Below are 56,644 nucleotides of genomic sequence, written 5' to 3' on the forward strand. Positions count from 1 at the left end.
TTATCTTCGTACTCTTTTAGCTCAGGAATAATGTAGCGTTCGGCATTTTTCAGCGTCTGGCGACGCACATAATTGATGGGCGCCAGATGGCTTTGACCACGGCTAATCTGAATGTAATAACCATGTACCGCGTTATAGCCGACTTTCAGCGTATCCAGCCCGGTACGCTCGCGTTCGCGAATTTCCAGACGATCGAGATAATCGGTGGCGCCATCCGCCAGCGCGCGCCATTCGTCCAGCTCTTCATGGTAGCCGGGCGCAATAACGCCGCCGTCGCGGACCAGTACCGGCGGCGCGTCAATAATGGCGCGTTCCAGGAGGTCGCGCAGTTCGGCGAAATCGCCCATTTTTTTACGCAACGCCTGTACCGGCGCGCTGTCAACGGTTTCAAGCTGAGCGTGCAATTCCGGCAGTTGCTGAAAGGCGTGACGCATTCGGGCGAGATCGCGCGGACGTGCGGTGCGCAGCGCCAGACGCGCAAGGATACGCTCCAAATCGCCGACCTGACGCAGCACCGGTTGCAGTTCGCTGACGGTGTCCTGCAAGGCGCCGATGGTCTGCTGGCGTTCACGCAATATGTCGGTATTTCGTACCGGCATATGCAGCCAGCGTTTAAGCATTCGGCTACCCATTGGCGTCACGGTACAGTCAAGCACCGCGGCGAGGGTATTTTCGACACCGCCGGCCAGGTTCTGGGTAATTTCCAGATTGCGGCGGGTCGCGGCATCCATAATGATGCTGTCCTGCTGGCGTTCCATCGTAATGGAACGAATATGCGGCAGGGAGGTGCGCTGGGTATCTTTTACGTACTGTAACAGGCAGCCTGCCGCACATAATCCACGCGAGGCATTTTCGACGCCGAAACCGACCAGATCCCGCGTACCGAATTGCAGATTTAACTGCTGGCGGGCGGTATCAATCTCAAACTCCCACAACGGGCGACGGCGCAGACCCCGGCGTCCCTCTATTAACGCCATTTCAGCAAAATCTTCGGCATACAACAGTTCGGCGGGATTGGTGCGCTGCAGCTCTGCGGCCATCGTTTCACGGTCGGCGGGTTCGCTCAGACGAAAGCGCCCGGAGCTGATATCCAGCGTGGCGTAACCGTAGCCTTTACCATCCTGCCAGATAGCCGCCAGCAGGTTATCCTGACGCTCCTGTAACAGGGCTTCATCGCTGATGGTGCCAGGCGTAACGATACGCACGACCTTACGTTCAACGGGACCTTTGCTGGTGGCCGGATCGCCAATCTGTTCGCAAATAGCGACGGATTCGCCCTGATTGACCAGTTTCGCGAGGTAGTTTTCTACGGCGTGGTGCGGGATACCCGCCATAGGGATAGGTTCGCCAGCCGATGCGCCGCGTTTGGTCAGCGAAATATCGAGCAACTGCGACGCACGCTTTGCGTCGTCATAAAACAGCTCGTAAAAGTCTCCCATACGATAAAAGAGCAGGATCTCCGGATGCTGGGCTTTCAGCTTGAGATACTGCTGCATCATCGGGGTGTGGTTGGAGAAGTCCTTATCAAATGACTCATTCATATTGATTTTACTCGTTTTTTTATTCTTTCAAGTGCTCATGTGGCCCCGGGTAAAACCCTTATAAACTCACATAAACCCATAAATTTGTAGCTCACCTGTAGCCTAAAATGTGACAGGTTACATTCTCATCATTCCTGGACTACAACAGGGGTGATACTTTGAAAACAACTCTCAGCCAGCCTTTCATTATCAACAAGTAAGTATCAATGTTAAGCCTGCACTCAGTCGCTCTGGAAAAGTCGTTTTCGAAGCTAACCCAGCTCAAAAACTCTACATTGTTTTCGATGACCACAGAGAAGCTCCTGCTGGTTTCGGGGTAAAAGCCAGTTTGACGAAAAAAACCTACGTAATCCAGCGAAGAGTAGCCTCGTCAGATCGTAATGTCAGTGAGGGTAGGAAGCCAAGTTCTGTCTTGAAAGTAAAAGTTGGAAATGTGTTCGATTTTCCAAATATTGACGAAACAAGGCAAGTAGCCAGGCAATTAGTTCAGACCATGCTCGCAACAAAGAGAAATCCCAACAAAATTAAGAGGGAAACGGATGCTTCCGAACTCAAAATGAGACTGTAATTAAAATTGTGTAATTGCCTGATTTTGATATGTTCGATTCAACATCAAAAGCTGGTTGCTTTATGGACGAAAAACAGTTGCAGGCTCTGGCTAATGCACTGGCCAAAATCTCAAAATACCTGAAGATCTCAGCCCGTTCGATCGTCTGCTGAAGAAAAACCAGACCCGCATTTCCGGCATAGATAATCAACATGCTATTAAAAAGCGTACGGTGTTTCCGACGGACGAGTCAGTGAAAAAGGTCGTGTGACTGGCAATTCAGGCCGACATCCGAAAATGGACAATGTCGCTAAGGGACTGGCTCATGACAACGAGTCGCTTTATTATCACGCTCGGGTTCGGTAGCCGCCTGGACGTTCACTTCTGAGAAAGGCATTTACACCGAATGGTGTATAGGCTCGTGGTTGGTCTTCGGTGAGAGGCAGGATGTCTCTCATTAATCTCCGGGAGCGTACAATAGTTGCTCCGGCAGCCTGAAGGATGAAGTGTATATAACCTAAAACATAACGGATATAGCTTCCTTACTCAACCTGACGTAATACGCCGACAGTAAAATCAGGGATACCATACCATCATGGAAAGTCGTCAATACACCCGGCATCTTTCGCTTTCGGAGCTGAAATGGTTTGCTATCGGGATCGGTTTTTTTATTCTCAGCATAGCAACAGCCACCGTGAATTATCGGCTTTCCGGTATATCGCTACTGGTGGGCCTGTTGTTTATCATCTGGAAATTCAGCGTCACAGTTCTGTTTCTGTTTACGCCGCGCAGGATGACGTTAACCGAAACCGCGTTGCAGGCCGGGCATCGTGTTATCCATTACGATGCGCTTGAATCAATGCGTCTGCTCCATCAATCCGACAAACTCATCTTGCGCCACAGTGGCGGCAAGAAGTACGTCATCTACCTTGATTTCTGGAACGATGGCAACGGAATTTACGACCGACTGGCTGCTGAACTTGTCCGGCGACACGGTTCTGCGCTGGGGGCGCGCCTCGCCGCCGATGGACGTCTTAAATTCGGCAAAGTGACCGCGCTGGCGGATCGGCTTGAACACAAAAACCGGGCGGTGCCGTATGCGCAGATCGCCAGTATTCGCACCCAGCGCGAGGAGGGTGCTGGCAGTTCAATGAGCTATCTGATGATTAGCACCGCTACGGGCCGGATCTGCAAAATCGACCGCTCCACTATCGTCAATGAGCCGCTGCTGCTCAACTTTCTTTCCCAGCGTTTACCCGCCTGACGACATTTTTATACAAGGATGAATCAATGGAACTATACGTATCAAAAACCAGCCAGCAAAACATGCCTGTGGAGTTCAATATCTATTATTCCAGATCTAAAACGTTGGTTGGTATTGTGTTCTGGATTTGTATGATGGGAGTTTTTATTGCACTGGCGGTGAATATGGCCACCGATCCCGAGGAGCCCAAAACTGGCGGTGCCGTCTTTATGGGACTTATTTGTTGCGGCAGTCTGTTATTTATTGTGCGCCTGGCTCGCTCATTTTTAAGCGCGGCAAAGCCGGCAGTCACCATCAGTCGTGAAGGTATTCGCTTCTGTAATGGCAAATTCGCGGCCTGGACAAATATCGCCGAAAACACCTGGCATTCACAGAGCATTAACTTCATCCCGGCCGCCGCCAGTATTAAGATTGTGTTGCATGAAGGCAAGCCGATCCATTTCGCCACCACGGTTATTGCGCTTTCTTCCGATAGGTATCTTGAGATGTGCGATCTTTACTCGTCTCAGGCGCTCGAGTAACTACCTGCGTCGGATTACGGCTTCGTTTTTTTGGCCTGCGATCTTAATGCTGAAATGGGCAGAAAAACGCGAAATTTAGACGCTATTACGAATGGGCAATGGTACTTATTGAAGGCTATATCATTGCCCATAATGCAGGGAGGGTTAATATGCTATGATAGAATTCTATGTTTGAATATATATCCTCAGAATACAAAATAAAGTAACGCTATCGTTGCGTATATTATATAATTCTATTTCCAGATTACTTTATTTTAAAAAAAGACAGATTGCCTGAACAGAAAGAACCGGTGTCAATGTAGATTTGATTGGCGAATGTTGTTGTGTAGTCAACAATCATATGGCCGAAGATAAAAGTATCCGCACCGCGTATTGGATGGATATTCCCCTGTAACGAACCAAGCAGACGATCGCGTGACCATAGAACGCTATCAATATCAACTTGCTTCCCATAATCGTAGCTGTCATCTGGATAATCGGCATGGGCAATCACGTACTTCTTTGAGGACGTTTCAACCTCTATGATGTGAGGACGCTGCTTAAAAGTTAGTAATAGCTCAGTGGCTTCTTGCCTGTCTTTTTCGGTGACCGAGTCGTACCAGTAACCACCGTTTACATACCAGAAATTGCCATCCTGTGTTTCAAAAGCGTCAAGCGCCATAGCTTCATGATTACCCACTACAGAAATAAACCATGAGGCATTTAACAGTCTCAGTGTTTCAAGGTTTTCTTTTCCTCGATCAATGTTATCTCCAGTGGAGATCAAGAGATCGGTATCAGGAGAGAAATGTAATTGAGCCAGTCTTGATAACAATAAGGAGTAACATCCATGAATATCACCAACGACCCAAATGTGGCGATAGAGATCGCTGTTGATGTCAGCATAACGGATTAATTCCATGATGTTCCTATAGCACAATTTTGGAGGCTGGTATTATAACAAAGAAATAGGGTAATATTAAATTTTATTCTTTAAAATACACAGTTATTAAAATAGCCTACAAGCTAGAAATCAACAGAGAATATATATTTTATGAATCGGTTAATTAAAGTAGACGATGTGCTTGAAAGATGCACGATTTCTCGCGCAACACTTTATTGATTAATTGCAAAGGCATACTTTCCCGCTCAGAGGCTCGACAGATGCGCAGGCACTGCCGGGGCTGATTAGCCAGACTCACCGTAAAATCAGGGAAGCCTCGGCTGACGGCGCTTATGACACGCGCTATTGCCATGATGTGTTATTAATCAGGCCGCTAATCCCGCCACGAAGCGGTGCGCGATACTGGCCGGGCAAGTACCATGAGCGTAACCACGCGGTGGCGAATCAACATCGGAGCGGCAGCAATGAGGTCTGGAAAAGAAAGTGGGCTATCACCGTCATTCAGTAGTGGAAACAGCGATGTTCCGTATCAAAACCTTGCTGGGCGGCCATCTGAGCCAGCGGAACTATGGTGCGCAGGTGGGTGAAGCGATGGCGATGGTCAAAGCGCTGAACCGGATGACGTTGTTGGCAATGCCGACCAGCGTCAGGCTCGTATAACGAGTGCTCCGATGGGAGTCCTGTATCCTTATCGTTGGCCGATTCTGAATTATTCAACAAAGCCTCATGTTGTCATAACCTACCAGATGCAGATAAAGCAGCATAAAGCGTTTTAAACGACAGCAACAAGGAAAGGGGTTGATCGTTTAATGGTACTGCGCCAAATCCTTTGTACCAGTCGCAGACCTGTTTATTTTTGGCATCAATAAGCAGGGCTACGCCGCCGACCTGCAAAGCCGCCTGTATGCAACGCTTTCCGGCAGATAACAAAAGTTGTGCTCCCAGCCCTTGCCCCTGCATAGATTTGTCTACGGCTAAACGACCCAGACGAAACACTGGCACATCATATCTCCCTAATCCTTTGCTGATTGCGCCGGGAACCTGTGCATATATCAGTGATGCAGGACTGACTGAGTAAAAGCCGTGGATACGTGTAACATCCGAATTATCAAGCGCAACATAGGTTTTCGTTGTCCCTTTCTCATGATTTTGTAGTGCATGGCGTTGTAGGAATTGGTTCAGATCGGCATCCCCACAATCAAAATTCATTCGATTGTGGGTTTTCCCTATCGCGGCCTCATGCCAGTCTGTAAACATCATTTCTTCATGTCCGGCAGGGCGAAAGCAGCGGCAAGAAGCTTTTCATTCGGCGCTGGCGGGTTATCTAAAATTTCCATGATCATTTGAGTATCACGCTCCGTCAGATATACCCGTTCGGCGGCATCAACAATCTTCTGTGCGACAGGTAGTACGTTACTGACCACAAAATCCGTCAGGTTGGTTTGCTGGATTGCCGCAGCGCGGACTATCAACTTTTTGGCATCCGTCGATACACGTAACGACAGTCTTTCGTTAGATTCTATAGCTATCTGAGGCATGGTTTTCATCCTCCTGTTTATGAACAATATGTACAATTATAATACATATCTGTACGCTTTCAAGGCGTACATGTGAGGCTGATATAGTCCAGGCATGGCAAGAAGGTCGTTCACTGTCTTTAAACAGGGGATTAACTTCGGTTTATCGCGATTGTATTACTTTAATCTCACTGATTACGTATCATCAGGGAGTTTGCTAAATATATTCATGATTCTCTTTTTTGCCGTAACTGCTTGATTGATCCTACCCGCGTAATAGGGACACAACCCTAAGCGGCGGACATCTCCTGCTCACGTTCAGAAGAAGAGAGCTGAGTTTCGCCAGCTGTAGATCTGTGATTTATACAGGTTAAGCTCGCTGGTGGCAGCGGCCACCCCAATGCGTTCCGCCAGTTTCAGGGCTTCCTGACGAAATTCAAGCGCGTGCTGCTTGCGTGGCTTTTTGGTGGTTGATGCTGGTTTTGTTATGTGAGTCACCTCTTGCTTGAGCGTTTACTCACTTAGTTGCGTGTCCACTATTGCTGAGTAAGATCAGAAGGTTAAAAATCAACAAAGGCTCAACGGCGTGCATTAGGCCCTGGTGATGAAGGTGGCATATGGGAGGATGTATATCCTACACTTTCATCCGGATGATGTAACAAAAATACAGGTATCGGTAATGAAACAATCATCACCGTTTAATAGAGGCCCATATATTGAGGTTCCATAATGGAAGAAGTTAACTCTGAATTCACAATCGTTGTTGAGTCTGATCTGGATAAATATGAGTTAATTGATTTTTTATCCCAAGGGATTCCAGACATAATAAAAGTGAACTTATTATATTTAAGATACGAAAATACAATGATTACAATAGAAATAAATTATGACTGTAATCCTAAGTTGATAAATGAGAATGATGGTTGGCTGTATTATAAATATGAATTAACGGTATTTTCCATGGAGAATACCTCGTATGAATATCAGTATGAATTAGCGAATAAAATTATGAATGCTCTACGTGAGGCGGGATATCTGGCAGAATCAATTTGGTAATATACCGGTACCTATGTAACAGCATCGTCGCCACCATACATGCAGGCTAAAAAAGAGTGAATAGTCAAGTACTTCAGAAATATCTACTCGCGATATACCACCAGAACCAAATGGTCAATTTAAAACGGATGGCGTCAGAGTTACTGGTGGTCGAAAGGTAGATACAACACATTATTTTAATTTGAAAAGTATATGAAATTTACTACTTTTAATTTTAATCGATTAATAAAATTCATAGTAATTAGCTCCTGATTAATTCGACATGTTTTTCATTAATCATAAAGCCATTTCCCAGCTTTCGCTGATTCAGAAAACATTCTGATTGTTAAAGGCTTACGAGTTCGTTCTACATCTTCCCGTTTTAATTTAAACCATCGTGTAAGCAGTGGAGTATTCTCCCAAGGGAAATAACACGACCATTTAACTTGTGATAAATCTACATTAAATTTTTTTTCAAATTTATCCAAAGCTTCATGCAGGTCATCGCCTGGAGCTTCAAATAAATCAGAATCAAGTTCTAATGGGATTTCTTTCCAATTGCTGTCTAAATATCCGGGAATCTCTTCACGGAAGAGTGCTAACACCTCTTGCTGAATTGTGTCCATCAAAAGGATGTCCATTGTATACGATCTTTAGGGCGTGCTATTAGGTTGTATTTTGCCTGAGTTCTCCTTGATACCTGGTAAATTGAATTCACAAGACCAACCCAACCTAACCATGGAACATATCGTGCTATGACTGCGGCAAGATTATTTGTTTTTCGCATTCTTATACCAACGGGTGTAGGAACTCTAATACCAAAAGGAGTTCGTGCATTTCGTAAAAGCATTCTCCCATACCTGGAGATAACACTTGTCCCTTTGATTGCCTCTCCCGGTTTCGTTCTGGTTTTTAACCACGGTTGCCCGGCGAGGATAGCAGCACCTGACTCAATGCCAATCCCAAGTTCATCACAAAATTGCTCAAGGAAAATTACATCAAATAGTTCACCTGCTGACAGGTTCGATTGTCCGTGGTAGAAGTAGGTTCCGTTTAGTTCTTCTGTCGTATCCATTCAATCACCTTATAGACTGTTTGCCATTCATTCCAGGCATCGGGACGTTTCTGCCGCTATACTAGCCTGGTCGTCAATACGCTGTCACGGGTAAAAAGAACGTTATCCGCGAAAAGTGGATGGGGTATCGCAACAATGCCAACATGTGGGGCAAGAGGGGGATGTCAGTTTACCGCGATATACGAGACGATAGTTTGTCAGTATAAGTTTCGGCTATTTTCCCGAGTCTGGGAGGCAGTTCTTTATCGCAAATAAAAAAAGCAGCAGCGAGGTGCTGCTGTATCAAAAAGCAGATTGATAAATGCAACGTAAGAGACAAATGGCCAACCGTAAAAGTGACCATAGCTATAATAATTATATTGATATTAAGTGGCAATGCAAAATATGGTCTTAATTATATCATGATGAGTTCAGCCAACGGTGATATGGCCTTATAAGGCTTGCAGTCTTTCATGGGCAGCAAGTAACGTCTGATATATGCTTAAATTCTTACTTCCGGGTTCAAGCAAAACTTTTTTAAATTCGGTCATGAGTTGCTCTTCATCTTCTTTCGAACGCATGTATTGTGGATGTTCCTGGAAGAAGGTGAGCGCCTGCTCTTTGGTTTGTTTATATTTTTCGCAAAAAATGCTTGAGCTGATTGCGCTATTTTTTGATGCGGAATTATCAGCGTTCTGGTTTGATAATGATTTATTCTTCGCAAGGTCTGACGGCACATACGGAAGAGACTGACACTCATCAATACTATTTGCGTTGGCCAGTTGCTCTTTCTGAGCGCCAGGTTGCTGTACCGGTTTGCTCACGGAGGAAGGGAGGGGCACCTGGGCACAGCCGATCAGTAAAAAGACAGGAAGACAGCTATAAAATTTTTTCATATTAACTCCAACTACAGAAGAATGAGGCGCAATGTTTTTACACAACCGTCAGAATGTTATCTGACAATAGTGATAAGGGGCGAATGCGTTTCAGGAATGCTAGCAAAAAAAACTCCTGATATAAATAATTAATTCTCCATCCAGATGACAATATCTGAATTTTTGCTGCTGCAGAACAATAAGCCAGAATTTATATACTATGAGCTGATTTTCTATTTTAAATCAGCGGGTGCTGTGCAAGTTGGCTAATTTAATTAGCGGGTGGCATCAGTTTCATAATGATTGCATCAGGATTTTGCCACCCGCTCCCGGTATTGTTTACATATTAAAATGATTTTTAACTGGTGCTGACAACTATGCTAAATACGCAGGAAGTACTTAAAGAAGGAGAGAAGCGGAAAATCCGCAGCCCGGAAGCATGGTTTATACAGACGTGTTCCGCGCAAAAGCTGCATATGTCATTTTCTGAAAGCCGACACAATGAAAACTGCCTGATTCAGGAAGGCGCGCTGCTTTTTTGCGAGCAGGCCGTTGTCGCACCAGTATCAGGAGACGTGGTTTTTCGACCGTTAAAAATTGAAGTACTCAGCAAATTACTGGCATTTATCGATGGCGCAGGATTAGTGGACACGACATATGCTGAATCCGATAAATGGGTTTTGCTGAGTCCTGAGTTTCGCGCTATTTGGCAAGATCGTAAACGCTGCGAGTACTGGTTTTTGCAGCAAATTATTACGCCTTCTCCTGCCTTCAATAAGGTACTGGCGCTGTTACGAAAAAGCGAGAGTTACTGGTTGGTTGGCTATTTACTCGCTCAGTCAACCAGCGGCAACACGATGAGAATGCTGGGAGAAGACTATGGCGTTTCTTATACCCATTTTCGTCGTTTGTGCAGCAGAGCGTTGGGCGGAAAAGCGAAGAGTGAATTACGAAACTGGCGTATGGCGCAATCGCTGCTGAATAGTGTAGAAGGCCACGAGAACATCACCCAATTAGCCGTTAATCATGGTTACTCATCGCCTTCACATTTTTCTAGTGAGATCAAAGAGCTGATCGGCGTTTCGCCGCGGAAATTATCAAATATTATTCAATTGGCAGACAAATGAAGACACATATTCTTTTGGCCAGAGTGCTGGCATGTGCCGCGCTTGTTCTGGTTGCACCTGGTTATTCTAGTGAAAAAATACCTGTAACGGGAAGTGGGTTTGTTGCGAAAGACGATAGCCTGCGGACATTTTTCGATGCCATGGCGCTACAGCTAAAGGAGCCTGTCATTGTTAGCAAAATGGCGGCACGAAAAAAAATTACGGGCAACTTTGAGTTTCACGATCCTAACGCATTACTGGAGAAGCTTTCCCTACAACTGGGGCTGATTTGGTATTTCGATGGGCAGGCTATCTATATTTATGACGCCAGTGAAATGCGCAATGCCGTGGTTTCTTTACGCAACGTCTCACTCAATGAGTTCAACAATTTTCTAAAACGCTCAGGTTTATATAACAAAAATTACCCGCTACGTGGCGATAACCGTAAAGGAACATTCTATGTTTCAGGGCCACCCGTCTATGTTGATATGGTGGTCAACGCCGCCACCATGATGGACAAGCAAAACGATGGTATTGAGCTGGGACGCCAGAAAATAGGGGTGATGCGTCTGAACAATACCTTCGTGGGCGATCGTACCTACAATCTGCGCGATCAGAAAATGGTTATCCCCGGTATTGCCACGGCCATTGAAAGGTTGTTGCAGGGAGAAGAGCAACCTTTAGGTAATATTGTCAGTAGCGAACCCCCAGCGATGCCAGCGTTTTCAGCGAATGGAGAAAAAGGTAAAGCAGCAAATTATGCCGGTGGCATGAGTCTGCAGGAAGCTTTAAAGCAAAATGCCGCGGCGGGCAATATTAAAATCGTGGCCTATCCGGATACCAACAGTTTGTTAGTAAAGGGAACGGCTGAGCAGGTGCATTTTATCGAAATGCTGGTTAAAGCGCTGGATGTCGCCAAACGTCACGTAGAATTATCCCTGTGGATTGTCGATCTTAATAAAAGCGATCTGGAGCGTTTGGGCACTTCATGGAGCGGCAGCATTACTATTGGGGACAAACTTGGCGTGTCATTAAACCAGTCTTCAATAAGTACCCTCGATGGCAGCCGATTCATCGCCGCGGTAAATGCGTTAGAAGAGAAGAAACAGGCGACGGTGGTTTCGCGCCCGGTATTACTGACTCAGGAAAATGTTCCCGCTATTTTTGATAACAACAGAACGTTTTACACCAAGCTGATTGGGGAACGTAATGTGGCGCTTGAGCATGTAACATACGGAACAATGATCCGAGTGCTGCCCCGTTTTTCCGCAGATGGTCAGATAGAAATGTCGCTGGACATTGAAGATGGCAACGATAAGACGCCGCAATCCGATACTACCACCTCCGTAGATGCGTTACCCGAAGTCGGGCGAACGTTAATTAGCACTATTGCGAGAGTTCCGCACGGAAAAAGTTTGCTGGTCGGTGGTTATACACGGGATGCAAATACCGATACTGTCCAAAGTATTCCGTTTTTAGGCAAATTACCGCTTATTGGTAGCCTGTTCCGTTATTCCAGTAAGAATAAAAGTAATGTTGTTCGTGTGTTCATGATTGAACCAAAAGAAATTGTCGACCCGTTAACGCCGGATGCCAGCGAATCGGTAAACAATATTCTGAAGCAAAGCGGTGCCTGGAGTGGGGACGATAAGTTACAGAAATGGGTTCGTGTTTATCTGGATAGAGGTCAGGAGGCAATTAAATGATTCCTGGCTCAACCTCCGGTATTTCATTTTCCAGAATATTGTCCCGGCAGACATCTCATCAGGATGCGACCCAGCATACTGATGCGCAACAGGCGGAAATACAACAGGCCGCAGAGGATTCGTCTCCAGGGGCGGAAGTACAAAAATTTGTCCAGTCGACGGACGAAATGTCAGCGGCGCTGGCGCAATTTCGTAACCGTCGCGATTATGAAAAAAAATCCAGTAATTTATCTAACAGTTTTGAACGCGTGCTGGAGGATGAGGCTTTACCGAAGGCGAAGCAAATATTAAAGCTAATTAGCGTACATGGCGGCGCGTTAGAAGATTTTTTACGTCAGGCGCGTAGCTTATTTCCTGACCCCAGTGATTTAGTCCTTGTGTTACGCGAATTGCTTCGTCGTAAAGACCTGGAAGAGATCGTGCGGAAAAAGCTGGAGTCGTTACTTAAGCACGTTGAAGAGCAAACCGATCCGAAGACCCTCAAGGCAGGGATTAATTGTGCGTTGAAGGCCCGGCTTTTTGGGAAAACATTATCGTTAAAACCAGGCTTATTGCGCGCCAGCTATCGGCAATTTATCCAGAGTGAGTCACATGAAGTGGAGATTTACTCTGACTGGATAGCCAGTTATGGCTATCAACGTCGACTGGTGGTACTGGATTTTATCGAGGGTTCGCTATTAACCGATATTGACGCGAATGACGCCAGCTGTTCGCGTCTGGAGTTTGGCCAGCTTTTACGACGCCTGACGCAACTTAAAATGTTGCGCTCCGCTGACCTGCTGTTTGTGAGTACATTGTTGTCGTATTCGTTTACCAAAGCGTTTAATGCGGAGGAGTCGTCGTGGTTACTACTGATGCTTTCGCTATTGCAACAGCCACATGAAGTAGATTCGCTGTTAGCCGATATTATAGGCTTGAATGCGTTATTGCTTAGTCATAAAGAACATGCATCCTTTTTGCAGATATTTTATCAAGTATGTAAAGCCATACCCTCTTCACTCTTTTATGAAGAATATTGGCAGGAAGAATTGTTAATGGCGTTACGTAGTATGACCGATATTGCCTACAAGCATGAAATGGCAGAACAGCGTCGTACTATTGAAAAGCTGTCTTAATTTAATATTAACAGGATACCTATAGTGCTGCTTTCTCTACTTAACAGTGCTCGTTTACGACCTGAATTACTGATTCTGGTACTAATGGTGATGATCATTTCTATGTTCGTCATTCCATTACCTACCTATCTGGTTGATTTCCTGATCGCACTGAATATCGTACTGGCGATATTGGTGTTTATGGGGTCGTTCTACATTGACAGAATCCTCAGTTTTTCAACGTTTCCTGCGGTACTGTTAATTACCACGCTCTTTCGTCTGGCATTATCAATCAGTACCAGTCGTCTTATCTTGATTGAAGCCGATGCCGGTGAAATTATCGCCACGTTCGGGCAATTCGTTATTGGCGATAGCCTGGCGGTGGGTTTTGTTGTCTTCTCTATTGTCACCGTGGTCCAGTTTATCGTTATTACCAAAGGTTCAGAACGCGTCGCGGAAGTCGCGGCCCGATTTTCTCTGGATGGTATGCCCGGTAAACAGATGAGTATTGATGCCGATTTGAAGGCCGGTATTATTGATGCGGATGCCGCGCGCGAACGGCGAAGCGTACTGGAAAGGGAAAGCCAGCTTTACGGTTCCTTTGACGGTGCGATGAAGTTTATCAAAGGTGACGCTATTGCCGGCATCATTATCATCTTTGTGAACTTTATTGGCGGTATTTCGGTGGGGATGACCCGCCATGGTATGGATTTGTCCTCCGCTCTGTCTACTTATACCATGCTGACCATTGGTGATGGTCTTGTCGCCCAGATTCCCGCATTGTTGATTGCGATTAGTGCCGGTTTTATCGTGACTCGCGTAAATGGCGATAGCGATAACATGGGGCGGAATATCATGACGCAGCTGTTGAACAACCCATTTGTATTGGTTGTTACGGCTATTTTGACCATTTCAATGGGAACTCTGCCGGGATTCCCGCTGCCGGTTTTTGTTATTTTATCGGTGGTTTTAAGCGTACTCTTCTATTTTAAATTCCGTGAAGCAAAACGTAGCGCCGCCAAACCTAAAACCAGCAAAGGCGAGCAGCCGCTCAGTATTGAGGAAAAAGAAGGGTCGTCGTTAGGACTGATTGGCGATCTCGATAAAGTCTCTACAGAGACTGTACCGTTGATATTACTTGTGCCGAAGAGCCGGCGTGAAGATCTGGAAAAAGCTCAACTTGCGGAGCGTCTACGTAGTCAGTTCTTTATTGATTATGGCGTGCGCCTGCCGGAAGTATTGTTACGCGATGGCGAGGGCCTGGACGATAACAGCATCGTATTGTTGATTAATGAGATCCGTGTTGAACAATTTACGGTCTATTTTGATTTGATGCGAGTGATAAATTATTCCGATGAAGTTGTGTCCTTTGGCATTAATCCAACAATCCATCAGCAAGGTAGCAGCCAGTATTTCTGGGTAACGCATGAAGAGGGGGAGAAACTCCGGGAGCTTGGCTATGTGTTGCGGAACGCGCTTGATGAGCTTTACCACTGTCTGGCGGTGACGCTGGCGCGCAACGTCAATGAATATTTCGGTATTCAGGAAACAAAACATATGCTGGACCAACTGGAAGCGAAATTTCCTGATTTACTTAAAGAAGTGCTCAGACATGCCACGGTACAACGTATATCTGAAGTTTTGCAGCGTTTGTTAAGCGAACGTGTTTCCGTGCGTAATATGAAATTAATTATGGAAGCGCTCGCATTGTGGGCGCCAAGAGAAAAAGATGTCATTAACCTTGTGGAGCATATTCGTGGAGCAATGGCGCGTTATATTTGTCATAAATTTGCCAATGGCGGCGAATTACGAGCAGTAATGGTATCTGCTGAAGTTGAGGATGTTATTCGCAAAGGGATCCGTCAGACCTCTGGCAGTACCTTCCTCAGCCTCGACCCGGAAGCCTCCGCTAATTTGATGGATCTCATTACACTTAAGTTGGATGATTTATTGATTGCACATAAAGATCTTGTCCTCCTTACGTCTGTCGATGTCCGTCGATTTATTAAGAAAATGATTGAAGGTCGTTTTCCGGATCTGGAGGTTTTATCTTTCGGTGAGATAGCAGATAGCAAGTCAGTGAATGTTATAAAAACAATATAAGGGCTTAATTAAGGAAAAGATCTATGCAACATTTGGATATCGCTGAATTAGTTCGTTCCGCACTGGAAGTAAGTGGTTGCGATCCTTCATTAATTGGAGGAATAGATAGCCATTCAACAATTGTTCTGGATTTATTTGCATTGCCAAGTATCTGTATCAGCGTCAAGGACGATGATGTATGGATCTGGGCGCAATTGGGGGCTGACAGCATGGTGGTATTACAACAGCGGGCTTATGAAATCTTAATGACCATCATGGAAGGATGCCATTTTGCCCGCGGCGGGCAATTACTACTGGGGGAGCAGAATGGGGAGCTAACGCTTAAAGCCTTAGTGCATCCGGATTTTTTATCTGACGGTGAAAAGTTCTCTACTGCCTTGAATGGGTTTTACAACTATCTGGAAGTTTTTAGTCGGTCGCTAATGAGATGAAAACACCTCGTTTACTGCAATATCTGGCCTACCCACAAAAAATAACCGGCCCAATTATTGAGGCGGAATTGCGCGATGTGGCCATTGGCGAACTGTGTGAAATACGCCGTGGCTGGCACCAAAAACAGGTTGTTGCACGTGCGCAGGTGGTTGGCTTACAGCGGGAACGCACTGTGCTGAGCCTTATCGGCAACGCCCAGGGGCTGAGCCGCGATGTCGTGCTTTATCCCACTGGACGTGCGTTATCGGCGTGGGTGGGATACTCGGTATTAGGCGCGGTGTTGGATCCGACGGGGAAAATCGTTGAGCGTTTTACCCCTGAAGTGGCGCCGATTAGCGAAGAACGCGTTATTGATGTCGCACCGCCGTCTTACGCTTCGCGCGTTGGCGTCCGTGAACCGCTGATTACCGGTGTGCGCGCGATTGACGGGTTATTGACCTGTGGCGTAGGCCAGCGAATGGGCATTTTTGCCTCCGCAGGATGCGGTAAGACCATGCTGATGCATATGCTGATCGAGCAAACGGAGGCGGATGTCTTTGTTATCGGTCTTATCGGTGAACGAGGCCGCGAGGTCACTGAATTCGTGGATATGTTGCGCGCTTCGCATAAGAAAGAAAAATGCGTGCTGGTTTTTGCCACTTCCGATTTCCCCTCGGTCGATCGCTGCAATGCGGCGCAACTGGCGACAACCGTAGCGGAATATTTTCGCGACCAGGGAAAACGGGTCGTGCTTTTTATCGATTCCATGACCCGTTATGCGCGTGCTTTGCGAGATGTGGCACTGGCGTCGGGAGAGCGTCCGGCCCGTCGAGGTTATCCCGCCTCCGTATTCGATAATTTGCCCCGCTTGCTGGAACGCCCCGGGGCGACCAGCGAGGGAAGCATTACTGCCTTTTATACGGTACTGCTGGAGAGCGAGGAAGAGGCGGACCCGATGGCGGATGAAATTCGCTCTATCCTTGACGGTCACCTGTATCTGAGCAGAAAGCTGGCCGGGCAGGGACATTATCCGGCAATCGATGTACTGAAAAGCGTAAGCCGCGTTTTTGGACAAGTCACGACGCCGACACATGCTGAACAGGCATCTGCCGTGCGTAAATTAATGACGCGTCTGGAAGAGCTCCAGCTTTTCATTGATTTGGGAGAATATCGTCCTGGCGAAAATATCGATAACGATCGGGCGATGCAGATGCGGGATAGCCTGAAAGCCTGGTTATGCCAGCCGGTAGCGCAATATTCATCCTTTGATGACACGTTGAGCGGTATGAATGCATTCGCTGACCAGAATTAAAGTATTGCAGCGGCGCTGTACGGTATTTCATTCACAGTGTGAGTCGATATTACTTCGCTATCAGGATGAGGACCGCGGGCTGCAGGCCGAGGAGGAGGCGATCCTTGAACAAATAGCGGGTCTGAAATTGTTATTAGATACGCTGCGTGCAGAAAACAGACAGCTCAGTCGTGAGGAAATTTATACGTTATTACGTAAGCAGTCTATTGTTCGCCGGCAGATAAAAGATTTAGAACTCCAGATTATACAAATTCAGGAAAAACGGAGCGAGCTGGAAAAGAAAAGGGAAGAGTTTCAGAAAAAAAGTAAATATTGGTTGCGCAAAGAAGGGAACTATCAACGCTGGATAATCCGTCAGAAAAGACACTATATCCAGCGAGAGATACAGCAGGAAGAGGCCGAGTCAGAGGAGATAATTTAATGGGCGATGTGTCAGCTGTCAGTTCATCCGGGAACATTTTACTGCCGCAGCAGGATGAGGTTGGCGGTTTATCAGAAGCATTAAAAAAAGCGGTGGAAAAACATAAGACAGAATATTCCGGTGATAAAAAAGATCGCGACTATGGCGATGCTTTCGTAATGCATAAAGAAACGGCTTTACCGGTATTACTGGCGGCATGGCGACATGGCGCGCCAGCGAAATCAGAACATCACAATGGCAACGTTTCTGGTCTGCATCATAACGGAAAAGGCGAACTCAGGATTGCTGAAAAACTGTTGAAAGTCACTGCTGAAAAATCTGTCGGTTTGATTTCTGCGGAGGCCAAAGTAGATAAATCCGCAGCGTTGCTATCGCCTAAAAATAGGCCGTTAGAAAGCGTAAGCGGTAAAAAATTATCTGCTGATTTAAAAGCTGTGGAATCCGTTAGTGAAGTAACCGATAACGCCACGGGAATCTCTGACGATAATATCAAGGCATTGCCTGGGGATAATAAAGCCATCGCGGGCGAAGGCGTTCGTAAAGAGGGCGCGCCGCTGGCGCGGGATGTCGCACCTGCCCGAATGGCCACAGCCAATACCGGTAAGCCTGAAGATAAAGATCATAAAAAGGTTAAAGATGTTTCTCAGCTTCCGCTGCAACCAACCACTATCGCCGATCTTAGCCAATTAACCGGCGGCGATGAAAAAATGCCTTTAGCGGCGCAATCAAAGCCGATGATGACTATTTTTCCCACTGCCGATGGCGTGAAAGGAGAGGATAGCTCGCTGACTTACCGTTTTCAGCGCTGGGGAAATGACTATTCCGTCAATATTCAGGCGCGGCAAGCAGGGGAGTTTTCGTTAATACCGTCAAATACGCAGGTTGAACATCGTTTGCATGATCAATGGCAAAACGGTAATCCCCAGCGCTGGCACCTGACGCGAGACGATCAACAAAATCCGCAGCAGCAACAGCACAGACAGCAATCTGGCGAGGAGGATGACGCCTGATGTCATTGCGTGTGAGACAGATTGATCGTCGCGAATGGCTATTGGCGCAAACCGCGACAGAATGCCAGCGCCATGGCCGGGAAGCGACGCTGGAATATCCGACGCGACAGGGAATGTGGGTTCGGTTGAGCGATGCAGAAAAACGGTGGTCGGCCTGGATTAAACCTGGGGACTGGCTTGAGCATGTCTCTCCCGCTCTGGCGGGGGCGGCGGTTTCTGCTGGCGCTGAGCACCTGGTCGTTCCCTGGCTTGCTGCAACAGAGCGACCGTTTGAGTTGCCCGTGCCGCATTTGTCCTGTCGGCGTTTATGCGTAGAGAACCCCGTACCGGGAAGCGCGCTGCCGGAAGGGAAATTGTTGCACATTATGAGCGATCGGGGCGGCCTGTGGTTTGAGCATCTTCCTGAACTGCCTGCAGTCGGGGGCGGCAGGCCGAAAATGCTGCGTTGGCCGTTGCGCTTTGTAATCGGTAGCAGTGATACGCAGCGTTCGTTGCTGGGCCGAATCGGGATCGGAGATGTACTCCTGATTCGTACTTCCCGTGCGGAAGTTTATTGCTACGCGAAAAAGTTAGGTCATTTCAACCGTGTTGAAGGGGGAATTATTGTGGAAACGTTAGATATTCAACATATCGAAGAAGAAAATAATACAACTGAAACTGCAGAAACTCTGCCTGGCTTGAATCAATTGCCCGTCAAACTGGAATTTGTTTTGTATCGTAAGAACGTTACCCTCGCCGAACTCGAAGCCATGGGGCAGCAACAGCTATTATCACTGCCGACCAATGCTGAACTTAACGTTGAAATTATGGCGAATGGTGTTTTGCTGGGTAATGGCGAACTGGTACAGATGAATGACACCTTAGGCGTTGAGATCCATGAATGGCTGAGCGAGTCTGGTAATGGGGAATGATATCTCATTAATTGCCTTACTGGCATTTTCCACCCTGTTGCCATTTATTATTGCGTCAGGAACCTGTTTCGTTAAATTTTCTATTGTATTTGTCATGGTGCGTAACGCCCTGGGATTGCAGCAGATACCTTCAAATATGACGCTGAACGGCGTCGCATTGCTGCTTTCTATGTTTGTTATGTGGCCCATAATGCATGATGCCTACGTCTATTTTGAGGACGAAGATGTCACCTTTAATGATATTTCATCATTAAGTAAACACGTTGATGAAGGTCTGGATGGTTATCGCGATTATCTGATCAAATATTCAGATCGCGAGTTAGTTCAGTTTTTTGAAAACGCGCAACTGAAGCGTCAGTATGGAGAAGAGACCGAGACGGTAAAGCGTGACAAAGATGAAATTGAAAAACCTTCAATATTTGCGTTATTACCTGCTTATGCGCTGAGCGAAATAAAAAGCGCGTTTAAAATTGGTTTTTATCTTTATTTGCCCTTTGTCGTCGTCGACCTGGTGGTATCCAGCGTGCTACTGGCGCTGGGGATGATGATGATGAGTCCGGTGACGATATCTACACCTATTAAGCTGGTGCTTTTTGTCGCGCTTGATGGCTGGACCTTACTGTCTAAAGGATTGATATTACAGTATATGGACATTGCAACATGACATCATTACGAGACGGGATAGTTAAATGGATGATTTAGTGTTTGCAGGTAATAAGGCGCTCTATCTTGTTTTGATCCTGTCAGGGTGGCCGACGATTGTCGCAACGATTATCGGCCTCCTGGTAGGGTTATTCCAGACGGTAACGCAATTACAGGAACAGACGCTGCCTTTTGGCATTAAATTACTTGGCGTGTGTTTATGCTTGTTTTTACTGTCTGGCTGGTATGGCGAAGTTTTACTCTCTTACGGGCGTCAGGTGATATTCCTGGCGTTGGCTAAGGGGTAAAAAATGTTTTACGCGTTGTACTTTGAAATTCATCACCTGGTTGCGTCTGCGGCGCTAGGGTTTGCTCGCGTGGCGCCGATTTTTTTCTTCCTGCCGTTTTTGAATAGCGGGGTATTAAGCGGCGCGCCGAGAAACGCCATTATCATCCTGGTGGCATTGGGAGTATGGCCGCATGCATTGAACGAGGCGCCGCCGTTTTTATCGGTGGCGATGATCCCGTTAGTTCTGCAAGAAGCGGCGGTAGGCGTCATGCTGGGCTGTCTGCTGTCATGGCCTTTTTGGGTTATGCATGCGCTGGGTTGTATTATCGATAACCAGCGAGGGGCAACGCTAAGTAGCAGTATCGATCCGGCAAACGGTATTGATACCTCGGAAATGGCTAATTTCCTGAATATGTTTGCCGCTGTCGTTTATTTACAAAACGGCGGTCTGGTCACGATGGTTGACGTGTTAAATAAAAGCTATCAGCTATGCGATCCGATGAACGAGTGCACGCCTTCATTACCGCCGCTATTAACGTTTATTAATCAGGTGGCTCAAAACGCCTTGGTTCTGGCCAGTCCGGTGGTATTAGTGCTGTTGCTGTCAGAAGTATTCCTGGGTTTATTGTCGCGCTTTGCTCCGCAAATGAACGCTTTTGCGATTTCACTGACGGTAAAAAGCGGCATTGCCGTTTTAATTATGCTGCTTTATTTCTCTCCGGTACTACCGGACAATGTACTGCGACTCTCTTTCCAGGCCACAGGATTAAGCAGTTGGTTTTACGAGCGAGGGGCGACGCATGTCCTCGAATAAAACAGAAAAACCGACTAAAAAACGGCTGGAAGACTCCGCTAAAAAAGGCCAGTCATTTAAAAGTAAAGATCTCATTATCGCCTGCCTGACGCTGGGAGGAATTGCCTATCTGGTGTCGTATGGCTCATTTAATGAGTTTATGGGGATAATTAAGATCATTATTGCGGATAATTTTGATCAGAGCATGGCTGACTACAGTTTGGCCGTTTTTGGGATAGGGTTAAAATATCTGATTCCATTTATGCTGCTCTGCTTAGTGTGTTCCGCATTACCGGCGTTATTACAGGCCGGTTTTGTGCTGGCGACAGAAGCATTAAAACCTAATTTATCGGCGTTAAACCCGGTAGAAGGGGCGAAAAAACTTTTTAGTATGCGCACGGTTAAAGATACGGTCAAAACCCTACTGTATCTCTCATCCTTTGTGGTGGCCGCCATCATTTGCTGGAAGAAATATAAGGTTGAAATCTTTTCTCAGTTAAATGGCAATATTGTGGATATTGCCGTCATTTGGCGTGAACTTCTCCTCGCGCTGGTATTAACTTGCCTTGCTTGCGCATTGATTGTCTTATTATTGGATGCTATTGCGGAATATTTCCTGACCATGAAAGACATGAAAATGGATAAGGAAGAAGTGAAGCGTGAAATGAAGGAGCAGGAAGGGAACCCAGAGGTTAAATCTAAAAGACGTGAAGTTCATATGGAAATTCTGTCTGAACAGGTGAAATCCGATATTGAAAACTCACGCCTGATTGTTGCCAACCCCACGCATATTACGATCGGGATTTATTTTAAACCCGAATTGATGCCGATTCCGATGATCTCGGTGTATGAAACGAATCAGCGCGCGCTGGCCGTCCGCGCCTATGCGGAGAAGGTTGGCGTACCTGTGATCGTCGATATCAAACTGGCGCGCAGTCTTTTCAAAACCCATCGCCGTTATGATCTGGTGAGTCTGGAAGAAATTGATGAAGTTTTACGTCTTCTGGTTTGGCTGGAAGAGGTAGAAAACGCGGGCAAAGACGTTATTCAGCCACAAGAAAACGAGGTACGGCATTGAGCCGCGTAAAGCAGTAGCGATGTATTCATTGGGCGTTTTTTGAATGTTCACTAACCACCGTCGGGGTTTAATAACTGCATCAGATAAACGCAGTCGTTAAGTTCTACAAAGTCGGTGACAGATAACAGGAGTAAGTAATGGATTATCAAAATAATGTCAGCGAAGAACGTGTTGCGGAAATGATTTGGGATGCCGTTAGTGAAGGCGCCACGCTAAAAGACGTTCACGGGATCCCTCAAGATATGATGGACGGTTTATATGCTCATGCTTATGAGTTTTATAACCAGGGACGACTGGATGAAGCTGAGACATTCTTTCGTTTCTTATGCATTTATGATTTTTACAATCCCGATTACACCATGGGACTGGCGGCGGTATGCCAACTGAAAAAACAATTTCAGAAAGCATGTGACCTTTATGCAGTAGCGTTTACGTTACTTAAAAATGATTATCGCCCCGTTTTTTTTACCGGGCAATGTCAATTATTAATGCGTAAGGCGGCAAAAGCCAGACAGTGTTTTGAACTTGTCAATGAACGTACTGAAGATGAGTCTCTGCGGGCAAAAGCGTTGGTCTATCTGGAGGCGCTAAAAACGGCGGAGACAGAGCAGCACAGTGAACAAGAAAAGGAATAATTATGGTAAATGACGCAAGTAGCATTAGCCGTAGCGGATATACCCAAAATCCGCGCCTCGCTGAGGCGGCTTTTGAAGGCGTTCGTAAGAACACGGACTTTTTAAAAGCGGCGGATAAAGCTTTTAAAGATGTGGTGGCAACGAAAGCGGGCGACCTTAAAGCCGGAACAAAGTCCGGCGAGAGCGCTATTAATACGGTGGGTCTAAAGCCGCCTACGGACGCCGCCCGGGAAAAACTCTCCAGCGAAGGGCAATTGACATTACTGCTTGGCAAGTTAATGACACTACTGGGCGATGTTTCGCTGTCTCAACTGGAGTCTCGTCTGGCGGTATGGCAGGCGATGATTGAGTCACAAAAAGAGATGGGGATTCAGGTATCGAAAGAATTCCAGACGGCTCTGGGAGAGGCTCAGGAGGCGACGGATCTCTATGAAGCCAGCATCAAAAAGACGGATACCGCCAAGAGTGTTTATGACGCTGCGGCCAAAAAACTGACGCAGGCGCAAAATAAATTGCAATCGCTGGACCCGGCTGACCCCGGCTATGCACAAGCTGAAGCCGCGGTAGAACAGGCCGGAAAAGAAGCGACAGAGGCGAAAGAGGCATTAGATAAGGCCACGGATGCGACGGTTAAAGCAGGCACAGACGCCAAAGCGAAAGCCGAGAAAGCGGATAACATTCTGACCAAATTCCAGGGAACGGCTAATGCCGCCTCTCAGAATCAGGTTTCCCAGGGTGAGCAGGATAATCTGTCAAATGTCGCCCGCCTCACTATGCTCATGGCCATGTTTATTGAGATTGTGGGCAAAAATACGGAAGAAAGCCTGCAAAACGATCTTGCGCTTTTCAACGCCTTGCAGGAAGGGCGTCAGGCAGAGATGGAAAAGAAATCGGCTGAATTCCAGGAAGAGACGCGCAAAGCCGAGGAAACGAACCGCATTATGGGATGTATCGGGAAAGTCCTCGGCGCGCTGCTAACCATTGTCAGCGTTGTGGCCGCTGTTTTTACCGGTGGGGCGAGTCTGGCGCTGGCTGCGGTGGGACTTGCGGTAATGGTTGCCGATGAAATTGTGAAGGCGGCGACGGGGGTGTCGTTTATTCAGCAGGCGCTAAACCCGATTATGGAGCATGTGCTGAAGCCGTTAATGGAGCTGATTGGCAAGGCGATTACCAAAGCGCTGGAAGGATTAGGCGTCGATAAGAAAACGGCAGAGATGGCAGGCAGCATTGTTGGTGCGATTGTTGCCGCTATTGCGATGGTAGCGGTCATTGTGGTGGTCGCAGTTGTCGGGAAAGGCGCGGCGGCGAAACTAGGTAACGCGCTGAGCAAAATGATGGGCGAAACGATTAAGAAGTTGGTGCCTAACGTGCTGAAACAGTTGGCGCAAAACGGCAGCAAACTCTTTACCCAGGGGATGCAACGTATTACTAGCGGCCTGGGTAATGTGGGTAGCAAGATGGGCCTGCAAACGAATGCCTTAAGTAAAGAGCTGGTAGGTAATACCCTAAATAAAGTGGCGTTGGGCATGGAAGTCACGAATACCGCAGCCCAGTCAGCCGGTGGTGTTGCCGAGGGCGTATTTATTAAAAATGCCAGCGAGGCGCTTGCTGATTTTATGCTCGCCCGTTTTGCCATGGATCAGATTCAGCAGTGGCTTAAACAATCCGTAGAAATATTTGGTGAAAACCAGAAGGTAACGGCGGAACTGCAAAAAGCCATGTCTTCTGCGGTACAGCAAAATGCGGATGCTTCGCGTTTTATTCTGCGCCAGAGTCGCGCATAAAAACTGCCAAAATAATGGGAGAAAAATATGTTAATTAATAATGTGGGAATAAATCCCGCCGCTTATTTAAATAATCATTCTGTTGAGAATAGTTCACAGACAGCTTCGCAATCCGTTAGCGCTAAAGATATTCTGAATAGTATTGGTATTAGCAGCAGTAAAGTCAGTGACCTGGGGTTGAGTCCTACACTGAGCGCGCCTGCGCCTGGGGTATTAACGCAAACCCCCGGAACGATCACGTCCTTTTTAAAAGCCAGTATTCAAAATACCGACATGAATCAGGATTTGAATGCCCTGGCAAATAATGTCACGACTAAAGCGAATGAGGTTGTGCAAACCCAGTTACGCGAGCAGCAGGCAGAAGTCGGAAAGTTTTTTGATATTAGCGGGATGTCTTCCAGTGCCGTTGCGCTGTTGGCTGCCGCGAATACGTTAATGCTGACGTTGAACCAGGCTGATAGCAAACTGTCTGGTAAGTTGTCATTAGTCAGTTTTGATGCAGCTAAAACGACGGCAAGCTCCATGATGCGCGAAGGGATGAATGCGCTGTCCGGTAGTATTTCCCAGAGCGCGCTTCAGTTGGGGATCACTGGCGTGGGCGCAAAACTGGAATATAAGGGGCTGCAGAATGAAAGAGGCGCGCTTAAACATAATGCCGCGAAGATCGATAAACTGACCACTGAAAGCCACAGTATTAAAAACGTGCTGAACGGGCAGAATAGCGTCAAACTCGGTGCTGAAGGCGTCGATTCTCTGAAATCGTTAAATATGAAGAAAACCGGTACCGATGCGACGAAAAATCTTAATGATGCGACGCTTAAATCTAATGCCGGAACCAGCGCCACGGAAAGTCTGGGTATTAAAGACAGCAATAAACAAATCTCCCCTGAACATCAGGCTATTCTGTCGAAACGTCTTGAGTCTGTCGAATCCGATATTCGTCTTGAGCAGAATACTATGGATATGACCCGAATTGATGCGCGCAAGATGCAGATGACGGGCGATCTGATTATGAAAAACTCAGTTACGGTCGGTGGTATTGCAGGGGCGTCCGGGCAGTACGCCGCTACTCAGGAACGTTCCGAGCAGCAAATTAGTCAGGTGAATAACCGGGTTGCCAGCACCGCATCGGACGAAGCCCGTGAAAGTTCACGTAAATCGACCAGCCTGATTCAGGAAATGCTGAAAACAATGGAGAGCATTAACCAGTCGAAAGCATCCGCACTCGCTGCTATCGCAGGCAATATTCGCGCTTAATCTGACAGGTCATCTATACGCCATCAGGGGGGATTTAATCGCCCTCCTGATGGCGAACTGGGGATATTATGCTTAATATTCAAAATTATTCCGCTTCTCCTCATCCGGGGATCGTTGCCGAACGGCCGCAGACTCCCTCGGCGAGCGAGCACGTCGAGACTGCCGTGGTACCGTCTACCACAGAACATCGCGGCACAGATATCATTTCATTATCGCAGGCGGCTACTAAAATCCAGCAGGCACAGCAGACTCTGCAGTCAACGCCGCCGATTTCTGAAGAGAATAATGACGAGCGCACGCTGGCGCGCCAACAGTTGACCAGCAGCCTGAATGCGCTGGCGAAGTCCGGCGTGTCATTATCCGCAGAACAAAATGAGAACCTGCGGAGCGCGTTTTCTGCGCCGACGTCGGCCTTATTTAGCGCTTCGCCTATGGCGCAGCCGAGAACAACCATTTCTGATGCTGAGATTTGGGATATGGTTTCCCAAAATATATCGGCGATAGGTGACAGCTATCTGGGCGTTTATGAAAACGTTGTCGCAGTCTATACCGATTTTTATCAGGCCTTCAGTGATATTCTTTCCAAAATGGGAGGCTGGTTATTACCAGGTAAGGACGGTAATACCGTTAAGCTAGATGTTACCTCACTCAAAAATGATTTAAACAGTTTAGTCAATAAATATAATCAAATAAACAGTAATACCGTTTTATTCCCAGCGCAGTCAGGCAGCGGCGTTAAAGTAGCTACTGAAGCGGAAGCGAGACAGTGGCTCAGTGAATTGAATTTGCCGAATAGCTGCCTGAAATCTTATGGATCCGGTTATGTCGTCACCGTTGATCTGACGCCATTACAAAAAATGGTTCAGGATATTGGTGGTTTAGGCGCGCCGGGAAAAGATTCAAAACTCGAAATGGATAACGCCAAATATCAAGCCTGGCAGTCGGGTTTTAAAGCGCAGGAAGAAAATCTGAAAACCACATTACAGACGCTGACGCAAAAATATAGCAATGCCAATTCATTGTACGACAACCTGGTAAAAGTGCTGAGCAGTACGATAAGTAGCAGCCTGGAAACCGCCAAAAGCTTCCTGCAAGGATAACAGAAGAGGATATTAATAATGGTTACAAGTGTAAGGACTCAGCCCCCCGTTATAATGCCAGGTATGCAGACCGAGATCAAAACGCAGGCCACGAATCTTGCGGCGAATCTTTCCGCAGTTAGAGAAAGTGCCACAGCGACGCTGTCAGGGGAAATTAAAGGCCCGCAACTGGAAGATTTTCCCGCGCTGATCAAACAGGCGAGTCTGGATGCATTGTTTAAATGCGGGAAAGACGCCGAGGCGTTAAAAGAAGTTTTTACCAATTCAAATAATGTCGCCAGTAAGAAAGCGATAATGGAATTTGCCGGGCTCTTTCGTTCAGCGCTCAACGCCACCAGTGATTCTCCTGAGGCGAAGACGCTATTGATGAAGGTGGGGGCAGAGTATACCGCGCAAATCATAAAAGATGGCCTGAAAGAAAAGTCAGCTTTTGGACCATGGATGCCAGAAACAAAGAAAGCGGAAGCGAAGCTGGAAAACCTGGAAAAGCAGCTGTTAGATATCATCAAAAATAACACTGGCGGTGAATTAAGTAAATTATCGACGAATCTTGTTATGCAGGAGGTGATGCCCTATATTGCCAGCTGCATTGAACATAACTTTGGCTGTACGTTGGATCCGTTAACCCGCAGCAGTCTTACGCAGCTTGTTGACAAAGCGGCGGCGAAGGCGGTTGAGGCGCTTGATATGTGCCACCAAAAATTAACGCAAGAGCAGGGTACCAGCGTAGGACGGGAAGCCCGGCACCTTGAAATGCAAACGTTGATACCCCTGCTGCTACGTAATGTTTTTGCACAAATTCCTGCAGATAAACTGCCTGACCCTAAAATTCCGGAGCCTGCGGCTGGACCAGTACCTGATGGTGGGAAAAAAGCAGAACCTACGGGTATTAATATCAATATTAATATTGATAGCAGTAACCGTAGCGTGGATAACAGTAAGCATATTAACAATAGCCGAAGCCATGTCGATAATAGTCAGCGCCATATCGATAATAGCAACCATGATAATAGCCGGAAGACGATTGATAATAGCCGAACATTTATTGATAACAGCCAACGCCATGGCGAGTCACACCATTCGACTAATAGCAGCAACGTAAGTCATAGTCATTCGCGTGTGGATTCGACTACGCATCAAACGGAGACGGCACACAGCGCCAGCACAGGGGCAATTGACCATGGCATCGCGGGTAAAATTGACGTCACGGCTCATGCGACGGCAGAGGCTGTGACCAACGCTTCATCCGAAAGTAAAGATGGAAAGGTGGTCACGTCAGAAAAGGGCACTACGGGTGAAACACCCTCTTTTGATGAAGTTGATGGCGTAACCAGCAAGAACATTATCGGCAAGCCTGTACAGGCCACGGTGCACGGCGTTGATGATAATAAACAGCAAAGCCAGACGGCAGAGATTGTGAATGTGAAGCCGCTTGCCAGTCAACTGGCTGGCGTCGAGAATGTTAAAATCGATACCTTACAATCAGACTCGACGGTAATTACAGGTAATAAAGCCGGTACGACCGATAATGATAATAGTCAGACAGATAAGACTGGCCCATTTTCTGGTTTGAAGTTTAAGCAAAATAGTTTCCTCTCAACAGTACCGAGCGTTACGAATATGCATTCAATGCATTTCGACGCCCGTGAGACGTTTTTGGGTGTGATACGTAAAGCCCTGGAGCCAGATACCTCCACACCGTTCCCTGTACGCAGAGCGTTTGACGGCTTGCGTGCGGAAATATTACCCAATGACACGATAAAGAGTGCAGCGTTGAAAGCGCAATGTAGCGATATTGACAAGCACCCAGAATTGAAAGCGAAAATGGAGACTCTCAAAGAGGTCATTACTCATCATCCACAAAAAGAAAAACTGGCTGAGATTGCATTGCAGTTTGCCAGAGAGGCGGGGTTGACCAGGCAAAAAGGGGAAACTGACTATGTGTTAAGTAATGTGCTGGACGGCCTTATCGGAGACGGTAGCTGGCGAGCTGGCCCGGCTTACGAGTCATACCTGAATAAACCTGGCGTGGATCGGGTTATTACTACCGTTGATGGCTTGCACATGCAGCGTTAATTAACCGGGAAAGATGCGATGAATATGGATATTGAAGCAAGAGTCAAAAAAGTGATCACCTCCTGTATTGCCGTTGATGTTGATAGTATCAATGGTCAGACCCATCTGGTTGAGGATCTTTACGCTGACTCATTGGATTTAATTGATATTGTATTTGGTCTTAGTGAGGAGTTTGACATTAGTTGCAATGAAAACGATCTTCCTGATATGACGACCTTTGCGGATATATGCCGTGTTGTTAAAAAAAGTCTTGAGTCCAGGGTGTAGTATTTTTCTCTCGCTTGACAACAATTGAATAAGATTAATTGTTATGAAAATCATCACACATGTAGTACCCGGTTCAGGTATGGCTGCAATATATGATGATATTGCTGACAGTTCGCGTTTTGTTATTAAAGGCAAGTTACGTCATGTTGAAAATGATCCGAAGGAGCTGCTGATATGTGTTCCGATGCGTAGTGAATGGCTATTCTACTGGATTAAAGGAGAGAAATATTGCGCCCGGCGATGGGCGCGAAAAAGTATCAAGACATTGTGTAACCAAATTAAATTTGAAGAAGCAATCTTATAAAAGATATAATTCAAGAGGAAAGTAAATTGCAAGCACACCAGGATATTATCGCTAATATTGGTGAGAAATTGGGTTTACCGCTCACTTTTGACGACAACAATCAGTGCTTATTATTACTCGATAGCGATATTTTTACGTCTATTGAAGCTAAAGATGATATCTGGTTATTGAACGGTATGATTATACCGTTATCGCCTTTTTGTGGCGATTCTATCTGGCGGCAGATTATGGTGATTAATGGTGAACTGGCTGCGAATAATGAAGGTACGTTAGCGTATATTGATGCCGCAGAGACGTTGTTGTTTATACATGCAATTACCGATCTGACAAATACTTACCATATTATATCGCAGCTTGAGTCATTTGTGAATCAGCAGGAAGCGCTCAAAAACATACTGCAGGAATATGCTAAAGTATGAGGAGAGAAAATTGAATAATTTAACGTTGTCTTCGTTTTCAAAAGTTGGTGTGTCGAATGATGCCCGACTTTATATTGCTAAGGAAAATACTGATAAGGCATATGTTGCGCCTGAAAAATTTTCGTCAAAAGTATTAACCTGGCTTGGAAAAATGCCGTTATTTAAAAACACTGAAGTGGTGCAAAAACATACGGAAAATATCAGAGTACAGGACCAAAAGATTTTACAGACATTTCTCCATGCACTAACGGAAAAATATGGGGAAACAGCGGTTAATGACGCACTGTTAATGTCCCGTATAAATATGAACAAACCCCTTACCCAACGTTTAGCAGTGCAGATCACGGAGTGTGTAAAAGCTGCTGACGAAGGGTTTATAAACCTTATTAATATCAAGGATAATGTTGGTGTCAGGAATGCCGCTTTAGTCATAAAAGGCGGCGATACAAAAGTGGCAGAAAAAAATAACGATGTTGGAGCAGAAAGTAAGCAACCTTTACTTGATATCGCGCTAAAGGGACTTAAAAGAACATTACCGCAACTGGAACAAATGGATGGAAATAGCCTGCGAGAAAACTTCCAGGAGATGGCTTCAGGTAACGGCCCGCTGCGTTCATTAATGACGAATTTACAGAATTTAAATAAAATTCCAGAGGCTAAACAACTTAATGATTATGTTACAACGTTAACAAATATTCAGGTCGGTGTAGCCCGGTTCTCACAATGGGGAACCTGTGGGGGAGTGGTTGAGAGGTGGATTGATAAAGCCTCTACCCATGAATTAACCCAGGCTGTAAAAAAAATTCACGTTATTGCTAAAGAACTGAAAAACGTTACAGCTGAATTTGAGAAAATAAAAGCCGGCGCGCCAATGCCACAGACGATGAGCGGACCGACACTGGGCCTGGCACGGTTTGCGGTCAGCAGCATTCCAATTAATCAGCAAACCCAGGTGAAACTGAGCGATGGAATGCCTGTGCCAGTGAATACGTTAACTTTTGACGGTAAGCCTGTGGCATTAGCCGGTTCGTACCCAAAAAATACGCCGGACGCGCTGGAAGCGCATATGAAAATGCTTCTTGAAAAAGAATGCTCGTGCCTGGTGGTGTTAACGTCGGAAGATCAGATGCAGGCAAAACAATTACCACCCTATTTCAGAGGGAGCTACACCTTTGGCGAGGTGCATACCAACAGCCAAAAAGTGAGTTCAGCCAGTCAGGGAGGTGCGGTAGACCAATACAATATGCAACTGTCCTGCGGGGAAAAGCGGTATACAATCCCGGTATTGCATGTGAAAAATTGGCCAGATCACCAGCCGTTACCGTCTACGGATCAGTTAGAATACCTGGCGGATATTGTGAAAAATAGTAACCAAAATGGCGCGCCGGGGCGTAGTTCATCAGATAAGCATTTACCGATGATTCATTGTCTGGGCGGAGTGGGAAGAACCGGAACGATGGCGGCGGCCCTTGTACTTAAGGATAATCCTCATAGTAATCTGGAGCAGGTACGTGCAGATTTCCGGGATTCACGGAACAATAGAATGCTGGAAGACGCCTCACAGTTTGTACAACTAAAAGCAATGCAAGCCCAGCTGCTTATGACGACGGCAAGCTGATAAAAATATAGCTTACTTTTAGAACTATCTGAAAGTAAGCTATTCCTGTCTCATTATTTGTTTACCGCGATAGAAAGTCTTTTGTTTTTCTCTTCTGCTGACATCCCTTTTAATTTTCTGTAATTCTCCCAAATTTTTTTAGCATAACGCTTCCTTATATCCGATCGTTTCGGCGACGTCCCGGCATTATAAGCGCCAACGGCCTCCCAGCTATAACCGTAGATTTTCATCATATCTGATAAAATGGAGGCGCCCACAATGACAGAAATGCAGGGGTCCTGTAACAACTGTTTTTCACTAATCCCCATTTTTTTCAGCCTTTTCATATGGAAGCTGTTAATTTGCATCAGGCCAAGATCGGTTGAACCATCTCGGTTATGACCAATGGCGCCTGGTTTCATCGCCGATTCCTGCTGGGCGATAGCGTAAAGTAGTTCGGATTCAATATTGAACATTTTTTCAGCCTGAAGCCAGCAATCAGCCCATGCTGTATTTATGCTAAGCAACCAGATTACGATGATAAAAAAATAATGCATATCTCCTCTCTCAGATTTTACCGTAATTTAATCAAGCGGGGATCCTGTTTCCATCTTTTGAACCAAATATTGTCTTCGTTTTTAAATTTATTCCACATTTTCTCGGCAATAGCTTCGCCGTGGGCAACCAGCACTAACGGTAATAATCCCGGATTATTATCAATACGCTGTTCACTTTCCAGAAATTCTCTTATCGTCGGTAAGGCACGCTCGCTATTCTGACAGTATTCAGCATAAAGAAGATTAACAGCAATAAGCCCTGTAATTTCCTGCGTGGATATTTCTTTAGTTAATTTTCGTGCCAGTTCATATTTACCTTTAAGCGAAAGAAACATAACCTGCATACTTAATAATATTGGATTATCCTGCAGGTGTTGTGAGCGTAATTCATCGCCTAAACGTATAGCATCATCAATACCGGTATGATAATAGGTAATCCACAGCTTAGTGATCCCTGCGGCTGCACGCGTTGGGTCCAATTTTAAACACTCGTTAATCGTTTGTAAGGCCTCCTCCAACTGACCAGCCATGAAGAGATTCCAGCCATAATAATATTTAATATCTGCAGAGATGGGCGAAAGTAAGTTAGCTTGTTTGAATAGCAAACTCCCGACGATGTATTCTGAATGAATTGTATTAATTAGCCCCAGTAATCCTAAAGCTTGTGGATTATTGTGGTCCAGCTCTGTCGCCTTAATCGCATGTTCTTTAGCTTTGATCATGGCGTTTTGTTTATCAAAAATCCCCATTTGCGCCATGCTGAGGTAGCATTCTGCCAGCGCACAGTAAGGCGCAATGCTGTTTGGCGACATGTTAACGCATTGAGTCAGCAATTTAAGCGCTTGCTGTAAGCTATAGGGGGTATATTGATTTAACTCATGCTTACCGCGTAAGTAAACCATAGTACTGTCAATCGAATTTAGCTCGCTAATCTGCTTTGTGTCCCAGCGAAGCCCGGGAATACATCTGAGCAAAAGATTCGCAATTTTGTTTTGCAAGAGAGAAGCGGGTTGGTGTTCTATCAACTTAATGCTTTCCTGGTGCAGCAGGTGATAACCTTTAACCCGAACTATCTCGATCTGTACAATATTATCATTGCCATCGGGTATCATCTGCCCGGAGATATAATAATCGGGGCGTAATTGATCCATGAGCTCAAGTATATCCTTAACACTGCGGCAGTTCTTCGTAATGGTCACCGGCAGCACGCTCAGGCCAAAGGGCGCATACTGCGATAATCCCTTCACGATAGAGTAATGCAGACTCTCGGATTGAACCTGATCCTGCATCTGAAAAGGAAGTATCGCCAATGTATGAGTCGTAGGTTGCGGCGCTGGCGGAGACACCACTACGACCGGACGATTAAACCGATAGCCCTGTCCGTACAGTGTTTCAATGTAACGATGCTCTTTATCTTCCGACAGAATACGTCGTAAGGCATAAATACAGCGGGTAAGAGATTCTTCGTTAACTTCCGCGTCGCCCCATACCTGGTCCAGTAAGGTGTTTTTACTGACAATCTCGCCGGCGGCTTCGAGCAGGATGACCAGAACGGCATATTCTTTTGGCGGAATATTGACTTTCTTTTCTGAGCGTAGCAGGGAGCCGTCCATGTTGAGTATGAAATCATCAAAGACGAATTTTTTATTCGATACAGGAACAGGATTAAAATGTGGCATGATAATAGTGTATTCTCTTACAGGGTGAAAAGTTATAATAGCTAATACAAGTCGTTAGGATAGAATCTACTGTTTCAGTAATTCTGCTGTTAGTACTAACGGTCAGGTTGAGCTTTTATTATGAGCTTAATGTCATATTCTACGGGCTCGGGTTTATATGTTTTTAACATTTGATTATTTAGCTTATGCCTGTGCTTTAAATAACTGACATGTTGGTAATAATATCGTTATAACTAACTGTGATTATCGAATGGACGCTGCCGTATATCCTGGTGCAGAGAGAGTCAGCGCCGGGCATCTAAATATTTACATATTTAACTTGGCCTCATTGCAATAGAGATTAGTTTTGTAGCTATCTTACTGCATTTTTTTGGGGTGTAAATGCTGCTTATTATATCTTCATGGTTAATGGTCTGATAATTACACCATCAGAACCATTTTTCTCGAAGATTTCCACTAAATGACCATTCGTTGAAAGTTTAAGAGTGTAATTTGTCTTAGGTGCCAAAATATAAATGAAAGACTGTTTTTAATGGTGCGCTTATTTTTATATTTTTTTGCAAAATAATGATAGCGTCTTTTCTTTACTCCCTTCAGCTATAGCGTCAAAAAGGCAGGGGGGTTATGAGCAGTATCATCCTCAGGCTGGCCCCCAGGCATTATATCGATATCAGGAGGAAGAGAAGAGGTATGCCTGGCAGAAAGCTAACAAGCGTGACTGTTTCGGTATAGACCGTTCAGGCAAATAGTTCTCAGAGGGAACGGATGATGTATAAATATGAATATGAATAAAATGCCGGCCTTAATCCACAGGGTTAAAGCCGGAAGGAGATAGTGTCATCTGGACGGATTCTTACGCTGTGAATAAGGCAATATCGGTTTACCAGTCATCATAGCGATGACAAGTTCACAAAAATCGTTTATATAATCAGCCTTACTTTAAACTACCAGAGATATCAGTATAAGCTGTCTTCCGGACAGAACAATGATGTTGAATAGCCCCCCATCCTGATAGAGCGTGTTAATGCGCAGTCTGAATTTTAAATTATTACAATTTTAATAAAAATCTTTACTTGAGTGACAGATACAAAAAATGTTAATGGTTCGCCATTTTTATGAATGTCGATGGCGTAGTTTTAAAATATTTTTTGAAACATTGAATGAAGTAGGACGTGCTGTCATAACCACATTTTAATGCTACAGCATTAACATTATGGTTGCCTATGCGTAAAAGTTTTGCTGCCTGATTCATTCTTGCCGATAAGTAGATGTCGCTAAAGCTGGTACCTTCTTCTGCAAGTTTCCGTTTGAGCGTTGACGTACTCATAAATATATGATCGGCAACATCCGTAAGCTTCCACTGTCTACTGGGTGACGAAGATATAATGTTGTAAACGCGCTCCTTTAACGTTATCTGAGCCGAGCTAAGGATGATCTCATAACTCTCCGGGAGTCGGAGAAAAGCAGTAAGCAGGAACAGCAGAAAATAAGGAATTAACTCTTCATTTTCAATACAACTTTTGTTGTTACAGTTACTGCAACCTTTGCTTGTATCCTTCGTACAGGAGAACGCCGTTTTCAGATGTTCAAATACCTCTCTTCTGGCAGGAAAGTCAGGCGTATAGAAGATTTTCTGCGCTTTCTCTGTGGGTACCGCCATTTTGGTTTGCTGCTCGTTTGGGATAAGTGCATAGAGAGCGCCAAGTCGTTGCGTCGGTATCTCGAGTATATCGAAATCCATGTGGCCATTGACCTCTTCAAGCGTCACGTTAACTACCTGCTCTTTTTTGAGCACCAACATCCCAGGTTCGTCACAGTAAATCGTATCGTGATTATTGCTAATCGTCAGTTTACCGCTCCGAAAGCAAACTAAAGTGAAACTGCTTACATAAAGATTTTTGATGGTAACCTGCTGAGTCTGACTTTTAATTTGCTGCTGGGTATTTGTCAAAAGTGATTTTAATTTCTGTAAGTTATCTGCGGCAGGACGCTGATGACTATTACTTACAAAGGTTACATTTTCCATATTATCCCTTTGTTGATGTTATTTTAATGTTCCTTACTGGTATCCTACTGAAAAAATCTGAGTTGTAAATGCTCTTTATTAGCGTGTGTTGGCAATGGTCTGATTGTTACACCAAAAGAACCCAAATTTGGGTAATTTATCTACAGTAGTTTAAGCCCCAATGGGGATGATGGTTCTTTTAATATGTGTTGAGACGCATTATACAGAATAAATTGATTTTATTTCTCACTTTTCATTCTATTTTCATCAGGAATCCCTGTGTCCTGTGCGGTAATCTGCTGCTATCGAGAACGACAGACATCGCTAACAGTATATATGGAAACATCAAAAGAGAAGACGATAACAAGCCCTGGGCCATACATAGTTCGATTACTTAACAGCTCACTGAACGGCTGTGAGTTTCCATTGCTGACAGGCCGAACACTCTTTGTGGTAGGTCAGAGTGATGCGCTCACTGCTTCAGGCCAACTCCCTGATATACCTGCCGATAGCTTTTTTATCCCGCTGGACCATGGCGGAGTAAATTTTGAAATCCAGGTGGATACGGATACGACCGAAATTATACTCCATGAGCTGAAAGAAGGAAATTCTGAATCTCGTTCGGTGCAATTAAATACGCCAATACAGGTCGGTGAATTGCTTATCCTGATTCGCCCGGAAAGCGAGCCGTGGGTGCCCGAGCAGCCTGAGAAGTTAGAAACGTCTGCAAAAAAGAACGAGCCGCGTTTTAAAAACGGAATTGTAGCAGCACTGGCCGGGTTTTTTATATTGGGAATTGGGACGGTGGGGACGTTATGGATACTTAACTCGCCGCAGCGGCAGGCCGCAGAGCTCGATTCGTTATTGGGGCAGGAGAAGGAGCGTTTTCAGGTGTTGCCAGGCCGGGACAAAATGCTCTATGTCGCTGCGCAAAATGAAAGAGATACGCTGTGGGCTCGTCAGGTTTTAGCGAGGGGCGATTATGATAAAAATGCGCGAGTGATTAACGAAAACGAAGAAAATAAGCGTATCTCTACCTGGCTGGATACCTATTATCCGCAGCTGGCTTATTATCGGATTCATTTCGATGAGCCGCGTAAACCCGTTTTCTGGCTAAGCCGCCAGCGAAACACGATGAGCAAGAAAGAGCTCGAGGTGTTAAGTCAAAAGCTGAGAGCGCTAATGCCTTACGCGGATTCGGTTAACATCACGTTGATGGACGATGTTACCGCCGCAGGCCAGGCGGAAGCGGGGCTAAAACAGCAGGCGTTACCTTATTCCCGCAGGAATCATAAGGGGGGCGTAACGTTTGTTATTCAGGGGGCGCTCGATGATGTAGAAATACTCAGAGCCCGTCAATTTGTCGATAGCTATTACCGCACATGGGGAGGACGCTATGTGCAGTTTGCGATCGAATTAAAAGATGACTGGCTCAAGGGGCGCTCATTTCAGTACGGGGCGGAAGGTTATATCAAAATGAGCCCAGGCCACTGGTATTTCCCAAGCCCACTTTAATTTAACGCAAATAAGGAAGTCATTATGCCAACATCTTGGTCAGGCTATCTGGATGAAGTTTCAGCAAAATTTGATACGGGCGTTGATGATCTACAAACGCAGGTAACAGAGGCGCTGGATAAATTAGCAGCAAAACCCTCCGATCCGGCGCTACTGGCGGCGTATCAGAGTAAGCTCTCGGAATATAACTTGTACCGTAACGCGCAATCGAACACGGTAAAAGTCTTTAAGGATATTGATGCTGCCATTATTCAGAACTTCCGTTAATCAGTTATAAGGTGGATTATGTCGATTGCAACTATTGTCCCTGAGAATGCCGTTATAGGGCAGGCGGTCAATATCAGGTCTATGGAAACGGACATTGTCTCGCTGGATGACCGGCTACTCCAGGCTTTTTCTGGTTCGGCGATTGCCACGGCTGTGGATAAACAGACGATTACCAACAGGATTGAGGACCCTAATCTGGTGACGGATCCCAAAGAGCTGGCTATTTCGCAAGAGATGATTTCAGATTATAACCTGTATGTTTCTATGGTAAGTACCCTTACTCGTAAAGGAGTCGGGGCTGTTGAAACGCTATTACGCTCATGATTCGTCGATATCTATATACCTTTCTGCTGGTAATGACCCTTGCCGGCTGTAAGGATAAGGATCTTTTAAAAGGACTGGACCAGGAACAGGCTAATGAGGTCATTGCCGTTCTGCAAATGCACAATATAGAGGCGAATAAAATTGATAGCGGAAAATTGGGCTATAGCATTACCGTTGCTGAGCCTGATTTTACCGCTGCGGTGTACTGGATTAAAACTTATCAGCTTCCTCCCCGGCCACGGGTGGAAATAGCGCAGATGTTCCCGGCGGATTCGCTGGTATCCTCTCCGCGAGCTGAAAAGGCCAGGTTATATTCGGCTATTGAACAGCGACTGGAACAGTCATTACAGACGATGGAGGGCGTGCTCTCCGCCAGGGTCCATATTAGTTATGATATTGATGCTGGTGAAAATGGCCGCCCGCCAAAACCTGTTCATCTGTCGGCATTAGCCGTATATGAACGAGGTTCGCCGCTTGCGCATCAGATCAGCGATATCAAGCGTTTCTTAAAGAATAGTTTTGCCGATGTGGATTATGACAACATTTCTGTTGTGTTGTCAGAACGTTCTGATGCCCAATTACAGGCTCCCGGCACACCAGTAAAACGTAATTCTTTTGCAACCAGTTGGATTGTGTTGATTATTTTGTTATCCGTGATGTCAGCAGGCTTTGGCGTCTGGTATTACAAAAACCATTATGCCCGCAATAAGAAAGGCATAACGGCTGATGATAAGGCGAAATCGTCAAATGAATAGGCAGCCATTACCCATTATCTGGCAAAGAATCATTTTTGATCCGTTATCGTATATCCATCCTCAGCGGTTGCAGATAGCGCCGGAAATGATTGTCAGACCCGCCGCCAGGGCGGCGGCAAATGAGTTAATACTGGCGGCATGGCGGCTTAAGAACGGAGAAAAGGAGTGTATTCAAAACTCACTGACGCAGCTGTGGCTGCGTCAGTGGCGCCGACTGCCGCAAGTAGCGTATTTACTCGGTTGCCATAAACTGAGAGCCGATCTGGCAAGGCAGGGAGCCTTGCTTGGCCTGCCGGATTGGGCGCAAGCATTTTTGGCAATGCATCAGGGAACAAGTTTATCTGTCTGCAATAAGGCGCCGAATCACCGGTTTTTACTTAGCGTCGGGTATGCACAGTTAAATGCCCTGAATGAATTTTTACCTGAATCTTTAGCACAGCGTTTTCCTTTGCTTTTTCCTCCATTTATTGAGGAGGCATCGAAGCAGGATGCTGTAGAAATGTCAATTTTGCTACTGGCCTTACAATATGCTCAAAAATATCCCAATTCCGTCCCCGCTTTCGCCTGTTGAGGGGATACTGATAAAGCGTAAAACGCTGGAACGTTATTTCTCTATTGAAAGATTAGAACAGCAGGCGCATCAACGGGCTAAGCGTATTTTGCGAGAGGCGGAAGAAGAGGCAAAGACCTTGCGGATGTACGCCTATCAGGAAGGTTACGAGCAGGGAATGATAGACGCGTTACAGCAGGTCGCCGCTTATCTTACTGATAATCAGACAATGGCCTGGAAGTGGATGGAAAAAATACAGACTTATGCCCGCGAGTTATTTTCAGCAGCGGTCGACCATCCCGAAACGCTTTTAACCGTCCTGGATGAGTGGCTGAGGGATTTCGATAAGCCGGAGGGGCAACTTTTTTTAACACTGCCAGTTAATGCGAAAAAAGATCACCAAAAACTGATGGTGTTGCTTATGGAGAACTGGCCTGGCACTTTTAATCTTAAATATCATCAGGAACAGCGCTTTATCATGAGTTGCGGCGATCAGATCGCAGAATTTTCACCTGAACAGTTTGTTGAAACGGCAGTAGGCGTCATTAAACATCATCTTGATGAACTTCCACAAGACTGCCGGACGATTTCTGATAACGCCATTAACGCACTTATTGATGAATGGAAGAAAAAAACGCAAGCATTGTAAAATGGAGGTTATAAGGTGATACCGGGTACGATTCCGACTTCTTATTTGGTCCCGACAGCGGATACTGAAGCGACGGGTGTGGTTTCGTTGAGTGCCAGGGCCGCTATGCTGAATAATGTGGATAGCGCGCCTTTAAGCAATGGCGGCGACGTTGATCTTTATGATGCATTCTACCAACGACTTTTGGCGCTTCCTGAGTCAGCCTCTTCTGAAACGCTTAAAGATAGCATTTATCAAGAGATGAATGCCTTCAAAGATCCTAAAAGTGGTGATTCGGCTTTTGTTTCTTTTGAGCAGCAAACGGCTATGCTACAAAACATGTTAGCAAAAGTTGAACCGGGCACCCATTTATATGAGGCTTTAAACGGATTATTAGTTGGTACAATGAATGCACAGTCACAAATGACCTCCTGGATGCAGGAGATTATTTTATCGGGCGGGGAAAACAAAGAGGCAATTGACTGGTGAACCCCCCATTGCTGGCGATTTGTGATAAGGTATGGTGTATATATTAGCAAATAATGCAGAAAATGCACCATGCCAGTGTATCTATCTTATTGATGTATATGGATTATTAAGGTATCTACCAGGCGTTTTATTCTGAAATGATTACATTAATATTGTAAGCTTACATTACAAAATTGTGCATAAAGTTTGTAAGAGTATCTTTTTGTGACGAAATGAACGCGCGTTGGAATGTAATTATTGGCTATAATAATAAAAAAATCGGATTTAAATCATCTCTGTGAGTTTTAATTATTTGTTTATAAGAATATAACGATTTTGAGTTCCTTATAGCACACAGGATAAAATATGGTATTGCCTTCAATGAATAAATCAGTTGAGGCCATTAGCAATAATCACCTTCAACAGCCGAACAAATTTCCATTAATAAATGGATTAGCTGACGTAAGAGACTATTATGTCGCAAACTGCTTATTGTTTAAACTTAATAAAGGCAGTTTGCGAATTGAAAACGAATTTGGGGAGTTCATCGAACAATCTGCGCCGTGTTTATTTTTATTGGAAAAAGATCAAACAATCACGCTTAGTATGAGCGAAATAGAAGGGCATATTGATTTTTCTTCACTGGAAGTTTCCTATGACTTAATGCAAAAATTCTACAAAGTTTTTTACAGTACAAGAAACTATAATGATCGAGAGCTATCATTAAAAACGAAACCAAAGTATTTTTTTCATGCGGACTTGTTGCCAGGGATGAGTGATACTTTTGACTCTATTTTGCATGGTGTGGCATGTCCACGGGTTTGTAGTAATGTGAGTATTGATGATCATGATTATTCATATTTCTCATTGATGTATCTTATATCGGCATTTGTACGTAAGCCCGGTGGGTTTGATTTCCTTGAGCGAGCAATAAAAATTACGACAAAAGAGAAAGTTTATAACATTATTATCAGCGATCTCACCCGCAAATGGTCACAGGCTGAGGTGGCAGGAAAGCTGTTTATGAGCGTATCAAGTCTGAAGCGAAAACTGGCCGCTGAAGAGGTGAGTTTTAGCAAAATATATCTGGATGCTCGTATGAATCAGGCTATAAAATTATTACGTATGGGGGCTGGAAATATTTCACAAGTCGCGACGATGTGTGGCTATGATACGCCTTCTTATTTTATCGCTATTTTTAAACGGCATTTTAAGATTACACCGCTTAGCTTTATGCGTACAATGAACCATTGATTTGTGAAATTATTTTAAACGTTACTATCTGTTTGCGTTACAGATACCAAATATTTTTTAATCGTAGTGTATATTTCAGTATCGCTACACCAGTGATATGTAGCTAATGAAAGGGAACCGAAAGCGTTCATTGTCAGACATACATGGCCACAAGGCGTCAGGCAATCGTTGTACTCTAAGAGATTACAGTAAAGTAAAACAGCAAATTTAATCATTATCAGATTTGTAAAAGGAATTCATTTCGGTAACGACATTGCGCATGTAATAACGTATCTGGTCTTATTACCTTTGTAGTAAGAGGGCGTTATCTACTTGCGCAGTAGTCGCCCAGGAAGAAAAATCATTACCGAAGCTGTGGTCAGTTTTCAAAAAAGGATAAATAAATGAGAAATGTAATTATATACGGTATTAACTGGACTAATTGTTATGCCCTACAGTCTATTTTTAAGCAAAAATATCCGGAAAAGTGCGTTAAAACGTGTAACTCATTAACCGCACTTTTGCATTCTCTATCCGATATGCCGGACGCCGGGCTGATTTTAGCTTTGAACCCGCATGAGCATGTTTATCTTTTTCATGCGTTGCAGACGCGGTTGCAGAACCGTAAAGTTTTGGTAGTGGCAGATCGCTTGTATTATATCGATCGCTGTGTGCTGCAATATTTTGGCGTTATGGATTATGTTTTAAAAGACGAACTATCCTGCGCTATCCGCTCGGATCGAGAGAAGCTCCGTCTTCCGGAAGCCTGGCTGCGTTTCTGCCACAGGTCACAAAAGAAAACCGTGGCTACTACGTATGCTTTTAATGCCGGCGAGACGCCGGAAGAGGTATTGTTTAATATCAATCAATACGCCTGGTGGAATCTACCTCCCGGCGTCACTCAGGCGAAATATGCGCTGCTGATATTATTATCCTCCGGACATCCGGCAATTGAACTAGCGAAAAAATTTGGTCTGGGAACAAAAACCGTCAGTATTTATCGTAAGAAGGTTATGTATCGTTTGGGGATGGACTCTTCACCGCTATCGCTGTTCCGGGGACTGAAACTAGACGCGCATTTACAGCGCACTGCTTTTGCACATAACCCTGGTGTACTTGACGATAATTGCGCCTTACCGATTGCAGTAGGAATGAATTAAACTATTTTTTATGTGACAATCATGCTCTTGTATTACGTGTAGTTATAGATTTATTTTTTGCTGGGATATTACAGATCTTGTGAGTAATAATCACATTATGCTGGGTTAGCCAAACTCTGAAAAAATTTCGAAACAGGAAAAATATGGGGAGTAAAGCAGCTTATCTTTACGCTTGTTGCAAAGAAATTTAAAGATAGCTGCTTACCATACTGACCAACAACAGATATAGGGTGGCTTTCTACTATAACTGTCCTATTTATTTTCTGAACGCTGCTTTTAACCTTGCGCCTCTGGTACGATTTCATTACGCCTGTCGCGCCATGTTGCGTAAATAAATACCGCAATAAACACGATGGCAAATAATACCACGATGGTCGGCGCTGGCGCGCTATCAAGATAAAAAGACAGATAGACGCCCGCAAAAGCGGTAATAACTGACAGACTCACCGCTAATCCCAGCGCGCGCGCAAAGCGTCGCGTCAGCAAAATGGCAATTGCGCCGGGGGCGATAAGCAGTGAGATCGACAGAATAATGCCCACCGATTTCAGCGTGGCGACGATAGTCAGCGCAATCATACATAGCAGGCCATAATGCAGTAGTGTGGTATTCAGCCCGCTGGCTTTCGCCTGGTGCGGGTCAAAAGCGTGTAGCAGGAGATCTTTCCATTTCAGCCCTATGATTAACGCAATACCCAGTGCAATAACCGACGTTTGTACGATATCCCCCAGCGATACGCCCAGCATATCCCCAAACAGGATGTGATCCAGATGCACTTCCGATTGAATAGAAACATAGAGCACCAGACCTGCGCCAAACATCCCGGAAAAGACGATGCCCATCACCGTATCACGTTTGATGCGGCTGTTATCGTCCAGATAGCCGGTCGCGATAGCGCAAAATAATCCGGCAATGAAAGCGCCAATCGCCAGGGGGATCCCCACAATATATGCCAGCACGACCCCGGGGAATACCGCATGACTCATTGCATCGCCCATTAACGCCCAGCCTTTTAACACTAAAAACACGGACAGTAAGGCGCAGGGAATCGCCACAATGACCGAAACCATAAGGGCGTTCACCATAAAATCAAACTGAAAGGGTTCCAGTAACGTTGTTAAGAACATGTCGGCTCCTTCTGCAGGCGGGCGCGTCGACGGTTGGCTAACAGACCGTGTTTCGGGGCGAAAATAAAGGCTGTGATGAACAGTAAGGTTTGCATGACGACAATAATTCCGCCAGTGGCGCCATCCAGCCAGTAGCTAAGCCATGCGCCCAGAAAACTGGTCAGGCTACCAATCACGACGGCAATCATGAGCAGACGTGGAAAACGGTCGGTGAGTAACCAGGCCGTCGCGCCCGGCGTGACGACGAGACAGATCACCAGGAACGCCCCAACGGTTTGCAGGGCCGCCACGGTAGAGACGGACAATAGAGTGAAAAACAACAGCTTTAGTCGACCCGGATTAAGCCCGATAGAACGCGCATGGGTCTCATCGAAAAAGACGACCATCAGATCTTTCCACTTTAACAGCAGAATCGTCAGCGAGACTGCGCCGATAATCGCCAGTTGCGCAATATCCGCTGGCGCGATCGCCAGCACGTTGCCGAGAATAATCGTCTGGATATTCACCGACATCGGATTGAGCGACACCATAAAAAGGCCGACGCCAAAAAAAGAGGAGAAGATAAGCCCGATAATCGCGTCTTCTTTCAGGCGTGAGCGTTGGTTAAGAAAGAGCATACTGCCTGCCGCCAGTCCGCCGGAAAGAAACGCGCCGAGCGAGAAGGGCAGCCCTAACATCCAGGCGCCAGCGACGCCAGGCACAATAGAGTGAGATAGCGCATCGCCAATGAGCGACCAGCCTTTGAGCATCAAATAGCAGGAGAGAAACGCGCACAGACCGCCCACCATCGCGGAGACCCACATCGCGTTGAGCATATACTGGTAGCCAAACGGCTCAACAAGCCAGTTCATGACGATTTTCCTCCGCTGGCCACGCGCCGGGAAATAAAGGGGCGCTCGTCATCGGTGATGATGTGCTCTTCACCTCCGCTTAGCGCGATATGACGTAGAACGCCGCTAAACGCCTGTTCCAGATTCGCGGCGGTAAACGTGGTTTCGGTAGGGCCGCTGGCCAGTACGGTTCCTTTAATCATTACCGTATAGTCGCAAAACTCGGTGACGGAGCCGAGATTATGCGTTGAGACCAGCATCGTGCGGCCTTCATCGCGCAGTTCCCGCAGTAGATCGATGATTCGCGCTTCGGTTTTTACATCCACGCCGGTAAAAGGTTCATCCAGCAGGATTACCTGTCCATCCTGAGCGATGGCCCTGGCAAGAAACACACGTTTTTTCTGCCCGCCGGACAGCTCGCCAATCTGCCTGTGACGATATTCCTGCATATCCACCCGCGCCAGCGCGGCGTCAACACAGGCGTGATCATGCGCAGTGGGACGGCGTAGCCAGCCCATATGGCCGTAGCGTCCCATCATCACCACATCTTCTACCAGTACCGGAAATGACCAGTCCACTTCTTCCGATTGCGGAACATAAGCAATGAGGTTTTTTTTCAGCGCCTTGTTGACTGACTGTTGCAGGATAGTGATATCGCCCTGCGCAAGATGCACAAAGCCCATTAACGCTTTAAATAATGTAGACTTACCGGAACCATTTACGCCTACCAGCGCGGCGATTGAACCGCCAGGCACCTGAAAAGTAGCGTCCCGTAGGGCGGTATGACCGTTGCGATACGTCACCGTGACTTGATCAACGGTAATCGCAGATTGACTCATTGTTGACTCCTCAGTCCGTCGTTAATGCCGTTGACGATGGTTTCGGTCGTGACGCGCAGCAGATCCAGATAGGTTGGCACAGGGCCGTCAGCGGCGCTCAGAGAATCGACATACAGTACGCCGCCATAATGCGCGCCGGATTCACGCGCGACCTGGCGGGCGGGTTTATCGGAAACCGTACTCTCGCTAAAGATGGCGGGAATATGGTGCTTTTTAATGGTATCAATCACTTTACGCACCTGTTTTGGCGTCCCCTGTTGATCGGCGTTAATTGGCCAGAGATAAAGCTCTTTCATGTCGTTATCGCGCGCCAGGTAAGAGAACGCGCCTTCACTGGTGACCAGCCAGCGCTGATCGGCGGGAATTTTTTCCAGCTCGGCACGCAACGGATCGGCCATCTGGCGAATTTTCGCTTTATAGCGTTCGGCATTTTGCTTATAGATCTGCGCATTATCCGGATCGTACTTCACCAGGGCGTCGCGAATGTTATCGACATAAATCAGCGCGTTTTCTGCCGACATCCAGGCGTGCGGGTTCGGTTTACCGTTATACGGGCCTTCGGTAATGCCCATCGGTTTGACGCCGGTGGAGACGACGACTTCCGGTACGCCGGAAAGGTGCTGATAAAAGCGGGCGAACCATCGCTCCAGGTTCAGACCATTCGCGAGGATAAGCTGTGCCCCCTGCGCTCGTTTAATATCGCCGGGCGTTGGCTGATACTCATGGATTTCAGCGCCGGGTTTGGTAATCGAGCTGACTTCCGCTGCGTCGCCCGCCACGTTTTTCGCCATGTCGGCAATAACGGTAAACGTGGTGATGACTTTAAATTTCTCTTTTGCATAGGCTGGCGATAGCGCGAGTATCGCGACAATACCGGCAATCAGGAGTGTTTTCAGACGATGTAGATTCGTCATAGTATCCCTCGCAACAATGTGGTTAATTAATCATCGAATATAGCCTTTGCTATGTTATATAGCACAAGGTATGAATAAATGAAAATAATTCTTATTTGCGTAATGGCGATGATATGCAGTGATAGTGCTAAAGAGGGATAAGGTGTAAAATAAATACACCTTAATGTTCGGAGAGAGCACGATGCCTGGTAAACGTATCGCTCGTGAAAAACTGACGATCAAAAAAATGATCGCGCTGTATGAAAGCCAGTGCCCACAGGCGTCAGCGGTGCAGGGGCATTACGACGCGCTGTTCGCCTACGCGCAAAAACGTCTTGATAAATGCGTATTTGGCGAGGAAAAACCCGCCTGTAAGCAGTGCCCGGTGCACTGCTATCAGCCGGCTAAACGCGAGGAGATGAAGCAGATTATGCGTTGGGCAGGTCCGCGAATGCTTTGGCGGCATCCTGTCCTGACCGTGCGGCACCTTATCGACGATAAGCGCCCCGTTCCGGAATTGCCGGAAAAATATCAGCGCAAGAAGTGAAGGGGAAGCGCCAGGCCTACGGCGCGCATCATCTCCAGGCCGGATCAGATCCGGCAACCCGTTACGCTAACGCGTCTTTATCAATACCCAATCGCTTCATACGCGACAACAGGGTGGTTCGTTTAAGCCCCAGACGCTGCGCCGCGCCTTTTGGTCCAGCCACTACGCCATTGGTCTCTTTCAGCACGCGTATAATAAGCTGATATTCATCTTCGCCTTCTTTGGCGCTTTCAGTCGCAACAGGCGAGGTATCGGGTGTTACGGCGGTAATATCCGGCAGCGACAGTTGTAGCACATTGCCGCGCGTCAGCAGCACGGCGCGCTCGACGACATTCTCCAGCTCGCGAACGTTCCCCGGCCATTCCATGCTGCTGAGCGTGCGCAGCGTTTCAGCGGGAATGCTGTCGATATTACGCCCCATTCGGCGGGCGATTTTGAAAGTGAACGCTTTGACCAGTAGTGGAATATCTTCCGGACGTTCGCGCAACGGAGGAAGCTGGATCGGAAAAACATTCAGCCGATAGTAGAGATCGTTACGGAATTCGCGATCGGCGACCATTTTTTTCAGATCGCGGTTAGTCGCGGCGATCAGCCGCACGTCGGTCTGGATTAGTTTATTGCTGCCGAGACGTTCAAACTCTTGCTCCTGAAGGACGCGCAGCAGCTTAGGCTGTAGCTCCAGCGGCATGTCGCCCACTTCATCCAGAAACAGCGAGCTTTTATCCGCCAGCTCGAAACGGCCAATCCGCTGCGCGCTGGCGCCGGTAAACGCGCCGCGCTCATGACCAAACAAATCGCTTTCCAGCAGCCCCGCCGGCATCGCGGCGCAGTTCATCTTTACCATCCTGCGTCCGCTACGTCCGCTCAGGTTGTGAATGGCGCGGGCAATCAACTCTTTACCGGTTCCCGTTTCGCCCAGAATCAGCACGGTACTGTCGCTCTGCGCCACCATCTCAACCTGCTTTAGCACGTTGTACATCGCTTCGCTGCGTCCGATGATCTCGCCAAACTCGCTGTCGACGTTATTAAGCTGCTCCGTGAGCGCCAGATTTTCGTCGACCAGGCGTTCCTTCAGACGGTGGATTTCCTGATAGGCCAGCGCATTATCCACGGCAATGGCTACCCGTTCGGCAATCTGACGCAGCAGCTTGAGGTTGGCGGTGGTAAACACTTTTTCTTCGCACTGGGCCAGTTTGAGCACGCCAAGCATCGTCTTGCCGGACATCAGCGGCAGCAGGCAAAGCGTCTGGATCTGATTGCCCCAGGTATCGAACAGCATTCGTTCGTAGGGGGCAAGCGGATCGCGTTCGTTGAGGTTGATAAGCAGCATCTCTTTACTTTTAAAGACGCGCTCCGTGAGCGTGCCGGCTTCGTCGACTTCGCTCTGTTCGTGCGCCGGATGATGCTCATCAAGGTAGTGGGTGGAGTAGATATTCAGCTTATTTTTGCGATGGCTGCGCAACACGATGCTGATTGCGTCGATATTGAAATAGTGGTGGATCTCTTTTGCGACTTCGCTTACCAGCTCATCAATATCCAGACGCGACAGGACGGCGTTGGTAATCGCAACCAGAATACGGAAGTTATCGCGTTCGCGGCACAACAGATCATAATCGACATTATTGTTTACCCGGTTTTGAATTTGCTCGGCGACCACGCCGACAATTTGGGTAAACGTATGCAGACGGTCATATTCCTTTTCACTCCAGGGGCGATCTTCCTGACGGATGAATTCGCAGCCGCCGAAAATACGGCCCTCCGCGGCTAAAGGAAGCAGACAGTAATGACCAAATTCAGGGTAGAGGCCGCTCGCGGCAAGCTGCGGCCAGGTTTCGGTAAACTCATGGAAATTACAGTGCAATGCATCGGGGCGAGAAAGGATGCGACGTACCGGGCCGTGCGCCAGTACGGTTTCATCTTCATATTCAACAGGACGGCCATTTTCTCGCGTCGCATAATATTGTGCGCGTTGCGACTGCGCCTGCCATAGCACAATGCCGGCGCTGTCGGCGAGCGCTGAACGCTTTACCAGTTGCGAAAGCGCTTCACTGAGCGACGCCAAATCGGGCTGCTGCAATAAGGTACGAGTGATATCGAACAAGCCTTGCTGTCCAAGATCGCTCATGGGTGTATACGACATGTTGCTTTTCCAGGAAAATACCGCAAAACGGTGCGAAAACGGTAAATGAATTATAGGTATAAGTCGTAAGTTATTGCCGGATGGCTGACCGCAAACTCGCTGGTCACACACTCCGTAGGCCTGATAAGCAAAGCGCCATCAGGCGTTCATGCAGCGTTAATGCCGGATGTCGACGCAAATGCGTCTTATCCGGCTTACAGTATGCTGCCAACAGGCTGCTAGCATATACGAGGTAATGGTTCGGCGTGTGGCAAATCAAGGGTTCGCTTCACGCCATAGAGTCCGGCTAAGCGAACGCCTTTGCGTTCCACGACTTCGCCAATCAGCGCCGCATCACGTCCCAGCGGATGCGCGCGTAATGCCGCCAACGCCCGATCTGCGGCCTGCCGTTCAACGGCAATCACCAGTTTTCCTTCGTTGGCAAAGTTCAGGGCATCCAGCCCCAACAGCTCGCAGACGCCGCGCACGGCAGGTTTGAGCGGCAGTGCGGATTCGGACAATTCAATACCGTAACCGCAGGACGCCGCAAACTCATGGGCGACCGCATTCACGCCGCCGCGCGTGGCGTCACGCAATGCCTTCACTCCGTCAATATGACGCAGCGTCTGAATAAGCGGCGTTAATACTGCGCAGTCGCTCGCCAGCTCGCCATCCAGTCCCAGTTGCTCACGCAGGTTGAGGATAGTGGCGCCGTGATCGCCAAGCGTACCGCTGACTAACAGCACATCGCCAACGCTCAGCGTTTGCGCGCCCCAGCGAAGATCGGCGGGAATCGCCCCCATGCCGGCAGTGTTGATAAACAATTTATCCGCCGCGCCGCGCTGCACAACTTTGGTGTCGCCGGTTACAATGGCGATACCCGCTTCCCGCGCGGTCGCCGCCATGCTATTGACCACGCTTTTTAACGTCTCCATCGGCAGCCCTTCTTCAAGGATAAAGCCGCAGGAGAGATAGCGGGGGATCGCGCCGCTCACCGCTATGTCGTTCGCCGTACCGCAAATCGCCAGTTTGCCGATATTGCCGCCGGGGAAAAAGAGCGGATCGATCACATAGCTATCGGTAGAAAACGCCAGACGGTCGCCCTCCGCCGTCAGTTGCGCCAGCTCCAGACGCGCCTGATCTTCTTGTTCCGCCAGCCACGGGTTGGCAAAGGCCTCCATAAACAGGCTATTAATCAACTGTTGCATAGCCTGGCCGCCGCTGCCGTGGGCGAGTTGTATATTGTTCAAACTTCACACTCCTGCTGACGATACTGATACCAGGCGGCGCATGCGCCTTCGGAAGAGACCATCAGCGCGCCGAACGCGGTCTCTGGATTACATGTTTTACCAAATAGCGGGCACTGATGCGGCTTGCATCTGCCGGTCAGCACTTCGCCGCAGCGGGCGCGCGGATCGTCATAGACCTGCTGCGGCGCTGGGCGGAAATGCGCTTCGGCGTCAAAGCGCTGATACTCTGGCGTCAGGTGGACGCCGGAGGATTCAATCACGCCCAGACCGCGCCACTCGCTATCGCCATTAACGCAGAACACATCGGCGATGGCCTGCTGCGCCAGCATGTTTCCGGCATCCGGCACCACGCGACGGTATTGGTTTTCAACCTGGCTTAGGGCCGCTATTTTCTGCTCAACCAGCATGACCACGCCTTGCAGTAGATCAAGCGGTTCGAATCCAGCCACCACCAGCGGGCGATTAAAATCGGCGGCGATAAACTGGTACGCCTCGGTGCCGATGACCATGCTGACGTGGCCTGGCGCAAGAAAGGCGTCAATGCCGTTGTCCGGCTGCTCCAGTAGACTACGCAGCGTCGGGATCAGCGTAATGTGCTGGCAGAAAAAGTAGAAGTTTCGCACGTCACGCTGTTTTGCCTGCTGCAGCGTGATGGCGGTGGTCGGCATGGTGGTTTCAAAGCCCAGCCCGAAAAATACCACTTTGCGGGTCGGGTTATCCTGCGCCAGCTTCAGCGCGTCCATCGGAGAGTAAACAATACGGACATCCGCGCCGCGCGCTTTAGCCTGCAACAGAGAACCCTGTTTCCCCGGCACGCGCATGGCATCGCCAAAGGTGCAGAAAATCACCTCCGGATGGCTGGCGATTTCCACGCAACTGTCGATGCGTCCCATCGGCAGCACGCAGACCGGACAACCGGGGCCGTGAATAAATTCCACGTTTTCGGGCAGTAACTGATCGAGACCAAATTTAAAAATTGCGTGGGTATGACCCCCGCAGACTTCCATAATGCGCAACGGACGTTCGGCAGTGTAAGGAAGAAGGGCGGCGCGTTCACGCAGGTGTTCAATGAGCTGCATTACCTGTTCCGGCGCACGGTACTCGTCAACAAAACGCATTATCTCTCCTCACCATACAGCAGTGCGCCGACGTCCGGCTCAACATCAAACATATTTTGTAGCGCGTCGAGCGTGTCGCGCGCTTCCGCTTCGTTAATGACGCTCATGGCGAATCCGACATGAACCAGCACCCACTGACCCAGACGCGGCTGACCGTTTTCATCACAACTGCCGACTAATGTGAGATCGACGTCGCGCTGAATGCCGCAGACGTCAACTTTTGCCTGATTGCCGTCAATGGCGCGGATTTGACCCGGAACGCCTATGCACATCGCTGCGCCTCCAGCCAGGCCAGCCACTGATCCATGCCTTCGCCGCTGGTGGCGGAAATCAGGATAATTTCAATCTCCGGGTTCACTTCACGCGCGCTGGCGATGCACTTCTCAACGTCAAAATTGAGGTAGGGCAGCAGATCGACTTTATTGAGCAGCATGAGCGACGCAGCGGCAAACATATGGGGATATTTCAGCGGCTTATCTTCACCTTCGGTCACGGAAAGCACTGCGACTTTATGCTTTTCGCCCAGATCGAAGCTGGCCGGGCAGACAAGATTACCGACGTTTTCGATAAACAGAATACCATGGTCATCCAGCGGCAGGCGCGGCGCGGCGTCGGCGATCATTTGCGCGTCAAGATGGCAGCCTTTACCGGTGTTGACCTGAATGGCGGGCGTGCCGGTAGCGCGGATGCGGGCGGCGTCGTTCACTGTCTGCTGGTCGCCTTCAATTACCGCGCACGGTACACGGTCTTTCAATTTCATTAGCGTTTCAGTCAGCAAGGTGGTTTTACCGGACCCGGGGCTGGACACCAGGTTGAGGACCAGTTGCTGGCGGGCGGCGAAACGGGCGCGGTTGCGCTCAGCCAGACGATTATTTTTGTCCAGCACGTCGATTTCAACCTCCAGCATCCGCCGCTGACTCATACCAGGCGCGTGGGTTCCGGCTTCGCCGTGGCCGTAATGCAGATCGCCTTCTGCGGTCTGACTTGGGGCAAAGTCAGGCGTTTTAATGCCGGTAATATTCAGCGCCGGGCGAGCCGCTGGGGCAAAGGGCGCGCTACGAAACGCTGAGTGCGGATTATGTTCATCGCCTTCTATATAAAGGTTGCCTTCAGCGCAACCGCAAGTCGTACACATCGCTTACTCCTGATCTTTTTCTTGTTACAGGCTTTCTGCCGGATGGCGACGCGAGCGTCTTATCCGGCATTAATCTTCAGTTTCATCAATCTCTATGCGCCGAATTTGTAAGCCGTCATCGGCCACAATTCGCAGCGTATCGCTATGACATTGCGGACAACGACGTACACGGTGGGTTAACAACGTGACATATTGTTGACAATGCTCACACCAGCATTCGGCTTCCTGTTCTTCGAGGTGCAGTTTACAACCTTCTGCTATCGTGCCGCGGCATACCAGATCAAAACAAAAGGAAAGAGCGCTGGTTTCCACGCAAGAAAATGCGCCAATTTTGATCCAGACGGCTGTCACACGTTTTGCACCGTATGCTGAAGCCTGTTGTTCAATCAATTCCAGTGCCCGTTGGCAGAGGGTGATTTCGTGCATATCGCCTCCCGTAGTGGTTGCCCCTGTAAAGCAATATTTATGCCAATATTTTTATCCCCTGGCAGGTTAATGTCGACGATGACGAAATGACATGTCGTCACCGCGTCGAAACGGCAGTGACTGTGCTCGTCTGCCATTAAAAACAATAAGTTAAAAATTGGCATGGAAAATGCTTAACGCAGGCATCTCTGTTAAACGGGTAACCTGACATGACTATTTGGGAAATAAGCGAAAAGGCCGATTACATCGCGCAACGGCATCGTCGCCTACAGGACCAGTGGCATATTTACTGCAACTCGCTGGTTCAGGGGATCACCCTCTCGAAAGCGCGCCTGCATCACGCAATGAGCTGCGCGCCGGAAAGGGATCTTTGCTTTGTCCTGTTTGAGCACTTTCGTATTTACGTCGCGTTGGCGGATGGTTTTAACAGCCACACCATTGAGTACTACGTTGAAACCAAAGATGGCGAAGATAAACAATTGATTGCACAGGCGCAGCTCGATATCGACGGCAAGGTTGATGAACGGGTTAACAACCGCGATCGCGAGCAGGTGCTGGAGCACTATCTGGAAAAAATCGCCAGCGTTTACGACAGCCTCTATACCGCTGTAGAAACCAACTCGCCGGTTAATTTGCGTCAATTGGTAAAGGGACACAGCCCGGCGGTATAAGCCTGAGGCGTTGCCCGCTTTGATTCGCGATGTGGCGTTGCGCCATGTCATGAATGTTTTGGGGATGGGCGTGTCGATAAGTGTCGAAAATGACATTTCAACGGCATGTTTTCGTCAAAAATGACAATCACCTGAGGAATGCCTGGTGAATCGTTTTGTAATTGCTGACTCCACTCTCTGTATCGGCTGCCACACCTGTGAGGCCGCCTGTTCAGAGACGCATCGCCAGCATGGCCTGCAGTCAATGCCGCGCCTGAAAGTGATGCTGAATGAAAAAGAATCTGCGCCGCAGCTTTGTCACCACTGTGAAGATGCGCCATGCGCCACGGTATGCCCGGTTAACGCGATTAATCGCGTTGACGGCGCTGTCCAGCTTAATGAAAGCCTGTGCGTGAGCTGCAAACTGTGTGGTATTGCCTGTCCGTTTGGCGCTATTGAGTTTTCCGGCAGCCGTCCGCTGCATATTCCGGCGAACGCCAATACGCCGAAAGCGCCGCCCGCGCCGCCAGCGCCTGCGCGCGTCAGTACGTTGCTCGCCTGGGTGCCGGGCGTACGCGCTATCGCGGTGAAATGCGACCTGTGCAGCTTTGACGAGCAAGGCCCGGCCTGTGTGCGGATGTGCCCGACTAAAGCGCTACACCTGGTGGATAACACGGATATCGCCCGCGCCAGCAAACGTAAACGTGAGCTGACGTTTAATACCGATTTTGGCGATCTCTCCTTGTTTCAGCAGGCTCAGAGTGGGGATGCATAATGAGTTCACTTTCACTGATTACTAGCGGCGTCGCGTGGTTTGCCGCCGCCGCCGTTCTGGCGTTTCTGTTTTCGTTTCATAAAGCGCTGAGCGGCTGGATTGCCGGTATCGGCGGCGCGGTCGGCAGCCTGTGTACGGCAGGCGCGGGGTTCACCGCGCTGACCAGCGCCGTTACGGTTAGCGGCGTGATGCCGTTTACCGGTCACATGCTGCAAATTACGCCGCTGAATGCTATCTGGCTGATTACGCTGGGGCTGTGCGGTCTGTTCGTCAGCCTGTTCAATATCGACTGGCATCGCCATCCACAGGTAAAAGCCAACGGACTGTTGATCAACCTGCTGATGGCGGCAGCCGTCTGCGCCGTGGTCGCCAGTAATCTGGGGACGATGGTGGTGATGGCTGAAATCATGGCGCTCTGCGCCGTGTTCCTTACCGGCGGTAGCAAAGAGGGCAAACTGTGGTTTGCGCTGGGCCGTCTCGGTACGCTGCTGCTGGCAATCGCCTGCTGGTTGGTGTGGCAGCGCTACGGCACGCTGGATCTGGGGCTGCTGGATCAACGTGCTCAGCAACTGCCGCTGGGCTCCGATATCTGGCTGCTCGGCGTTATCGGTTTTGGTCTGCTGGCCGGGATTATCCCGCTACACGGTTGGGTGCCGCAGGCGCACGCCAACGCCAGCGCTCCCGCCGCCGCGCTGTTCTCGACCGTGGTGATGAAAATCGGGCTGCTGGGCATTCTCTCGCTATCTCTGCTTGGCGGCAATGCGCCACTGTGGTGGGGCGTGGCGCTGTTGGTGCTTGGGATGATCACCGCCTTTGTCGGCGGTCTGTACGCGCTGATGGAGCATAACATTCAGCGCCTGCTGGCCTATCACACGCTGGAAAATATCGGCATCATTTTGCTCGGTCTGGGCGCAGGCGTTACCGGGATTGCTCTCAATCAGCCGGTACTGATCGCGCTGGGTCTGACCGGCGGGCTCTATCATCTGCTGAACCATAGCCTGTTCAAAAGCGTGCTGTTTCTGGGCGCGGGCAGCATCTGGTTCCGTACCGGTCATCGCGACATCGAAAAACTGGGCGGTATTGGTAAACGGATGCCGGTTATTTCTATCGCCATGCTGGTCGGTCTGATGGCGATGGCGGCGCTGCCGCCGCTGAACGGCTTTGCCGGCGAGTGGGTGATTTACCAGTCCTTCTTCAAACTGGGCAACAGCGGCGCGTTTGTTGGTCGTCTGTTAGGACCGCTGCTGGCGGTTGGCCTGGCGATTACCGGCGCGCTGGCGGTGATGTGTATGGCGAAAGTTTACGGCGTGACGTTCCTTGGCGCGCCGCGCACGAAGGAAGCTGAAAATGCCAGCTGCGCGCCGATCCTGATGGGCGTCAGCGTGGTGGCATTGGCGGTTTGCTGCGTACTGGGCGGGGTTGCCGCGCCGTGGCTGCTGCCGATGATTTCCACTGCGGTACCGTTGCCGCTGGAAACCGCGCACACCACCGTATCGCAGCCGATGATCACGCTGCTGTTGGTCGCCTGTCCGCTACTGCCGTTCATCATTATGGCGATGTTCAAAGGCAACCGTCTGCCGTCGCGTTCTCGCGGCGCGGCCTGGGTGTGCGGCTACGACCATGAGCAGTCGATGGTGATTACCGCGCACGGTTTCGCCATGCCGGTGAAAGAGGCCTTTGCCCCGGTACTCAAACTGCGTAAATGGCTGAACCCGGTATCGCTGGTGCCGGGCTGGCAGAACGCGGCAGCCGCGGGGCTGTTCCGTCGTCTGGCGCTGATTGAGCTGGCGGTGCTGGTGGTGATTGTGGTTTCACGAGGAGCCTGAAAATGAGTGTGTTTTATCCGTTAATTCAGGCGCTGGTGCTATTTGCCGTTGCGCCATTGCTGTCCGGTATTACTCGCGTGGCGCGCGCCCGTCTACACAATCGCCGTGGGCCGGGCGTGTTGCAGGAGTACCGCGACATTATCAAACTGCTCGGTCGTCAGAGTATTGCGCCCGCTGATTCCGGCTGGGTTTTTCGCCTGACGCCGTTTGTGATGGTCGGCGTGATGCTGACTATCGCCACCGCGCTGCCGGTCGTCACCGTTGGATCTCCGTTGCCGCAACTGGGTGATTTAATCACCCTGATTTATCTGTTCGCGATTGCGCGCTTCTTCTTCTCTATTGCAGGCCTGGATACCGGCAGTCCGTTCACTGCGATCGGCGCCAGCCGTGAAGCGATGCTCGGCGTGCTGGTGGAGCC

The 56,644-nt window shown here is 47.8% G+C and carries 59 protein-coding genes and 4 pseudogenes (2 of these 63 cut by a window edge); 42 read left to right on the forward strand and 21 right to left on the reverse strand.

Annotated features, from left to right (window positions below):
- Positions 1-1,541, reverse strand: partial view of a DNA mismatch repair protein MutS gene (gene mutS, locus NA197_RS06850; RefSeq protein WP_001005807.1) — the 5' portion only. Its footprint begins 1,027 nt before the window's first position; only the first 1,541 of its 2,568 coding nucleotides appear in the window; its start codon is at positions 1,539-1,541; its stop codon lies beyond the left edge, outside the window.
- Positions 1,542-1,699: 158 nt separating this feature from the next.
- Between mutS and NA197_RS06855 the strand changes: the two are divergent.
- From NA197_RS06855 to NA197_RS06870, 4 genes and pseudogenes are all read left to right on the forward strand, one after another.
- Positions 1,700-2,097 (forward strand): annotated as a pseudogene (locus NA197_RS06855) (cytoplasmic protein); the annotation flags it as partial.
- A gap of 199 nt (positions 2,098-2,296) precedes the next feature.
- Positions 2,297-2,476, forward strand: a pseudogene (locus NA197_RS06860) (hypothetical protein); the annotation flags it as partial.
- A gap of 207 nt (positions 2,477-2,683) precedes the next feature.
- Entirely contained in the window at positions 2,684-3,352 is a 669-nt protein-coding gene (locus NA197_RS06865; RefSeq protein WP_000445914.1) for a hypothetical protein, read from the forward strand.
- Positions 3,353-3,378: 26 nt separating this feature from the next.
- Complete coding sequence (locus NA197_RS06870; RefSeq protein WP_064042858.1) at positions 3,379-3,873, forward strand: hypothetical protein; 495 nt, start codon at positions 3,379-3,381, stop codon at positions 3,871-3,873.
- A 244-nt stretch (positions 3,874-4,117) separates the two neighbouring features.
- On the opposite strand, the gene pphB is transcribed toward NA197_RS06870, so the two are convergent.
- Positions 4,118-4,774 carry a protein-serine/threonine phosphatase gene (pphB, locus tag NA197_RS06875; RefSeq protein ID WP_031604883.1) on the reverse strand — a complete coding sequence of 219 codons (657 nt, stop codon included), beginning with the start codon at positions 4,772-4,774 and terminating at the stop codon, positions 4,118-4,120.
- Between the two features lie 226 nt (positions 4,775-5,000).
- Between pphB and NA197_RS06880 the strand changes: the two are divergent.
- Positions 5,001-5,416, forward strand: a pseudogene (locus NA197_RS06880) (transposase); the annotation flags it as partial.
- A 72-nt stretch (positions 5,417-5,488) separates the two neighbouring features.
- Here the strand turns inward: NA197_RS06880 and NA197_RS06885 are convergent.
- The 3 genes and pseudogenes from NA197_RS06885 to NA197_RS06895 form a co-directional block, all read right to left on the reverse strand.
- The gene (locus NA197_RS06885) at positions 5,489-6,016 is read right to left on the reverse strand and encodes a GNAT family N-acetyltransferase (RefSeq protein WP_000971649.1); all 528 of its coding nucleotides are present in this window, start codon (positions 6,014-6,016) and stop codon (positions 5,489-5,491) included.
- Positions 6,013-6,303, reverse strand: a complete 291-nt coding sequence (locus NA197_RS06890) for a DUF1778 domain-containing protein (RefSeq protein WP_000855694.1) — start codon at positions 6,301-6,303, stop codon at positions 6,013-6,015. The genes NA197_RS06885 and NA197_RS06890 overlap by 4 nt, the downstream gene beginning before the upstream one ends.
- Before the next feature lie 269 nt (positions 6,304-6,572).
- Positions 6,573-6,762: pseudogene (locus NA197_RS06895) on the reverse strand (IS3 family transposase); the annotation flags it as partial.
- Between the two features lie 240 nt (positions 6,763-7,002).
- On the opposite strand from NA197_RS06895, the gene NA197_RS06900 reads away from it, so the two are divergent.
- The gene (locus tag NA197_RS06900) at positions 7,003-7,329 is read left to right on the forward strand and encodes a hypothetical protein (RefSeq protein WP_000393300.1); all 327 of its coding nucleotides are present in this window, start codon (positions 7,003-7,005) and stop codon (positions 7,327-7,329) included.
- Between the two features lie 272 nt (positions 7,330-7,601).
- Here the strand turns inward: NA197_RS06900 and NA197_RS06905 are convergent, their stop codons facing one another.
- The 3 genes from NA197_RS06905 to invH all read right to left on the reverse strand — a co-directional run bounded on the left by NA197_RS06905 (position 7,602) and on the right by invH (position 9,258).
- The gene (locus NA197_RS06905; RefSeq protein ID WP_001669174.1) at positions 7,602-7,949 is read right to left on the reverse strand and encodes a DUF1493 family protein; all 348 of its coding nucleotides are present in this window, start codon (positions 7,947-7,949) and stop codon (positions 7,602-7,604) included.
- Positions 7,934-8,383, reverse strand: coding sequence for an STM2901 family protein (locus tag NA197_RS06910; protein ID WP_000381612.1), 450 nt, complete (start codon positions 8,381-8,383; stop codon positions 7,934-7,936). The genes NA197_RS06905 and NA197_RS06910 overlap by 16 nt, the downstream gene beginning before the upstream one ends.
- A 431-nt stretch (positions 8,384-8,814) precedes the next feature.
- The gene (gene invH, locus NA197_RS06915; protein WP_000715096.1) at positions 8,815-9,258 is read right to left on the reverse strand and encodes an SPI-1 type III secretion system invasion lipoprotein InvH; all 444 of its coding nucleotides are present in this window, start codon (positions 9,256-9,258) and stop codon (positions 8,815-8,817) included.
- 455 nt (positions 9,259-9,713) lie between these two features.
- On the opposite strand from invH, the gene invF reads away from it, so the two are divergent.
- The 22 genes from invF to sptP all read left to right on the forward strand — a co-directional run bounded on the left by invF (position 9,714) and on the right by sptP (position 31,573).
- A complete protein-coding gene (invF, locus tag NA197_RS06920) occupies positions 9,714-10,364 on the forward strand; it encodes a type III secretion system transcriptional activator InvF (RefSeq protein ID WP_023166786.1) in 651 nt (216 codons plus the stop codon).
- Complete coding sequence (gene invG, locus NA197_RS06925) at positions 10,361-12,049, forward strand: type III secretion system outer membrane ring protein InvG (RefSeq protein ID WP_000848101.1); 1,689 nt, start codon at positions 10,361-10,363, stop codon at positions 12,047-12,049. The genes invF and invG overlap by 4 nt, the downstream gene beginning before the upstream one ends.
- Positions 12,046-13,164, forward strand: a complete 1,119-nt coding sequence (invE, locus tag NA197_RS06930; protein WP_000612171.1) for a type III secretion system gatekeeper InvE — start codon at positions 12,046-12,048, stop codon at positions 13,162-13,164. The genes invG and invE overlap by 4 nt, the downstream gene beginning before the upstream one ends.
- Before the next feature lie 24 nt (positions 13,165-13,188).
- Entirely contained in the window at positions 13,189-15,246 is a 2,058-nt protein-coding gene (invA, locus tag NA197_RS06935; RefSeq protein WP_000927218.1) for a type III secretion system export apparatus protein InvA, read from the forward strand.
- A 23-nt stretch (positions 15,247-15,269) separates the two neighbouring features.
- The gene (spaK, locus tag NA197_RS06940; RefSeq protein ID WP_001164066.1) at positions 15,270-15,677 is read left to right on the forward strand and encodes an SPI-1 type III secretion system chaperone SpaK; all 408 of its coding nucleotides are present in this window, start codon (positions 15,270-15,272) and stop codon (positions 15,675-15,677) included.
- On the forward strand, positions 15,674-16,969 hold the full coding sequence (gene invC, locus NA197_RS06945) for a SctN family type III secretion system ATPase InvC (protein WP_000856766.1): 1,296 nt from the start codon (positions 15,674-15,676) through the stop codon (positions 16,967-16,969). The genes spaK and invC overlap by 4 nt, the downstream gene beginning before the upstream one ends.
- Entirely contained in the window at positions 16,947-17,390 is a 444-nt protein-coding gene (gene spaM / locus NA197_RS06950) for an SPI-1 type III secretion system protein SpaM (RefSeq protein WP_000555884.1), read from the forward strand. The genes invC and spaM overlap by 23 nt, the downstream gene beginning before the upstream one ends.
- Positions 17,390-18,400 carry an SPI-1 type III secretion system protein SpaN gene (gene spaN, locus NA197_RS06955; protein ID WP_064042857.1) on the forward strand — a complete coding sequence of 337 codons (1,011 nt, stop codon included), beginning with the start codon at positions 17,390-17,392 and terminating at the stop codon, positions 18,398-18,400. The genes spaM and spaN overlap by 1 nt, the downstream gene beginning before the upstream one ends.
- Positions 18,400-19,311, forward strand: a complete 912-nt coding sequence (gene spaO, locus NA197_RS06960) for an SPI-1 type III secretion system protein SpaO (RefSeq protein ID WP_000058734.1) — start codon at positions 18,400-18,402, stop codon at positions 19,309-19,311. The genes spaN and spaO overlap by 1 nt, the downstream gene beginning before the upstream one ends.
- Positions 19,301-19,975 carry an SPI-1 type III secretion system export apparatus protein SpaP gene (gene spaP / locus NA197_RS06965; RefSeq protein ID WP_000526016.1) on the forward strand — a complete coding sequence of 225 codons (675 nt, stop codon included), beginning with the start codon at positions 19,301-19,303 and terminating at the stop codon, positions 19,973-19,975. The genes spaO and spaP overlap by 11 nt, the downstream gene beginning before the upstream one ends.
- A 25-nt stretch (positions 19,976-20,000) precedes the next feature.
- Positions 20,001-20,261, forward strand: a complete 261-nt coding sequence (gene spaQ / locus NA197_RS06970; RefSeq protein ID WP_000342503.1) for an SPI-1 type III secretion system export apparatus protein SpaQ — start codon at positions 20,001-20,003, stop codon at positions 20,259-20,261.
- A 3-nt stretch (positions 20,262-20,264) separates the two neighbouring features.
- Complete coding sequence (gene spaR / locus NA197_RS06975) at positions 20,265-21,056, forward strand: SPI-1 type III secretion system export apparatus protein SpaR (protein WP_000498965.1); 792 nt, start codon at positions 20,265-20,267, stop codon at positions 21,054-21,056.
- Complete coding sequence (spaS, locus tag NA197_RS06980) at positions 21,043-22,113, forward strand: SPI-1 type III secretion system export apparatus protein SpaS (protein WP_000097717.1); 1,071 nt, start codon at positions 21,043-21,045, stop codon at positions 22,111-22,113. Before spaR ends, spaS begins: the two co-directional genes overlap by 14 nt.
- A gap of 137 nt (positions 22,114-22,250) precedes the next feature.
- Positions 22,251-22,748, forward strand: coding sequence for a SycD/LcrH family type III secretion system chaperone SicA (gene sicA, locus NA197_RS06985; RefSeq protein ID WP_000386309.1), 498 nt, complete (start codon positions 22,251-22,253; stop codon positions 22,746-22,748).
- Positions 22,749-22,750: 2 nt separating this feature from the next.
- On the forward strand, positions 22,751-24,532 hold the full coding sequence (gene sipB / locus NA197_RS06990) for an SPI-1 type III secretion system needle tip complex protein SipB (protein ID WP_000245782.1): 1,782 nt from the start codon (positions 22,751-22,753) through the stop codon (positions 24,530-24,532).
- Positions 24,533-24,559: 27 nt separating this feature from the next.
- Positions 24,560-25,789, forward strand: a complete 1,230-nt coding sequence (gene sipC / locus NA197_RS06995; protein WP_064042856.1) for an SPI-1 type III secretion system needle tip complex protein SipC — start codon at positions 24,560-24,562, stop codon at positions 25,787-25,789.
- A gap of 68 nt (positions 25,790-25,857) precedes the next feature.
- A complete protein-coding gene (gene sipD, locus NA197_RS07000; RefSeq protein WP_053444855.1) occupies positions 25,858-26,889 on the forward strand; it encodes an SPI-1 type III secretion system needle tip complex protein SipD in 1,032 nt (343 codons plus the stop codon).
- Between the two features lie 18 nt (positions 26,890-26,907).
- A complete protein-coding gene (gene sipA / locus NA197_RS07005) occupies positions 26,908-28,965 on the forward strand; it encodes an SPI-1 type III secretion system effector SipA (RefSeq protein WP_023234665.1) in 2,058 nt (685 codons plus the stop codon).
- A gap of 18 nt (positions 28,966-28,983) precedes the next feature.
- Entirely contained in the window at positions 28,984-29,232 is a 249-nt protein-coding gene (locus NA197_RS07010) for an acyl carrier protein (RefSeq protein ID WP_001055579.1), read from the forward strand.
- A gap of 43 nt (positions 29,233-29,275) precedes the next feature.
- Positions 29,276-29,536: a hypothetical protein gene (locus tag NA197_RS07015; protein ID WP_000692254.1), complete on the forward strand. Its 261-nt coding sequence runs from the start codon at positions 29,276-29,278 to the stop codon at positions 29,534-29,536.
- Between the two features lie 26 nt (positions 29,537-29,562).
- The gene (gene sicP, locus NA197_RS07020; protein ID WP_001748715.1) at positions 29,563-29,955 is read left to right on the forward strand and encodes a chaperone SicP; all 393 of its coding nucleotides are present in this window, start codon (positions 29,563-29,565) and stop codon (positions 29,953-29,955) included.
- Positions 29,942-31,573 (forward strand): SPI-1 type III secretion system effector GTPase-activating protein SptP, encoded by a 1,632-nt coding sequence (gene sptP, locus NA197_RS07025; protein WP_064042855.1) that lies wholly within the window; start codon positions 29,942-29,944, stop codon positions 31,571-31,573. Before sicP ends, sptP begins: the two co-directional genes overlap by 14 nt.
- Positions 31,574-31,626: 53 nt before the next feature.
- On the opposite strand, the gene iagB is transcribed toward sptP, so the two are convergent.
- The 3 genes from iagB to hilD all read right to left on the reverse strand — a co-directional run bounded on the left by iagB (position 31,627) and on the right by hilD (position 35,814).
- Positions 31,627-32,109 (reverse strand): SPI-1 type III secretion system invasion protein IagB, encoded by a 483-nt coding sequence (gene iagB, locus NA197_RS07030; RefSeq protein WP_000558930.1) that lies wholly within the window; start codon positions 32,107-32,109, stop codon positions 31,627-31,629.
- A 17-nt stretch (positions 32,110-32,126) separates the two neighbouring features.
- Complete coding sequence (gene hilA / locus NA197_RS07035; RefSeq protein ID WP_064000509.1) at positions 32,127-33,788, reverse strand: transcriptional regulator HilA; 1,662 nt, start codon at positions 33,786-33,788, stop codon at positions 32,127-32,129.
- A gap of 1,096 nt (positions 33,789-34,884) precedes the next feature.
- The gene (gene hilD / locus NA197_RS07040; protein WP_000432695.1) at positions 34,885-35,814 is read right to left on the reverse strand and encodes a transcriptional regulator HilD; all 930 of its coding nucleotides are present in this window, start codon (positions 35,812-35,814) and stop codon (positions 34,885-34,887) included.
- A 315-nt stretch (positions 35,815-36,129) separates the two neighbouring features.
- On the opposite strand from hilD, the gene prgH reads away from it, so the two are divergent.
- From prgH to sprB, 9 genes are all read left to right on the forward strand, one after another.
- Positions 36,130-37,308 (forward strand): type III secretion system inner membrane ring protein PrgH, encoded by a 1,179-nt coding sequence (gene prgH, locus NA197_RS07045; RefSeq protein ID WP_064042854.1) that lies wholly within the window; start codon positions 36,130-36,132, stop codon positions 37,306-37,308.
- Positions 37,309-37,332: 24 nt separating this feature from the next.
- Positions 37,333-37,575, forward strand: coding sequence for a type III secretion system needle filament protein PrgI (gene prgI / locus NA197_RS07050; protein WP_001143300.1), 243 nt, complete (start codon positions 37,333-37,335; stop codon positions 37,573-37,575).
- 18 nt (positions 37,576-37,593) lie between these two features.
- A complete protein-coding gene (gene prgJ, locus NA197_RS07055) occupies positions 37,594-37,899 on the forward strand; it encodes a type III secretion system inner rod protein PrgJ (protein ID WP_000020431.1) in 306 nt (101 codons plus the stop codon).
- Positions 37,896-38,654 (forward strand): type III secretion system inner membrane ring lipoprotein PrgK, encoded by a 759-nt coding sequence (gene prgK / locus NA197_RS07060; protein ID WP_000621238.1) that lies wholly within the window; start codon positions 37,896-37,898, stop codon positions 38,652-38,654. Before prgJ ends, prgK begins: the two co-directional genes overlap by 4 nt.
- On the forward strand, positions 38,626-39,225 hold the full coding sequence (orgA, locus tag NA197_RS07065) for an oxygen-regulated invasion protein OrgA (RefSeq protein WP_001591231.1): 600 nt from the start codon (positions 38,626-38,628) through the stop codon (positions 39,223-39,225). Before prgK ends, orgA begins: the two co-directional genes overlap by 29 nt.
- A complete protein-coding gene (orgB, locus tag NA197_RS07070) occupies positions 39,182-39,853 on the forward strand; it encodes a type III secretion system linker protein OrgB (protein WP_023234669.1) in 672 nt (223 codons plus the stop codon). Before orgA ends, orgB begins: the two co-directional genes overlap by 44 nt.
- A 15-nt stretch (positions 39,854-39,868) precedes the next feature.
- Positions 39,869-40,321 (forward strand): type III secretion system effector protein OrgC, encoded by a 453-nt coding sequence (locus NA197_RS07075; RefSeq protein ID WP_064000507.1) that lies wholly within the window; start codon positions 39,869-39,871, stop codon positions 40,319-40,321.
- A gap of 345 nt (positions 40,322-40,666) precedes the next feature.
- Entirely contained in the window at positions 40,667-41,554 is an 888-nt protein-coding gene (gene hilC, locus NA197_RS07080; RefSeq protein WP_000243998.1) for an invasion transcriptional regulator HilC, read from the forward strand.
- A 383-nt stretch (positions 41,555-41,937) separates the two neighbouring features.
- On the forward strand, positions 41,938-42,693 hold the full coding sequence (gene sprB, locus NA197_RS07085) for a transcriptional regulator SprB (RefSeq protein ID WP_064042853.1): 756 nt from the start codon (positions 41,938-41,940) through the stop codon (positions 42,691-42,693).
- A gap of 276 nt (positions 42,694-42,969) precedes the next feature.
- Here sprB and sitD read toward each other — a convergent pair whose 3' ends face one another.
- Genes sitD through sitA form a run of 4 tightly spaced genes read right to left on the reverse strand, consistent with a single transcriptional unit; the run spans position 42,970 to position 46,401 of the window.
- A complete protein-coding gene (gene sitD / locus NA197_RS07090; protein WP_000480209.1) occupies positions 42,970-43,818 on the reverse strand; it encodes an iron/manganese ABC transporter permease subunit SitD in 849 nt (282 codons plus the stop codon).
- Complete coding sequence (gene sitC, locus NA197_RS07095; protein WP_001104336.1) at positions 43,809-44,669, reverse strand: iron/manganese ABC transporter permease subunit SitC; 861 nt, start codon at positions 44,667-44,669, stop codon at positions 43,809-43,811. The genes sitD and sitC overlap by 10 nt, the downstream gene beginning before the upstream one ends.
- The gene (gene sitB, locus NA197_RS07100) at positions 44,666-45,487 is read right to left on the reverse strand and encodes an iron/manganese ABC transporter ATP-binding protein SitB (RefSeq protein WP_000083153.1); all 822 of its coding nucleotides are present in this window, start codon (positions 45,485-45,487) and stop codon (positions 44,666-44,668) included. Before sitB ends, sitC begins: the two co-directional genes overlap by 4 nt.
- Positions 45,484-46,401 carry an iron/manganese ABC transporter substrate-binding protein SitA gene (sitA, locus tag NA197_RS07105; protein WP_000182930.1) on the reverse strand — a complete coding sequence of 306 codons (918 nt, stop codon included), beginning with the start codon at positions 46,399-46,401 and terminating at the stop codon, positions 45,484-45,486. Before sitA ends, sitB begins: the two co-directional genes overlap by 4 nt.
- A 181-nt stretch (positions 46,402-46,582) precedes the next feature.
- Between sitA and NA197_RS07110 the strand changes: the two genes are divergently transcribed.
- A complete protein-coding gene (locus tag NA197_RS07110; RefSeq protein ID WP_001117938.1) occupies positions 46,583-46,927 on the forward strand; it encodes a nitrous oxide-stimulated promoter family protein in 345 nt (114 codons plus the stop codon).
- A gap of 61 nt (positions 46,928-46,988) precedes the next feature.
- Here NA197_RS07110 and flhA read toward each other — a convergent pair whose 3' ends face one another.
- The 6 genes from flhA to hypA form a co-directional block, all read right to left on the reverse strand.
- Positions 46,989-49,067 carry a formate hydrogenlyase transcriptional activator FlhA gene (gene flhA / locus NA197_RS07115; RefSeq protein WP_000122692.1) on the reverse strand — a complete coding sequence of 693 codons (2,079 nt, stop codon included), beginning with the start codon at positions 49,065-49,067 and terminating at the stop codon, positions 46,989-46,991.
- A gap of 218 nt (positions 49,068-49,285) precedes the next feature.
- Positions 49,286-50,296: a hydrogenase expression/formation protein HypE gene (hypE, locus tag NA197_RS07120; RefSeq protein ID WP_064042851.1), complete on the reverse strand. Its 1,011-nt coding sequence runs from the start codon at positions 50,294-50,296 to the stop codon at positions 49,286-49,288.
- On the reverse strand, positions 50,293-51,414 hold the full coding sequence (gene hypD, locus NA197_RS07125; protein WP_001212962.1) for a hydrogenase formation protein HypD: 1,122 nt from the start codon (positions 51,412-51,414) through the stop codon (positions 50,293-50,295). Before hypD ends, hypE begins: the two co-directional genes overlap by 4 nt.
- Complete coding sequence (gene hypC, locus NA197_RS07130) at positions 51,414-51,686, reverse strand: hydrogenase 3 maturation protein HypC (protein ID WP_000334871.1); 273 nt, start codon at positions 51,684-51,686, stop codon at positions 51,414-51,416. Before hypC ends, hypD begins: the two co-directional genes overlap by 1 nt.
- A complete protein-coding gene (gene hypB / locus NA197_RS07135) occupies positions 51,677-52,549 on the reverse strand; it encodes a hydrogenase nickel incorporation protein HypB (protein WP_000337636.1) in 873 nt (290 codons plus the stop codon). The genes hypC and hypB overlap by 10 nt, the downstream gene beginning before the upstream one ends.
- 69 nt (positions 52,550-52,618) lie before the next feature.
- Entirely contained in the window at positions 52,619-52,975 is a 357-nt protein-coding gene (hypA, locus tag NA197_RS07140; RefSeq protein WP_000544461.1) for a hydrogenase maturation nickel metallochaperone HypA, read from the reverse strand.
- A 209-nt stretch (positions 52,976-53,184) separates the two neighbouring features.
- Between hypA and hycA the strand changes: the two genes are divergently transcribed.
- The 4 genes from hycA to NA197_RS07160 form a co-directional block, all read left to right on the forward strand.
- Positions 53,185-53,646: a formate hydrogenlyase regulator HycA gene (hycA, locus tag NA197_RS07145; RefSeq protein ID WP_000158074.1), complete on the forward strand. Its 462-nt coding sequence runs from the start codon at positions 53,185-53,187 to the stop codon at positions 53,644-53,646.
- 145 nt (positions 53,647-53,791) lie between these two features.
- Positions 53,792-54,400 carry a formate hydrogenlyase subunit HycB gene (hycB, locus tag NA197_RS07150; RefSeq protein WP_371062070.1) on the forward strand — a complete coding sequence of 203 codons (609 nt, stop codon included), beginning with the start codon at positions 53,792-53,794 and terminating at the stop codon, positions 54,398-54,400.
- Positions 54,400-56,226, forward strand: a complete 1,827-nt coding sequence (gene hycC / locus NA197_RS07155) for a formate hydrogenlyase subunit 3 (protein WP_023233663.1) — start codon at positions 54,400-54,402, stop codon at positions 56,224-56,226. Before hycB ends, hycC begins: the two co-directional genes overlap by 1 nt.
- A gap of 2 nt (positions 56,227-56,228) precedes the next feature.
- On the forward strand, positions 56,229-56,644 hold the beginning of the coding sequence (locus NA197_RS07160; protein WP_000110563.1) for a respiratory chain complex I subunit 1 family protein. 508 nt of this gene lie beyond the right edge of the window; the window shows 416 of its 924 coding nt (coding positions 1-416); it begins with the start codon at positions 56,229-56,231; the stop codon falls past the right edge of the window.

The organism is Salmonella sp. NW884, assembly GCF_051700745.1.
Lineage (GTDB): Bacteria > Pseudomonadota > Gammaproteobacteria > Enterobacterales > Enterobacteriaceae > Salmonella > Salmonella enterica.

Excerpts from the sequence above, each read along its gene's own strand:
- NA197_RS06865 (WP_000445914.1), top strand. The coding sequence starts at position 2,684 with ATGGAAAGTCGTCAATACACCCGGCATCTTTCGCTTTCGGAGCTGAAA.
- NA197_RS06870 (WP_064042858.1), top strand. The coding sequence starts at position 3,379 with ATGGAACTATACGTATCAAAAACCAGCCAGCAAAACATGCCTGTGGAG.
- pphB (WP_031604883.1), bottom strand. The coding sequence starts at position 4,774 with ATGGAATTAATCCGTTATGCTGACATCAACAGCGATCTCTATCGCCAC.
- NA197_RS06885 (WP_000971649.1), bottom strand. The coding sequence starts at position 6,016 with ATGATGTTTACAGACTGGCATGAGGCCGCGATAGGGAAAACCCACAAT.
- NA197_RS06890 (WP_000855694.1), bottom strand. The coding sequence starts at position 6,303 with ATGAAAACCATGCCTCAGATAGCTATAGAATCTAACGAAAGACTGTCG.
- NA197_RS06900 (WP_000393300.1), top strand. The coding sequence starts at position 7,003 with ATGGAAGAAGTTAACTCTGAATTCACAATCGTTGTTGAGTCTGATCTG.
- NA197_RS06905 (WP_001669174.1), bottom strand. The coding sequence starts at position 7,949 with ATGGACATCCTTTTGATGGACACAATTCAGCAAGAGGTGTTAGCACTC.
- NA197_RS06910 (WP_000381612.1), bottom strand. The coding sequence starts at position 8,383 with ATGGATACGACAGAAGAACTAAACGGAACCTACTTCTACCACGGACAA.
- invH (WP_000715096.1), bottom strand. The coding sequence starts at position 9,258 with ATGAAAAAATTTTATAGCTGTCTTCCTGTCTTTTTACTGATCGGCTGT.
- invF (WP_023166786.1), top strand. The coding sequence starts at position 9,714 with ATGTCATTTTCTGAAAGCCGACACAATGAAAACTGCCTGATTCAGGAA.
- invG (WP_000848101.1), top strand. The coding sequence starts at position 10,361 with ATGAAGACACATATTCTTTTGGCCAGAGTGCTGGCATGTGCCGCGCTT.
- invE (WP_000612171.1), top strand. The coding sequence starts at position 12,046 with ATGATTCCTGGCTCAACCTCCGGTATTTCATTTTCCAGAATATTGTCC.
- spaK (WP_001164066.1), top strand. The coding sequence starts at position 15,270 with ATGCAACATTTGGATATCGCTGAATTAGTTCGTTCCGCACTGGAAGTA.
- invC (WP_000856766.1), top strand. The coding sequence starts at position 15,674 with ATGAAAACACCTCGTTTACTGCAATATCTGGCCTACCCACAAAAAATA.
- spaM (WP_000555884.1), top strand. The coding sequence starts at position 16,947 with ATGCATTCGCTGACCAGAATTAAAGTATTGCAGCGGCGCTGTACGGTA.
- spaN (WP_064042857.1), top strand. The coding sequence starts at position 17,390 with ATGGGCGATGTGTCAGCTGTCAGTTCATCCGGGAACATTTTACTGCCG.
- spaO (WP_000058734.1), top strand. The coding sequence starts at position 18,400 with ATGTCATTGCGTGTGAGACAGATTGATCGTCGCGAATGGCTATTGGCG.
- spaP (WP_000526016.1), top strand. The coding sequence starts at position 19,301 with ATGGGGAATGATATCTCATTAATTGCCTTACTGGCATTTTCCACCCTG.
- spaQ (WP_000342503.1), top strand. The coding sequence starts at position 20,001 with ATGGATGATTTAGTGTTTGCAGGTAATAAGGCGCTCTATCTTGTTTTG.
- spaR (WP_000498965.1), top strand. The coding sequence starts at position 20,265 with ATGTTTTACGCGTTGTACTTTGAAATTCATCACCTGGTTGCGTCTGCG.
- spaS (WP_000097717.1), top strand. The coding sequence starts at position 21,043 with ATGTCCTCGAATAAAACAGAAAAACCGACTAAAAAACGGCTGGAAGAC.
- sicA (WP_000386309.1), top strand. The coding sequence starts at position 22,251 with ATGGATTATCAAAATAATGTCAGCGAAGAACGTGTTGCGGAAATGATT.
- sipB (WP_000245782.1), top strand. The coding sequence starts at position 22,751 with ATGGTAAATGACGCAAGTAGCATTAGCCGTAGCGGATATACCCAAAAT.
- sipC (WP_064042856.1), top strand. The coding sequence starts at position 24,560 with ATGTTAATTAATAATGTGGGAATAAATCCCGCCGCTTATTTAAATAAT.
- sipD (WP_053444855.1), top strand. The coding sequence starts at position 25,858 with ATGCTTAATATTCAAAATTATTCCGCTTCTCCTCATCCGGGGATCGTT.
- sipA (WP_023234665.1), top strand. The coding sequence starts at position 26,908 with ATGGTTACAAGTGTAAGGACTCAGCCCCCCGTTATAATGCCAGGTATG.
- NA197_RS07010 (WP_001055579.1), top strand. The coding sequence starts at position 28,984 with ATGAATATGGATATTGAAGCAAGAGTCAAAAAAGTGATCACCTCCTGT.
- NA197_RS07015 (WP_000692254.1), top strand. The coding sequence starts at position 29,276 with ATGAAAATCATCACACATGTAGTACCCGGTTCAGGTATGGCTGCAATA.
- sptP (WP_064042855.1), top strand. The coding sequence starts at position 29,942 with ATGCTAAAGTATGAGGAGAGAAAATTGAATAATTTAACGTTGTCTTCG.
- iagB (WP_000558930.1), bottom strand. The coding sequence starts at position 32,109 with ATGCATTATTTTTTTATCATCGTAATCTGGTTGCTTAGCATAAATACA.
- hilA (WP_064000509.1), bottom strand. The coding sequence starts at position 33,788 with ATGCCACATTTTAATCCTGTTCCTGTATCGAATAAAAAATTCGTCTTT.
- hilD (WP_000432695.1), bottom strand. The coding sequence starts at position 35,814 with ATGGAAAATGTAACCTTTGTAAGTAATAGTCATCAGCGTCCTGCCGCA.
- prgH (WP_064042854.1), top strand. The coding sequence starts at position 36,130 with ATGGAAACATCAAAAGAGAAGACGATAACAAGCCCTGGGCCATACATA.
- prgI (WP_001143300.1), top strand. The coding sequence starts at position 37,333 with ATGCCAACATCTTGGTCAGGCTATCTGGATGAAGTTTCAGCAAAATTT.
- prgJ (WP_000020431.1), top strand. The coding sequence starts at position 37,594 with ATGTCGATTGCAACTATTGTCCCTGAGAATGCCGTTATAGGGCAGGCG.
- prgK (WP_000621238.1), top strand. The coding sequence starts at position 37,896 with ATGATTCGTCGATATCTATATACCTTTCTGCTGGTAATGACCCTTGCC.
- orgA (WP_001591231.1), top strand. The coding sequence starts at position 38,626 with ATGATAAGGCGAAATCGTCAAATGAATAGGCAGCCATTACCCATTATC.
- orgB (WP_023234669.1), top strand. The coding sequence starts at position 39,182 with ATGCTCAAAAATATCCCAATTCCGTCCCCGCTTTCGCCTGTTGAGGGG.
- hilC (WP_000243998.1), top strand. The coding sequence starts at position 40,667 with ATGGTATTGCCTTCAATGAATAAATCAGTTGAGGCCATTAGCAATAAT.
- sprB (WP_064042853.1), top strand. The coding sequence starts at position 41,938 with ATGAGAAATGTAATTATATACGGTATTAACTGGACTAATTGTTATGCC.
- sitD (WP_000480209.1), bottom strand. The coding sequence starts at position 43,818 with ATGTTCTTAACAACGTTACTGGAACCCTTTCAGTTTGATTTTATGGTG.
- sitC (WP_001104336.1), bottom strand. The coding sequence starts at position 44,669 with ATGAACTGGCTTGTTGAGCCGTTTGGCTACCAGTATATGCTCAACGCG.
- sitB (WP_000083153.1), bottom strand. The coding sequence starts at position 45,487 with ATGAGTCAATCTGCGATTACCGTTGATCAAGTCACGGTGACGTATCGC.
- sitA (WP_000182930.1), bottom strand. The coding sequence starts at position 46,401 with ATGACGAATCTACATCGTCTGAAAACACTCCTGATTGCCGGTATTGTC.
- NA197_RS07110 (WP_001117938.1), top strand. The coding sequence starts at position 46,583 with ATGCCTGGTAAACGTATCGCTCGTGAAAAACTGACGATCAAAAAAATG.
- flhA (WP_000122692.1), bottom strand. The coding sequence starts at position 49,067 with ATGTCGTATACACCCATGAGCGATCTTGGACAGCAAGGCTTGTTCGAT.
- hypD (WP_001212962.1), bottom strand. The coding sequence starts at position 51,414 with ATGCGTTTTGTTGACGAGTACCGTGCGCCGGAACAGGTAATGCAGCTC.
- hypC (WP_000334871.1), bottom strand. The coding sequence starts at position 51,686 with ATGTGCATAGGCGTTCCGGGTCAAATCCGCGCCATTGACGGCAATCAG.
- hypB (WP_000337636.1), bottom strand. The coding sequence starts at position 52,549 with ATGTGTACGACTTGCGGTTGCGCTGAAGGCAACCTTTATATAGAAGGC.
- hypA (WP_000544461.1), bottom strand. The coding sequence starts at position 52,975 with ATGCACGAAATCACCCTCTGCCAACGGGCACTGGAATTGATTGAACAA.
- hycA (WP_000158074.1), top strand. The coding sequence starts at position 53,185 with ATGACTATTTGGGAAATAAGCGAAAAGGCCGATTACATCGCGCAACGG.
- hycC (WP_023233663.1), top strand. The coding sequence starts at position 54,400 with ATGAGTTCACTTTCACTGATTACTAGCGGCGTCGCGTGGTTTGCCGCC.